The following is a 54,352-nucleotide window of genomic DNA, read 5'->3' as shown; positions in this document are numbered from 1 at the left end:
ACCGGCGAGCTGCCGTGGACGGCGCCGTTCCAGCTGGACGGACCGCTCGCGGACCTGACGCTGAAGGGATCGCTCGAGGCGGCGAAGCAGCGGCTGCAGGTGCAGGCGCGGCTGCAGGCCTTCGCGCCCTTCCCCGTCGCCCAGCTGCAGGCGCGGGCGCAGGACCTGGACCTGGCCGCGCTGCTGCCCGGCACCGACGGCGTGCCGCGCACCGGCCTGACCGGCCTGGTCACGATGACGCCGAACGCCGACCGGTCGCTGAGCGTCAAGGCCGACCTGGACAACGGCGCGGCCGGCCGTCTCGACCAGGACCGCCTGCCGCTGCGCGCGCTCCAGCTGGACCTGTTGCTGGACCCGTCGAACTGGACCCGGCTGCGCCTGCCGCGGCTCGATGCGCAGCTGGCCGGCGGCGGTCGACTGCAGGCCGTCGGCCAGACCAGCCAGTCGGGCGGCAGCGCGCTGACGCTGCGCCTGACCGGCCTGGACAGCCGCCAGATCGATGCACGATGGCCGCTGGTCCAGGCCCGCGGCGAATTGAAGCTGGGCACCCCGGCAAGCCTGGCCGCGCGGGGCGCCGACCCGGTCCTGACGGTCGAGGGCGACCTGGCCGGCGTGCTGGGCCAGGGCAAGCTGCAAGCGCCGCTGGAGGTGACGCTGGCGGCCGAGCTTCGGCAGCGATCCGTCGCGCTGCAGCGGCTGCAGGCCCGCTCCGGCCCGGCGACGCTGAAGGCCGAGGGCGAGTTCACCCTCAACGAGGCGCTTTCCCTCGCCGAGGGCTGGAAGACGCGGCTGGAGGCTTCGGTGCAGGGGCTGGATCCGCGCCGCCTGAGCGCGGAGCCGCTGGCTGAAGGCGCGCTGCCGCAGGCGCTCAACGGCCGCCTGCAGGCGACGCTGCAATCGGTGCGCGGCAGCCTCTGGCCGCAAGGCAAGGCCGAGTTCGACCTGCAGCCCAGCCAGTGGCAAGGCCTGCCGCTGAGCGGCCAGCTCCGCTACAGCCGCAACGGCGCGGCCGCGCCGGACCTGCTCGCCGACCTGAAACTGGCGGACGCCACGCTGCAGGCGCGCAGCCGCATCAACGCCTCGGCCCGTCGCGAACAGGTCGACCTCTCGATCGAGCTGAACGCGCCGAAGCTCGCCAGCCTGCAGCCGATGCTGCGTGCCCGCTTCCCGCAGGCGACGATCGTCGGCAGCGCCCAGGCGCAGGCCAGCGTCGTGCTGATCCAGCCCGGCGCCCGCCAGGCGCAGTACGGCAGCGACGGCAAGTGGCAGCTGCAGGGCCTGGGTCTGTCCGGCGTGCCGGGCCTGCCGGCGAATTCCGGCAACCGGCCGGCGCTGCAACTCGACGCCGCCTCGGGCCAGTGGTCGCTGTCCAGCCTGAAGGACGCGCGCCTCGCCTGGACGACGCAGCTGCGTCAGTTGCGCCTGCCGCAGCAGAGCACGCGGCTGGATGAACTGCAGCTCGAGCTGTCGGGCAGTTGGGCCCAGCATCGTTTGACCCTGACCACGCAGGGCCAGGTCCCGCTGCCCCCGGTGCTGACGCAGCCCACCGCGACCAAGGTGGTCGCGCGCGCGCAGGCCGCGAGCGGCGCGGGCGGCACTCTCGCCCAGACCGTGCCGCTGGATCCGCAGGGCGCTCGCGCCCGGCTCGCACTCGACGGCGCGCTGGACACCGATCCGCTGCAGGCCTGGCGCCAGGGCGCGAACTGGCAGGCCCGCAACCTGGCGCTCGCGCTGGAAGCCAGCCAGCAGCCGACGCCGCTGCTCAAGGCGGGGCCGCTGGCACTGGCGCTGCGGCTCGACCGCGGCCTCGATCCGCGGCAGGCGGCGCTGGCGCCGGGGCGGATGGAGCTGCTCGGCGCCGGCCTGCGCTGGGACCGGATGAGCTGGCAGAGCTCGTCGCGGCCCGACCTGCCCTCGGGCGAGTGGGACGTGCAGGCCGCGCTGGAGCCGCTGGCCGCGGCGCCGGTGCTGAACAAGCTGCAGCCGGACTTCGGCTGGGGCGGCGACCTCCAGATCGAAGGCCGCTTCAAGTCGCGACGCGACGCGCGCGGCCTGACGGTGGACGCGATGATCGAGCGCACCCGCGGCGACCTGACCGTCACCGACGAAGTCAGCACCCAGCGCCTGGGCTTGACCGACCTGCGCCTGGGCGTGATCGCCGACCAGGGCGTGTGGCACCTGGTGCAGGGCGTGGCCGGCGAGAACATGGGCGCCGTCGGCGGCGCCCTGACCTTCCGCGCCGCCAACGCGCATGCCCTACCGACGCCGGGCGCCAAGCTCGAAGGCGGCATCGAGGCCAAGGTCGACAACATGGGCAACTGGGGCCCGTGGCTGCCCGCCGGCTGGCGCCTGGGCGGCAGCCTCGCGGCGACGCTGAGCTTCGGCGGCACGCTGGGCGCGCCCGAGATCCGCGGTCAGGCCGGCGCGCAGAAGCTTTCGCTGCGCAATCCGCTGATGGGCGTGGACATGCAGCAGGGCGAGCTGGCGCTGACCATGAGCGGCCGCGAGGCCCGACTGGAGAAGTTCAGCGCCCGGGCCGGCAACGGCACGGTGAACATGGACGGCACGCTGCGCTTCGGCGCCCAGCCCAGCGCCGAGCTCTCGCTGAAGGCGGACACCTTCGCGCTGCTGCAGCGCGTGGACCGGCGCGTCGTCGCCACCGGCGCCGCGCAGCTCAAGGCCAGTGCGCAGCTGCTGGACCTGAAGGGCCAGTTCGTCGTCGTCGAGGGCCTCTTCGACTTCTCCCGCGGCGACGCGCCGCAGCTCGACAGCGACGTGCAGGTGGTGCGCCAGAGCGCGCCGCCCAAGGCGGTGGACGGCAGCGGCAAGCCGATGCGGCTCAAGCTGGACCTCGACCTGGACCTCGGCCGGCGGCTGCAGCTCAAGGGCTACGGCATCGACACGCGCCTGCGCGGCCTGCTGCATGTGGCGCAGGACGGCCAGCCGAGACCGCAGATGACCGGCGAGGTCCGCAGCGAAGGCGGCACCTTCAACGCCTACGGCCAGAAGCTGGTGGTGGAGCGTGGCGTGTTCAGCTTCGTCGGGCCGCTGGACAACCCGCGGCTGGACGTGCTGGCGATCCGCCCCGGCATGGAGAACGAGGACGTGCGCGTGGGCGTGACCGTGACCGGCACGGCCAACAGCCCGCGGATCCGGCTCTACTCCGAGCCCGACATGAGCGAGACCAACAAGCTGTCGTGGCTGGTGCTGGGCCGCTCGCCGGACAACCTCGGCCGCAGCGACACCGCGCTGATGCAGCGCGCCGCGATGGCGCTGATCAGCGGCGACGGCGAGAGCGCCAGCGACAAGCTGATCCACAACATCGGCCTGGACGAACTGTCCTTCAGCGGCGAGGGCGACGACGCGCGGGGCACCGTCGTGCGGCTGGGCAAGCAGGTGAGCCGCAACGTCTTCGTCGCCTACGAGCGCGGGTTGAACGCGACCACCGGCTCCTGGCAGGTGATCTACAAGCTCGCGCAGCGCTTCACGCTGCGGGCGCAGGCCAGCGAATACCAGCAGGGGCTGGACGTGATCTGGCAGTGGAAGTGGGAGTAGCGGGGCTGTAGCGGGCTTGTAGCAAACCCGTGGCGCGGCCGAGGCCGAGCGGCCGCGTGCCAGGCGCTCCTTCCATGCGAGAATCCGCCGCTTTCGCGCAGCCGCCCGCCCGGGCGCTGCGTGGGCTCTCCGTAGTTCAATGGATAGAACGGCCGCCTCCTAAGCGGCAGATACAGGTTCGATTCCTGTCGGAGGGACCAGACGCCCTCGCGCCGGTCTCGCATCGTTCTCGCGCCGCCGGCGCTTCAGCGACTCCAGCGCTTCCGCACGATTCAGCGCTTCAGCACGATCGTCACCAGCGCCGACGCGTCCACGACGCCGGTCACGCCGTGCACCACCCCGCCCTCCAGATAGCAGAGCTGCCCCGCGCGCAGGCGCTGACGCTGATCGGCGCCGTCGCGCAGCACGCTCAGTTCGAGCTCGCCTTCCAGGCAATGGAGCGTGATCTCCCCGTCCACCTTGTGCGGCGGCAGCGACTTGCCCCGCGGCAGCACCACCCGCATCACCTCCAGGCCCTCCGACTTGAACAGCGCGGAGGACGGCGTCCCGGACAAGGCGGCGCCAAGCGGCGCGACATCGATCGGCTGGGCGGGGGCGGCATGCGGCAAGGCCATGACTCTGCTCCTGAAGGGCTGACGACGGCGGCGCGGGTCCGCGCCGCGGCTGGCGATCGGGCCATCATGGCACCGACCGGCGGGACGCGCACCCCCGGCGCGGCCCTGCCCTGCCGGAAGTCATCGCGCCCCGTGACGAACGGGATCGGCAAAGCGCCAGGATTGCGCGCGGTACGCGTAAAAGCGGGGTAAACCGACTTTTCATGCCGGGCCGCCTTTTTGCCCGACGCATATACTGGGAACGCCTTTGTTCCGTCCCGCGCAACGGGGACGAACAAGCGGCGCCAAGCAGCCAGGCTGTACTGATTCAAGGTTTTTCATCATGGGCGCCAAACTGAAAGTCGCGGGCTGGGTCGCGTTGGGAGCGATGGCCGGGGTCATGACGACGATGCAGCTGCAGGCCAATGCGCGCAGCACGACCAGCCCCCTTCCGCTCGAGGAACTGCAGCAGCTCGCCGCCGTCTTCGGGATCGTGAAGTCCGACTACGTCGAATCCGTCGACGAGAAGAAGCTGATCAACGATGCCATTTCCGGCATGGTCAGCGGCCTGGACCCCCACTCCCAGTTCTTCGACAAGAAGAGCTTCAAGGAATTCCGCGAAAGCACCTCCGGCAAGTTCGTCGGTGTCGGCATCGAGATCGGCATGGAGGACGGCCTGGTCAAGATCGTCTCGCCGATCGAAGGCAGCCCCGCCTTCCGCGCCGGCCTCAAGAGCGGCGACCTGATCAGCAAGATCGACGACACCGCGGTCCGCGGCCTGACGCTCGACCAGGCGGTCAAGAAGATGCGCGGCGAACCCGCCACCAAGGTCACGCTGTCGATCTACCGCAAGTCGGAGAGCCGCACCTTCCCCATCACGATCACGCGCGAGGAAATCCGCGTCCAGAGCGTGCGCGCCAAGATGGTGGAGCCGGGCTACGCCTGGATCCGCGTCAGCCAGTTCCAGGACCGCACCGTCGAGGACTTCACCCAGAAGCTCGCCGACCTCTACAAGCAGGACCCCAAGATCAAGGGCGTCGTGCTGGACCTGCGCAACGACCCGGGCGGCCTGCTCGAGGGCGCCGTCGCCATCTCCGCGGCCTTCCTGCCCAAGGGCGTGGAAGTGGTGTCGACCAACGGCCAGCTCGCCGAATCCAAGGCCAGCTATCGCGCCGATCCCGACTTCTACGCCCGCCGTGGCTCCGGCGATCCGCTGCGCCGCCTGCCCGAGGCGCTCAAGAGCGTGCCCCTGGTGGTGCTGGTCAATGAAGGCTCCGCCTCGGCCAGCGAGATCGTCGCCGGCGCGCTGCAGGACCACAAGCGCGCGACGGTGATGGGCCTGCAGACCTTCGGCAAGGGCTCAGTGCAGACGGTGCGCCAGCTCGGCCCGGACACCGCGGTCAAGCTCACCACCGCCCGCTACTACACGCCGAGCGGCCGCTCGATCCAGGCCAAGGGCATCGTGCCGGACATCCCGCTGGACGAGACCGCCGAGGGCAACGTCTTCGCCGAGCTGCGCATGCGCGAGGCCGACCTCGAGAAGCACCTGCACAGCGCCGACGAGAAGACGGAAGAGGTGCGCTCGAAGGAACTCGAGAAGATCCGCGAGGAGCGCCGCCAGAAGCTGGAGGCCGATTACGCCAAGCGCGCCGAGCCGCCCAAGCCGCTGCCCGAGTTCGGCAGCAGCGAGGACTTCCCGCTGCGCCAGGCGCTGAACCAGCTGCAGGGCAAGCCGGTCGCGGTCTCCAAGGTGGCCCAGGAACGCAAGGCGGAAGCCAAGACGGAATGAACGGCATCGGCCGGCGGCCGATCGCCTTCCGGGACTCCCGGAGCGGTCGACGCTGCCGTCGATGAGCGGCAGACCAGCCACTTTCCCGACCCCCAATGAGAAACGCCCGGTGCATCGCACCGGGCGTTCTTGTTTGGGGTCCTGGCCGAGGGCTCGTGCCGTCTCAACCGGCCGTCGTGCCCTTGTGTTCCTCGGTATCGTCCGGCGCCCGGGTGTAGCGGGCAAAGGCGCCGGCGGCCCACAGGCCCACTTCGTACAGCAGGCACATCGGAATCGCGAGCGCGAGCTGCGAGACGATGTCCGGCGGCGTGATCACGGCCGCGATGACGAAGGCCAGCACGATGAAGTAGCCGCGGAACTGCTTGAGCTGCGCCACCGTGACGATGCCCATGCGGGCCAGCACCACGACGACCACCGGCACCTCGAAGGCGGCGCCGAAGGCGATGAACATGTTCATCACGAAGCCCAGGTAGGCCTCGATGTCCGGCGCGGCGGTGATGCTCTTGGGCGCGAAGCTCTGGATGAAGGTGAAGACCTTGCCGAACACGAAGAAGTAGCAGAACGCCACCCCCGCGAAGAACAGCAGCGTGCTGGACACCACCAGCGGCATCACCAGCCGCTTCTCGTGCGAATACAGCCCCGGCGCGACGAAGGCCCAGACCTGGTACAGCACCACCGGCAGCGCCAGCAGGAAGGCCGCCAGCAGCGTGATCTTCAGCGGCACGAGGAAGGGCGACAGCACGTTGGTCGCGATCATCGAACTGCCCTGCGGCAGGTGCGACACCAGCGGCACGGCCAGCAGGTCGAACAGACCGCCGGGACCGGGCCAGGCGCACAGCAGGCCGAAGGCCACCCCGATCGCCAGCAGCGCCCGGATCAACCGGTCGCGCAGCTCCATGAGGTGGGACACAAAGGGCTGTTCGGTGCCGGCCAGTTCGTCTTCTTGGGGGCTGCTCATGAGGCTCGGCGAGGAGGACGGAAGCGCGCCACGCGGGCCGCGCCGGATTGGGCATGGCGTTTCACGCCCAGCCGCTGCTTGTACCAGAGCGGCGTGGCGCCCCGCTTCAGGCGCCAGTTCTTCTTCGGATGCGCGTAGACCGGGACCGGCGACGCATAGCCGCCGATCGAGCCATCCGCCGACGTGCCGTCGACGGACAGGTCGGACCAGGTCGACTGCAGCGCCTGGTTGGCGGAATCCACCTGCTCCTGGACGCTGGCGTGCACGTCGCTGACGGCGGTCTCGAACTGGCCCTTCATCTTCTGGAGTTCCTCCAGTTCGATGGACCGGTTCACTTCCGCCTTCACGTCGGCGACGTAGCGCTGCGCCTTGCCCAGCAGCGTGCCCACCGTGCGGGCCACGCGCGGCAGGCGCTCAGGGCCGAGCACGACCAGCGCCACCGCGCCGATCAGGATCAGCTTGTCGAAGCCGAAATCGACCATGCGGGTCGCGCTCAGCTACGGGTCTTGGCGTCGACGTCGACGGTGTTCGGATCGGCCGCCTTGTTGGTGTTGGCCACCTGCTGCGGCGGCGCGTCGGACGAGGTGCCGTCCTTCATGCCGTCCTTGAAGCCCTTGACCGCGGCCCCCAGGTCGCCGCCCACGTTGCGCAGCTTCTTGGTGCCGAACACGGCGATGACGACCACCAGCACGATCAGCCAGTGCCAGATGCTCAAACTACCCATGACATTCTCCAGAGTCGGAAGTCGAAATTCTAAGGGGCGCTCATGACAGCCATACCGGCGATCTGCGCCCCTCCCTGCCCGCATCAGCGGCTTATGCGCCTCACCCTACCCGCTGGGCGAACGCAACCCCTCGTATATCGAGCGGCCGGCGCTGGCTTTCCGGGGCGGTTGCGGGCGAAACGGGTGGCGTTCAGCCCTTCGACCAGGGGCGAGGCCCGCCGATCGCATGCATGTGGAGGTGGAACACCTCCTGACCGCCGTCCGCCCCGGTGTTGACCACGGTGCGGAAGCCGTTGGTGACGCCCAGTTCCTTCATCAGCCGCGGCACCAGCACCGACATCTTGCCCAGCAGCGGCGCATGCTCGGGCTGCAGGTCGGCCATGCTGGCGATGTGCTGCTTGGGGATCAGCAGGAAATGCACCGGCGCCCACGGGTGGATGTCGTGGAAACCGATCAGGTCGTCGTCCTCGTAGACCTTCCTGGCGGGAATCTGGCCCTGGACGATCTTGCAGAAGATGCAGTTGGGGTCGTGGCTCATGGTGGCGGCGGGGGCGGCGGTCGGGAATTGCGGCGAACCGGAATCAGGCGGAGGACGGGCGCGGCGAGGCGCTGCCTCAGATCGGCATCGGCCGGCGGTCGTTCATCGCCAGCCAGCCGCGCACGATGCGGTACAGGAACCAGATCGAGATCAGGCACCAGGCGATCCAGCCCGGGATGATGAACAGCAGCCACAGCGGGATCGTCACCACGTACAGGATCCCGCACCACAGCACGCTGCGCAGGCGCCAGGAGAAGTGGGTGGCCTGCCAGGTGCCGACGGCCTCGTCGCGCTTCACCAGGTCGACGATCACCGCGACGATCAGCAGCACGATGCTGGCCTGCACGCCGGGCAGCAGCGCGCCGATGGCGACGATCGCGTGCAGCACGTAGCTGATGATGCCGACGGTGCGCAGGCTGGCCTCGCGCTGCGGATCCAGGGCGACGGACGGCGGTGGCGGATCGAACGACTCGGTCATGGGCGCTCCTGTGCTTGTCTGCTGGCGAATTCCTCGAGGCCGGACAGGCCTTCGCGGCGGGCGAGCTCGGCCAGCACCCGCTCGGGCCGCACGTCGAGCGCGGCCAGCGCCACGATCGAGTGGAACCAGAGGTCGGCGACTTCGTAGACCAACTTGTCGGGCGCGCCGTCCTTGGCGGCGATCACGACCTCGGTCGCTTCCTCGCCCACCTTCTTGAGGATCTGGTCCAGGCCCTTGGCGAAGAGCCTGGCGACATAACTCTTGTCGGGATCGCCCTCGGCGCGGCGCTGCGCGACCACGTCGCCCAGGTGCGCGAGCACGTCCCGCGAGAGGGACGCGCCGGCGGCGGTGTTGTCGGTGCTCATCGCGCTCAGGCCTTGTAGATGGTGGCCGGGTCCTTGAGGACCGGCTCGACGGTGGTCCAGCGACCGTGCTCGAGCTTCTGGAAGAAGCAGCTGTGGCGGCCGGTGTGGCAGGCGATGCCCGGCTCGTGGCCGTGCTGGGTGATGGTCAGCAGCACCACGTCGTTGTCGCAATCCAGGCGGATGCCGTGGACCTGCTGCACATGGCCGGACTCCTCGCCCTTGTGCCACAGCTTCTGGCGCGAGCGGCTCCAGTACACCGCCTCGCCGCGCTCGGCGGTGCGGGCCAGCGCCTCGCGGTTCATCCACGCGAACATCAGGATGTCGCCGGAGCCCTGCTCCTGCGCGATGACGGGCACCAGGCCGTCGCGGTCCCACTTGATCTGATCGAGCCAGTCCATCGCGGCAGTGTAGTCCGGCCCTGCCGACGCCGCCGGTCGCGCGCCCTCAGACGACATGGGTGAGCCCGACATGGAAGCGCTCCGCGGCGAACCACTGCAGCACCGGGATCGTGCCCGGCAGCACCGGCTGGACCTGCACCGGCAGGTGCTGCCAGCTCATGGCCTGGCCTTCGCGCATCTCGAATTCGCCGGTCCATTCATAGACCTTGCAGAAGTGCAGCCGCACCTTGGCATGCGGGTACTCCATCAGCTCGATCTTCCAGGGATGGGCCGCGCCGATGGTGATGCCGAGTTCCTCGTGCAGCTCGCGGCGCAGCGCCTGTTCCACCGTCTCGCCCGCCTCGAGCTTGCCGCCCGGGAACTCCCAGTAGCCGGCGTAGACCTTGCCCTCGGGGCGCGAGGTCAGCAGGAACTCGGTCTCCCGGCCGCCCGCTTCGCGGCGCACCAGCACGCCGACGGCGACGTCCACCGGCACGCGGTCGGTGGCGGCGGACGGGCTGTGCGGATTGGCCTGTTGCTCAGACATGGTCGAGGCCCTCCGGCGCGTCGCGGTCCGCGGTCGCAGCGACGGACGCGACCGGCGCCATGCCTTCATCGGCACCGCCGCGACCGGCCAGGTCGCGGGCGAACTGGTAGGCGACGCGGCCCGAGCGCGAACCACGCTCCAGCGCCCAGACCAGCGCCGGCTGGCGCGCGGCCTCGATGCGGGCGGCGTCCAGGCCGAAGTGCGACAGCCACTGGGCCACGATCGCCAGGTATTCCTGCTGGCTGAAGCTGTAGAAGCTGATCCACAGGCCGAAGCGCTCGGACAGCGAGATCTTCTCCTCGACCGCCTCCCCCGGATGCACCTCGACGTTGCCGTCGCGCTCCGAGTGGGTGTAGCCCAGGTTGTCCTTCATCTGCTCGGGCAGCAGGTGGCGGCGGTTGCTGGTGGCGTAGATCAGCAGGTTGTCGGTGGCGGCGGCGATCGAGCCGTCCAGCATCGACTTCAGCGCCTTGTAGCCGGCCTCGCCCTCGTCGAAGCTGAGGTCGTCGCAGAAGATCACGAAGCGCTCCGGCCGGTCGGCGACCAGGTCGGCCAAGTCCGGCAGGTCGACCAGGTCGGCCTTGTCGACCTCGATCAGGCGCAGCCCCTGGCCGGCGAACTCGTTCAGGCAGGCCTTGATCAGCGAGCTCTTGCCGGTGCCGCGTGCGCCGGTCAGCAGCACGTTGTTGGCGGGCTGGCCCTGCACGAACTGGCGGGTGTTGCGCAGCAGCCGCTCCTTCTGGGGCTCGACTTCCTTGAGGTCGTCCAGGCGGATCGTCGACAGGTGGCGCACCGGCTCGAGCCGCGCGCTCGCGCCGCGCTTGCGGTAGCGGAAGGCGACCGCCGCCTCCCAGTCGGGCGGCGTCAGGGGCTGGGGCAGCACGGCCTCCAGGCGGCTCAGCAGCGCGTCGGCGCGCCGCAGCAGGGCATCAAGGGCGTCGGACATGGGGCCGAGTGTAGGGGCCGCGCCCCCGGTCGGCGGGCGCTGGGCAGCGGCCGGACTCAGGCGAGCATTCGCATTGCGGCATCCAACTGTTCGGTGGGAAGCCGCTTGAAGCCGGAGCGCGCATACCGCTGCAGCCGGCCGATGATGAAGCTCACCAGCACCGAGGCCTGGGCCTGCGCCTCGACGGTTGGCGTGCTCGAGCCCGAAGCCTCCGCCGCCGTGCGCAGCGCCTGGCGCAGCGAGGATTCGACCTTGTCGAAGAACTGGTTCATGCGCGCGACCAGGCGCTCGTTCTCGTAGACCAGCGCGTCGCCGACCATCACGCGGGCCATGCCCGGGTTGCGTTCGCCGAACTGCAGCAGCACCGCGACGATGCGCTGCGCCTGGGCCAGTCCATCCGTCTCGCGCTCGGCGATCTGGTTGAGCAGCGAGAAGATGCTGGTCTCGATGAACTCGATGAGGCCCTCGAACATCTGGGCCTTGCTGGCGAAGTGCCGGTAGAGCGCGGCCTCGCTGACTTCCAGCCGCGCGGCCAGCGCGGCGGTGGTGACGCGCTCAGCGCCGGGCTGCTCCAGCATGCTGGCCAGCGTCTGCAGGATCTGCACCCGACGCTCCCCCGGCTTGAGCCGCTTGCGTGGCAGCTCGGCCGGCTTGGCGGCGGCGGAGTCCGAGGTATCCGGGGGGCTGGTGTGCATGGGAGGGGCCGAAGTGTGCGGCGATTCTGGCACAGCCCGAACACCGCCTTGACGCCGATAACGGACGCCGTACGGGCCGGCGGTCGGCGATCAGCGGCCCGACGCCAGGATGCGACTGCACGGCCACGCGTCGAGCCGCTGCGCTGGCCGCGGGCGCGACCCCGGTCCGGTCAGTCGCGCAGCCAGCCCAAGCGCCGCGCCTCGTAGATGGCCTCGACCTTGGAGCGCACCTGCAGCTTGCGGTAGGTGCGTTTCACGTAAGTCATGATCGTGTGCGGCGACACATTCATGAACTGCGCGATCTCGTCGAAGGTGAAACCCTTGGCGGCCAGGTGCAGCACCCGCGATTCCTGCTCGGACAGCGCCACGACCTGCTCGTCGACCAGTGGCATCGGGGCCGACTCGCCGAAGCCGCGCGGATGGGCGCCCGCGCCCTGCGGCGCCAGGCGCAGCAGCAGGCGGCGCGCGATCACCGGCGAGATCGGGCTGCCGCCCGCGCGCAGCGAGCGCAGCTGGCCGGGCAGGTCCAGCGCCAGCGAGTCCTTGAGCAGGTAGCCGGTCGCGCCGGCCTCGATGCTCGAGAGCACATGCTGCTCGTCGCCGAAGACCGAGATGACCATCACCTCGCACTCGGGCGCGACATGCGCGGCATGGCGGATCAGTTCGATCCCGCTGCCGCCGGGCAGGTCGAGGTCGACCAGCAACACGTCGGGACGCGTCTGGTCGAACATCTTCCGCCCCTGCTGGAGATCGGTGGCCATGCCCACCAGACGGATGTCCGGCGCTTTTTCCAGGGCATGGGCGAACGCTTCGCGGAAGCGAAGCTGATCTTCGACGATCAAGACGCTGAACAGTGACATGCAATCCCTCACGGCTATGGAGCCGCTGCGGGGCGCATTCTGGGATGTCGCGTCTTTCAGCGGCAATCCCCAGCTTGCAGTGGTATGACCTTCGACCATCCCCGACTCCTGAGCGTTACGCGAGGGCAAAGCACGCTCCCGGAAACGACCGAGCCCCCTCGTTCGGAGGGGGCTCGGTGGGGCATTCCGCCCCTCTGGGGGAGCGCCGGGGACGCCCCCAGAGCACGAACTCAGCTCAATGCGAGCGGATCATCGTGCCGTAGGCCTGCTCGGAGAGGATCTCCAGCAGCATCGCGTGGGGCACGCGGCCGTCGATGATGTGCACCGCCTTGACGCCGCTGCGGGCCGCGTCCAGCGCCGAGGCGATCTTGGGCAGCATGCCGCCGGACAGCGTGCCGTCGGCGAAGAGCTCGTCGATCTCGCGGGCCGACAGGTCGGTCAGAAGCTTGCCCTGCTTGTCGAGCACGCCGGGGGTGTTGGTCAGCAGCACCAGCTTCTCGGCCTTGAGCACCTCGGCCAGCTTGCCGGCGACGACGTCGGCGTTGATGTTGTAGCTCTCGTTGCTCTCGCCGAAGCCGATCGGGCTGATCACCGGGATGAACTGGTCGTCCTGCAGCGCCTTCACGACGCTGGGGTCGATCGCGACGATGTCGCCGACCGAGCCGACGTCGTGCTCCTTGGCCGGATCGTCCTTGTCGATCAGCTTGAGCTTCTTGGCGCGGATCATGCCGCCGTCGCGGCCGGTCAGGCCCACGGCCTTGCCGCCGGCGACGTTGATCAGGCCGACGATGTCCTGCTGCACCTCGCCGGCCAGCACCCATTCGACGACGCTCATCGTCTCCTCGTCGGTGACGCGCATGCCCTGGATGAAGTGGCCCTTCTTGCCGAGCTTGTTGAGCGCGTCCTCGATCTGCGGGCCGCCGCCGTGCACCACCACCGGGTTCAGGCCGACCAGCTTGAGCAGCACCACGTCCTCGGCGAAGTCCTGCTGCAGCGCCGGATCGGTCATCGCGTTGCCGCCGTACTTGATGACGATGGTCTTGCCGTGGTACTTGCGGATGTAGGGCAGCGCCTGGGACAGCAGCTCCGCCTTGTCGCGCGGCGGGATGTGGCTGAGGTCGGCGTCGTGGACGGGCGGGGTGTTGCTCATGGTGCTGTCCGGATGAGGCGGAAGGGGGTGGCGGAAGGTGGTGGGGGGAGCCCTCCAGGGAGGGCGCGCAAGTCGAACGGGCGCCATTCTAGGACCGGCAAAATCGGCGCCATGCAAGTGCAGCAATACCTGAAGCTCTCGGTCCTCGTGGCGGTGCTGACCATCGCCCTGAAGACGGCCGCCTGGTGGTGGACGGGCTCGGTGGGCCTGCTGTCGGACGCGCTCGAATCGGGGGTGAACCTGGCGGGCGCGCTCTTCGGCCTGGCGATGGTGACCATCGCCCGCCGTCCGCCCGACGAGGACCACCCCTTCGGCCACCACAAGGCGGAGTATTTCTCCAGCGCCTTCGAGGGCGCGCTGATCCTGGTGGCCGCGCTGGGAATCGGCTGGGCCGCGATCGAGCGGCTGCGCACGCCGCAGCCGCTGGAAGCGCTCGGCGTGGGCATGGTGCTGTCGCTGGTGAGCACCGCGATCAACGGCGCGCTGGCCTGGAAGATGCTGCGGGCGGCGCGGGAGCACCGCTCGATCGCGCTGGAAGCCGACGCGCGCCACCTCTTCACGGATGTCTGGACCTCGGTCGGCGTCGTGGCCGGGCTGGTCGGCGTGCTGCTCACCGGCTGGACCTGGCTGGATCCGGTGCTGGCCATCCTGGTGGCGCTGAACATCCTGCGCGAGGCGATGCACCTGATGTGGCGATCGACCGCCGGGCTGATGGACATGGCGCTCGAGCCCGAGGACCAGCAGGCGATCTCCGCCGTGCTGAAGGGCTTCGCATCGCCGGAGCTGCGCTTCGACCATGTCGCCACCCGCGTCGCGGGTCAGCGCCGCTATGTCGATTTCCACTTGCACGTGCCAGCGCGCTGGACGCTGGGCGAGGCCGCGAAGCTGCGCGGCGAGGTCGAGCAGGCGCTGATGCGCGCGCTGCCCGGCATCCGCGCCAGCATCCAGCTGCTGCCGGTGAATGTCGAGACGCGCTTCGCCGAGCAGGCCGCGCAGGAGGCCCAGGCCCAGGCGCAGGAGGACACCCCGAAGGACGCCCCCGGCGCTCCCTCCCCGCTCGCCCCACCCACCCCCAAGGAAGGACAGGCATGATCGCGCTGCTCCAACGCGTGAAGGAAGCCCGGGTCGATGTCGGCGACCGCTGCACCGGACGCATCGGCCCGGGCCTGCTGCTGCTGGTCTGCGCCGAGCCGCAGGACAACGAGGCGGTGGCCGACAGGCTGCTGCAGAAGATCCTGAAGCTGCGCATCTTCAGCGACGAGGCCGGCAAGATGAACCGCAGCCTGCAGGACGTGGGCGGCGGGCTGCTGGTCGTCTCGCAGTTCACGCTGGCGGCCGACACCTCCGGCGGCAACCGGCCGAGCTTCACCGGCGCGGCGCCCGCCGAGCTCGGCCGCCGGCTCTACGACCACCTGGTGCGCTCAGCCCGGGCGCAGCATCCGGTCGTGCACACTGGCGAATTCGGCGCCGACATGCAGGTCAGCCTCGTCAACGACGGGCCGGTGACCATTCCGATGCGGATGTGACAGACCTCCGAGTGACGACTTGAACGACCACCCGATGAAGGGGAGCCAACGATGATCAGCTACGTGACCTTGGGCAGCAACGACCGCCGCGCGGCCAAGGCCTTCTACGACACGGTGCTCGCGCCGCTGGGCCTCAAGCCCGGCTACGCGGACGACGAGATGGTCGGCTACGGCCCCGAGGGCGGCGAGACCCAGCTGTGGATCGTGCAGCCGTTCAACGGCCTGGACGCGACCGCCGGCAACGGCACGATGCTGGGACTGGCCGCCTCGACGCGGGCCCAGGTCGACGCGGCCCACGCGGCGGCGCTGGCCGGCGGCGGCCGGGATGAAGGCCGTCCCGGCCTGCGCGAGAGCTACGGGCCCAACTTCTACGCGGCCTACTTCCGCGACCTGGACGGCAACAAGCTGTCGGTGGTGTGCCGCTCGCCGGCGTGACCCGGCGCCCGCCGCAATGAAAAAGCCCGCCATGAGGCGGGCTTGGGGGGCGATCAGTCGGCGATCAGCCGGCGATCAATCGGCAATCAGTCAGCGTACTGGCCGGCCGCCTTGATGACCGGGGTCCACTTGTGGATCTCGGCCTCGACGAACTTCTTGTGCTCGGCCGGGTTCACGCGGTTGTCGGTCACGATCACCGCGCCCAGCGCTTCCTCGCGCTTGTGGAAGTCGGCGTCCTTGAGCGCCGTCTTCAGCGCGGTGTTGATCTTGTCCAGCACCGCCTTGGGCGTGCCCTTGGGCGCGTACATGCCGTGCCAGATCGACACGTTGAAGCCCTTCACGCCGGATTCGTCCAGCGTCGGCAGCTTGGCCAGCGAGCCGCCCAGGCGCTTGGGCGTCGAGACCGCGAAGGCCTTGACCTTGCCGCCGTCGATCTGCGAGGTGGTGTTGGTGGTCTGGTCGCACATGATGTCGACCTGGCCGCCGATCAGGTCGGTCATGGCCGGGCCGGTGCCCTTGTAGGGGACGGTGGTCATGTCGATCTTGATCGTGCTCATGTAGAGCAGGCCGCACAGGTGCGACGCCGATCCCAGGCCCGCGTTGGCCAGGTTGATCTTGCCCTGGTTGGCGTGGAGCCACTTCTGCAGCTCGGCGTAGTTGTTGGCCGGCAGGTTCGGGCGCGAGATCAGCGTCATCGGCACTTCGTTGATCAGGCCGAGGTACTCGAAGTCGTCCAGGGTCTTGTACTGCAGGTTGCGGTACAGGGCCGGCGCGGTCGACATGCCGATGTGGTGCAGCAGCAGGGTGTAGCCGTCCGGCGCGGCCTTGGACACCTTGGTGGCGCCCAGCGTGCCGCCGGCGCCGCCGACGTTCTCGATCACGATGGTCGCGTTCAGCGGCTTGCGCAGCGCCTCGGCCAGGTCGCGGGCGACCTTGTCGGTCGGGCCGCCGGCGGCGAACGGAACGACGATGGTCACCGGCTTGTCGGGATATTCGGCCCAGGCGGCGCCGACGCTCAGCAACGCGACACAGGCGAGCAAGGTCTTCTTCATGGCTGTCTCTTCCTCGATGGAGGTGTGGGTGATGGCGCGGATGCTAGGTCGCCGCCCTTCCCTGCAACCTTCGGAAACTACGTAAGCCGGCCTCCTGCGGGGCCCGGGGCCCGGGCATCTGCCGCGAAACAGCGGGAAATCAGTCGAACTTGCGCAGGTCCTCGATGACTTTTCCGTCGTTGGGCAGCGCGCCCTGGGCGACGAAGGCCACCTCGCCACGCAGCTTGGTCACCTCGCGCAAGGCGACGGCCAGCTGGTCCGCCAGGCCCTCGGGAACGGCGCCGGCCGTCTCCACCCGCAGCGTCATCCGGTCCTGCGCCATCTCCCCCTCGACGACCAGCCGCCCGCGCCGCGCCTGCGGGAAGCGCCGCAGCACCTCGGCGACCTGGCCGGCATGCACGAACATGCCCCGCACCTTGGCGCTCTGGTCGGCGCGCCCCATCCAGCCCTTGATGCGCAGGTTGGTGCGCCCGGTCGGGCAGGTGCCCGGCAGCACCGCCGACAGGTCGCCGGTGCCGAAGCGGATCAGCGGGTAATCCGGGTTGAGCGTGGTGACGACGACCTCGCCGACCTCGCCCTCGGGCACGGGGTCGCCGGTGCCGGGGCGGACGATCTCGACGATGACGCCCTCATCCACGACCAGGCCCTGGCGGGCCGAGGTCTCGTAGGCGATCAGGCCCAGGTCGGCGGTGGCGTAGCACTGGAAGCCGGTCACGCCGCGCTCGACGCACCAGTCGCGCAGCGCGGCGGGGAAGGCCTCGCCGCTGACCAACGCCTTGCGCACCGACAGCGGCTGGCCCTGTTCGGCCGCCTTGTCGAGCAGGATCTTCAGAAAGCTGGGCGTGCCGACGTAGGCATGGGGCCGCAGCTCAGCCATCGCCTGCAGCTGCAGCTCGGTGTTGCCGACGCCGCCGGCGAAGACGGTGCAGCCCAGCGCCTCGGCGCCGCCTTCCATCATGGCGCCGGCGGGCGTGAGGTGGTAGCTGAAGGAGTTGTGGACCAGGTCGCCGGCGCGCAGCCCGGCCGCGTGCAGCGCGCGTCCGACGCGCCAGTAGTCGCGGCCCAGGCCCTCGGGCTCGTAGATCGTGCCGGGCGACTGGAACACGCGGCGCGCGCCGGTGTCGCGCTTCAGGCCGCGCCAGCCGATGGTCGAGAAACCGCCGAAGGGCTCGAAGGCGCCGCGCCCGCCGTCGGCGCGCACCGCCTGCTGGCGCGCCAGCAGTTCCGACTTGCGCGTCACCGGCAGCCGGGCCAGCGCGGCGCGGCTGCGGACCTGGTCGGGCTCGACCTCGGCCAGCAGCGCGGCGAAGGCCTCGGTGTGCTGCCGCGCGTTGGCGATCTGGTGCGGCAGGGCCGCCATCAGGGCGGCCTCGCGGAGCGCGGGATCGCGGGCCTCGAGGGTGTCGTAGAACTCCGCGGCCATCACTCGTCCGCCCATTGCGCGAGCCGGCGCTTGAGGTCGTCCTGGAGCTTGCGCACGTCGGCGGCGCTGCGGCAGGCGCGGGTCTCCCAGTCGGGGCTGCGCATCGGCTTCTTCGCCAGTTGCGCGCTGATCTGGCCGTCGCCGGCCGACAGCCGGAGGACCTCGCTGCCCTCGAAGCTCCAGCTGTCGCCGCGCTCGGTGAGCTGGCGCAGGTCGCGCAGCGCGCGGCGGAGCTGCACGAGCGCCTCCTCGACCTTGAACGGCGGTGGCGCGAAGAAGTCGTTGTCCATGAACTGCTCTCCCTTGGATCTCCGGTCGGGCGCGCGGCGGGCCTCAGGCCAGCCAGCGCTTGCGGCGCTTGTAGCTCTTGACGTCGCGGAAGCTCTTGCGGTCGGTGCCGCCCATGCCGAGGTAGAACTCGCGCACGTCCTCGTTGTCCCGCAGCGCCTGGGCCTCGCCATCCATGACGACGCGGCCGTTCTCGAGGATGTAGCCGTAATCGGCGTAGCGCAGCGCCATGCTGGTGTTCTGCTCGGCCAGCAGAAAGGTGGTGCGCTCCTTCTGGTTGAGGTCGCGGACGATCTCGAAGACCTCCTCGACGATCTGCGGCGCCAGGCCCATCGAGGGCTCGTCCAGCAGCACCATCTTCGGATTGGCCATCAGCGCGCGCCCGATCGCGCACATCTGCTGCTCGCCGCCGGAGGTGTAGGCCGCCTGCGAGCCGCGCCGCGTCTTCAGGCGCGGGAAGTAGGCGTAGACCTTCTCGAGGGTCTCGGCCACCGCGGCCTTGCCGTCCTTGCGGGTGTAGGCGCCGGTCAGCAGGTTCTCCTCGATCGTCAGGTGCGCGAAGCAGTGACGGCCTTCCATCACCTGGATGACGCCGCGGTCGACCATGGCGGAGGTGGACAGGCGCTCGATGCGCTCGCCGCGCAGCTCGATCGAGCCCTTGGTCACCTCGCCGCGCTCGCCGGCGAGCAGGTTGCTCACCGCGCGCAGCGTCGTGGTCTTGCCGGCGCCGTTGCCGCCGAGCAGCGCCACGATGCGTCCTTCCGGCACCTGCATCGAGACCCCCTTGAGCACGAGGATCACGTGGTTGTAGATGACCTCGATGCCGTTGACGTTCAGGAGGACCTTGGTCATGGCGCGCTCCGGGCTCAGCTCTGGCAGTCCGCCGGGGTGCGGCGGGTGACCTTCTTGTCGCTGGCGTACTTGTCCGCCGCCGCCTTGACCATCGGCTTGATGATCTGCTCGTCGGCCTGCAGCCAGTCGGAGGAGAAGTTCCACTTGCTGCCGTCCCAGGTGTGGACGCGCGCCCAGGTGGAGCCCATGTGGTCCTGGCAGGAGGTGGAGATCGGCCGGATCAGGTTGCCCAGGCCGAGCGCGTCGAGCCGCTTCTGGTCGATGGACAGGTTCTCCAGGCCCCAGCGCACCTGCTCGCCGGTCATGACCTTGCCCTTGCCGAAGCGCTCCTGCGCGCGGCGGATCGCCTCGACGCTGAGCATCGAGATGATCATCCCGCGCGTGTACAGCACCGAGCCGACCTCGTCCTTGGGTCCGCTGCCCTGGCCCTTCTCATGGACATGCTTGAGGATGTCCTGCATGACCTTGGCCTGCTGACCCGAGCCGTTCAGCGCCAGCGCGTTGTAGCCCTTGGCGCCCTCACCCACGTCCTTGACGTCGGGCTCGGCGCCGGCCCACCACACGCCGTACATCTTCTCGCGCGGATAGCCGGTGGCCTGGGCCTCCTTCAGCGCGGTCGAGTTCATCACGCCCCAGCCCCACAGCAGCACGTAGTCCGGACGCTGCTGGCGCACCTGCAGCCAGGCCGACTTCTGCTCGACGCCGGGCGCGGTCACCGGAATCTTCACCAGCTCGAAGCCATGCATCTTCTGCCGCTCCTCCAGCAGCGGGATGGGCTCCTTGCCGAAGGGCGAGTCGTGATAGACCAGCGCGATCTTCTTGCCCTTGAGCTTGTCGAAGCCGCCCTCCTTCTTCGCCAGGTGCTGGATCAGCATGTCGGCGGCGGTCCAGTAGCTGCCCATCATCGGGAAATTCCACTTGAAGACATTGCCGTCCTGCGAGGCCGACAGCCCGTAGCCCAGCGTCACCAGCGGGATCTTGTCGGTGGGCACCTTGTCGGTCAGCGCGAAGGTGATGCCGGTGGCCTGCGGATCGAACAGCGATGCGCCCTTGCCCTTGAGCCGCTCGTAGCACTCGACGCCCTTGTCGGTGGCGTAGCCGGTCTCGCATTCCTCGAAGGTGATCTTCACGCCGTTGATGCCGCCGTCGCGCGCGTTGATCAGCTTCAGGTAGTCCTGCTTGCCGTTGGCCCACGGCGTGCCGTTGGGCGCATACGGGCCGGTGCGGTAGACCAGCAGCGGGATGAACTGCTCCTTGGCCTGCGCCAGCGCGGCGCCCGAGCCGCCCAGCAGGCTGGCCGCGGCGGCCAGCATCAGCGCGGCGCGCGCCGCGATCGTCGAGGTCTTGTGTGGCTTCATCGGTCTGTCTCCTGGTGGCACTCGTGATGCCTTGTTGAATGTGTCGGAACCGGAAGGACTGCGGGGGAACTGCGGAATCAATGCGGCGCTCAATGCGGGAAAGGCCACAGGCGCAGCTTCTCCTTGGCGATCTGCCAGAGCCGCGCGAGGCCGTGCGGCTCGACGATCAGGAAGAACACGATCAGCGCGCCGAAGATCATGGTCGTCAGGTGCGAGGCCAGCGCGGTGTCGATCGGGATGCCGAACCAGTACGGCAGGTTGTCCAGCACGATCGGCAGCACCACCAGGAAGGCGGCGCCGAAGAAGGCGCCGGCGATCGAGCCGAGCCCGCCGATGATGACCATGAACAGCAGCTGGAAGCTGCGGTCGATGGAGAACGCCGCCGGCTCCCACGAGCCCAGGTGGATGAAGGCCCACAGCGCGCCGGCCACGCCGACGATGAAGCTGCTGACCGCGAAGGCGCTGAGCTTGGCCGCCATCGGCCGGATGCCGATGACGGCGGCGGCGACGTCCATGTCGCGCATCGCCATCCAGCTGCGGCCGATGTGCCCGCGCACCAGGTTCTTGGCGATCAGCCCGAACACCAGCACGAAGGCCAGGCAGAACAGGTATTTCTGCACCGGCGTCTCCACCGGCAGCCCCAGCACCGACAGCCCCGACACGCCGACGGAGCCCGAGGGCGAATCGTTGGTCAGCCACTTGATGCGCAGGAAGGCCCAGTCGCAGAAGAACTGCGCGGCCAGCGTCGCCACCGCCAGGTACAGGCCGCGGATGCGCAGCGACGGGATGCCGAAGAGCACGCCCACCACCGTCGCGCACAGCCCGCCCAGCAGGATGGCGGCGACCACCGGCATGCCGTCCACCCGCGCCAGGAAGTTGAAGGCCGCGTAGGCCCCCACCGCCATGAAGCCGCCCGTGCCCAGCGAGATCTGCCCGCAGTAGCCGACCAGGATGTTCAGGCCCAGCGCCGCCAGCGACAGGATCAGGAAGGGGATCAGGATCGCGCGCAGCAGGTACTCGCTCGCGAGTCCCGGCACCACGATGACCGCCAGCGCCAGCAGCAGCCCCATGGCCACGCGGTCCTGCGCGATCGGGAAGATCTGCTGGTCCGCGCCGTAGCTCGTCTTGAACTGGCCGTTCTCGCGATAGAGCATGTCGTTCTCCGTTTCAGGCGTTCGGGCCGTTCAGACGCGGTCGATGATCTTCTCGCCGAAGAGCCCTTGCGGCCGCACCAGCAGGAAGACCAGCGCCAGCACGTAGGCGAACCAGATCTCGATGCCGCCGCCCAGCGACGGGCCGATGTAGATCTCCGACAGCTTCTCGCCGACGCCGATGATCAGCCCGCCGATGATCGCGCCCGGCACCGAGGTCAGCCCGCCCAGGATCACCACCGGCAGCGCCTTGAGCGCCACCAGCGACAGCGAGAACTGCACGCCCAGCTTGGAACCCCAGATGATGCCGGCCACCAGCGCGACGAAGCCGGCCACGCTCCACACGATCACCCAGATGCGCGACAGCGGGATGCCGATCGACTGCGCCGCCTGGTGGTCGTCCGCCACGGCGCGCAGCGCTCGGCCGGTGCCGGTGAAGCGGAAGAACAGCGACAGCGCGGCGACCAGCACAGCGGCGATCAGCGCGGCCGCCAGGTCCTCCTGGTTGACCATCACGCCACCCTGGAAGCTTTGCTCCATGAGGAACACCGGGTCCTTGGGCAGCCCCACGTCGATCTTGTAGATGTCGGAGCCGAACAGCGTCTGCCCGAAGCCGTCCAGGAAGTAGGTGATGCCCAGCGTGGCCATCAGCAGCGTGATGCCCTCCTGGTTGACCAGGCGCGACAGCACCAGCTTCTGGATCAGCCAGGCGACGGCCACCATCAGCGCCATCGCCACGAGGAAGGCCAGCAGATTGACCGCGAGCTTGCCGCTCAGGCCGGTCCAGCGCGGGATCCACTCGGCGAAGCGCGCCATCGCCAGCGCCGCGAACAGCACCATCGCGCCCTGAGCGAAGTTGAAGACGCCGCTGGCCTTGAAGATGAGCACGAAGCCCAGCGCCACCAGCGAATACAGCATGCCCGTCATCAGGCCGCCGATCAGCGTTTCGAGGAAGAAGCCCATGTCGATCGCTCCTGCGTGCTGCCGTCAATGCGAGGCGCCGAGGTAGGCGCGGATCACGTCCTCGTTGGCGCGGACCTCGTCGGGCCGGCCGTCGCCGATCTTGCGGCCGTAGTCCAGCACGACGACGCGGTCGCTGATGTCCATCACCACGCCCATGTCGTGCTCGATCAGCACGATGGTGGTGCCGAACTCGTCGTTGACGTCCAGGATGAAGCGGCACATGTCCTGCTTCTCCTCGACGTTCATGCCGGCCATCGGCTCGTCCAGCAGCAGCACCTTGGGCTCCATCGCCAGCGCGCGGCCCAGGTCGACGCGCTTCTGCAGCCCGTAGGGCAGCCGGCCCACCGGCGTCTTGCGATACGGCTGGATCTCGAGGAAATCGATGATGCGCTCGACCTGCTCGCGGTGCGCGATCTCCTCGCGCTCCGCGGGGCTCCACCACGGATTGCGAAAGGCCTGTGCGAACAGGCCGGTGCGCATGCGCAGGTTGCGGCCGCTCATGATGTTGTCCAGCACGCTCATGCCCTTGAACAGCGCCAGGTTCTGGAAGGTGCGCGCCACGCCCATCTCGGCCATGCGGCGCAGCCGCGTGCGCGGGCTGAGCCGGCGCACGTCCTCGCCGCGGAACAGCACCCGGCCCTGCTGCGGCTGGTAGACGCCGTTGATGCAGTTCAGCATCGAGCTCTTGCCCGCGCCGTTGGGGCCGATGATGGCGCGGATCTCGTGCTCGCGGACGTCGAAGCTGATGTCGTTGAGCGCCTTCACGCCGCCGAAGGACAGCGTGATGTTGCTGACTTCCAGGATCACCTCGCCAACGCGGCGCTGCGCGGCGGGCGACTCGCTCGCGGCGGGCGCGCCCGGATCGGCGACGGCCGCGGTGGCCTGGGCATCCTGGAACAGCGCCGAGCCCGGCGCGGTGGCGATGGCGCTCATCAGGCGGCCCTCCGGGTGGGCGAGAAGGTGCGGGCCTCCTCGATGCGCAGGTCGGCGGCGACGCTGCCGCTGCGGCCGTCCTCGAAGCGGACCGCCGTCTCGATGTACTGCGAGGGCCGGCCGTCGTAGAGCGCCTCGATCAGCACCTGGTACTTGTCGGCGATCGCGCCGCGGCGGACCTTGCGGGTGCGGGTGAGCTCGCCGTCGTCGGCATCCAGCTCCTTGTGCAGCACGAGGAAGCGGGTGATCTGGCTGCCGGCCAGGCGCTCGTCCTGCGCGAGGTCGGCATTGACCTTCTCCACGCAGTCGCGGATCAGCGCGTAGACCTCGGGCTTGCCGGCCAGGTCGGTGTAGCCGGCATAGGGCAGGTTGCGGCGCTCGGCCCAGTTGCCGACGGCCTCGAAGTCGATGTTGACGAAGGCGCAGACGCGGTCGCGGCCATCGCCGAAGGCCACCGCCTCCTTCACGAAGGCGAAGAACTTGAGCTTGTTCTCGACGTACTTGGGCGCGAACATCGCGCCGTCATGCGCGCCGCCGCGCAGGCGGCCGACGTCCTTGGCGCGGTCGATGATCTTCAGGTGGCCGCCGGCATCGAGGAAACCCGCGTCGCCGGTGCGGTACCAGCCGTCGGCGCCCAGCACCTCGGCCGTCGCCTCGGGGTTCTTGTAGTAGCCCTTGAGCAGGCCCGGCGAGCGCACCAGGATCTCGCCGCTCTCGGCGAGCTTGATCTCCACGCCGTCGATGGGCACGCCGACGGTGTCGGACCGGGCCTCGTGGTCGGGCTGCAGGCAGACGAAGACTGCGGTCTCGGTCGAGCCGTAGAGCTGCTTGAGGTTGATGCCGATCGAGCGGTAGAAGCTGAACAGGTCCGGGCCGATGGCCTCGCCGGCGGTGTAGGCCACGCGCACCCGCGAGAAGCCCAGCGCGTTGCGCAGCGGCCCGTAGACGGCGAGGTCGCCGAGCCGGTACTTGAAGCGCTCCCAGCCGCCGACCGGCTGGCCGTCCATCAGCGCGGGCCCGACGCGACGGGCCAGCGCCATGCAGCGGGCGAAGAGCCAGCGCTTGAGCGCGCCGGCGTCCTCCATGCGGATCATCACGCTGGTGAGCAGGCCCTCGAAGACGCGCGGCGGCGCGAAGTAGTAGGTCGGGCCAATCTCCTTGAGGTCGATGCTGACGGTGCTGGCCGACTCGGGGCAGTTGACGACGTAGCCGCAGGCCAGCCATTGCGCGTAGCTGAAGATGTTCTGGCCGATCCAGGCGCACGGCAGGTAGGCCAGCACCTCCTCGTCGTGGGTGAGGCGGTCGAAGCGCGCGCCCGCCTGCGCGCGGTCGATCAGCGTCGCGTGGGTGTGGACCACGCCCTTCGGATGGCCGGTGGTGCCGGAGGTGAAGAACATCGCCGCCACGTCCTCGGCGCGGCCGGCCTCGACCTCGCGCTCGAACCAGCCGGGATGGCGCATCGCATGGGCGCGGCCGTCGTCGCACAGGCCGTCGATCGAGCCCAGGCCGTCGGCCGCGTAATGGCGCAGGCCGCGCGGATCGTCGAACCAGACGCGGCGCAGCGCCGGGCACTGGTCGCGGATCTCGAGCAGCTTGTCGACCTGCTCCTGGTCCTCGACGACGGCGAAGGCCACCTCGGCGTTCTGCAGCGGGTAGACGAACTCGGCGGCCACCGCGTCCTGGTACAGCGGCACCGGGATCGCGCCCAGCGACTGCGCGGCGAGCATGGCCGCGTACAGCCGCGGCCGGTTCTCGCCGATGACCACCAGGTGCTGGCCGCGCGCCATGCCGGCGGCGGCGAAGCCGTGCGCGAGATCGCGCACCAGCGCCGCGAGCCCGGCCCAGTCCAGCGTCTGCCAGATGCCGAGCTCCTTCTCGCGCAGCGCCGGCGCGCCGGGGCGCTGCCGTGCATGGGCGAGCAGCAAGCGGGGGAAGGTCTGGTCCACCGTCGTCTCCTTGTGGTCCCCGCTGTCGCCGTCTCTGATGGAGGCGCTCATGCCGCGGGGTGAATGGACTGTAGGCCGGCTCATTGACGCCGTGTTGTCGTTGCGACGACATTCCTAGGGAGAGTTCGGGGCAGCGTTTTCCCCAGGGGGGCGCGTCAGGCTGTTGTCATGCGCCGGCGCGATGAACGGGGGATGGCCTCGATCACCGACACCGCTGTCCGCGCCGCGCTGGGTTCGCCGTCCCCGCCGCCCCTGCACCCGTCCCTGTCGGGGACCGTGCCGACGCAGCCGCTGCGGCTGCGGGCGCGGGCCGCGAGCGCGCAGGAGATGGGCGCCATCCCCTGGCTGAAGGCGATCGAGCCGGAACTGCGCGAGCGGGTCTCCGCCAGCATCCAGGTGGCGGAGGTGGAGGTCGGCGAGCGCATCTGCCGCATCGGGCGCGAAGCCAATTTCTGGTTCGGCGTCATCGACGGCCTGCTCAAGATGAGCAACGACGAGGCGGCGGCGCGCCAGGTCACCTTCACCGGCGTGCCGCCGGGCGGCTGGTTCGGCGAGGGCACCCTGCTCAAGCGCGAGGCCTACCGCTACAACATCCAGGCGCTGCGCCGCAGCGTCGTCGCCGGCCTGCCGCTGGACAGCTTCCATGAACTGCTGGAGACCAGCCTGGCCTTCAACCGCTACGTGCTGAACCAGCTCAACGAGCGGCTGGGCCAGTTCATCGCCGCGCGCGAGATCGACCGCCAGAGCGATCCCGACCTGCGCGTCGCCCGCAACCTGGCAGCGCTGTTCCATCCCCAGCTGTACCCCGGTGTGAACGGGCTGCTGCGCATCACGCAGCAGGAACTGGGGCATCTGGTGGGGCTCTCGCGCCAGCGCGTCAACGAGGCCCTGCGCCACCTGCAGGCGCAGCGGCTCATCGCGGTCGAGTATGGCGGACTGCGGGTACTGGACCTCGCGGGACTGCGGGTGTATCCGCAGCAGTAGCGGCGCCGGGGCGGCGTCGGTCCGCGGGCGCGGGGCCGGCCGGCCTCAGGCGCCGAACGGCGTCGCCTCGGGCTGCGCCGGCGGATGCGCGGCGTACTGCGCGGCGTTGATCTCGTAGAGCAGGCTGGCCGCCTCGCCCGGATGCTCGGCGACCGAGCCGGTCAGCCGCAGCCCGACCCGCTCCAGCGTCTTGCGCGCCGCGGTGTTGCCCGGCGCCAGCAGCGCCTGCACCGAGGTCGCGTGCAGGCTGTCGAAGGCCAGCGCCAGCGCCGCCAGCGACATCTCCGCCGCATACCCCTGGCCCCAGTGGTCGGACAGGAAATGGAACTCCAGCAGCAGCGCCGGCGCGCCGCAGATCCGCCCCCGGCTCAGGCCGCCGAAGCCGATCGCGCCGAGCGAAGGCTGCTCGCGCAGCGCGACCGCCCACGGCCCCAGCCCGTCGCGCGCCCACAGCCCGCGCCATTGCTCCAGCCGCTCGGACATGGCGGGACCGCCGGATTCGAATCGACGATTCGCCGGGTCGCACAGCAGGTCGCGGAAGGTCCGGGCGTCCGCCGCCGCGGGCGGACGCAGGGTCAGCCGGGGCGTGTGGGTGAGCCGCTCGACGGCCGGGATGGAGAAGAGGGGGGCAAGCATAGGGGTTAACCCGCAAATTATGCGCCTGCGCCGCATTTCAAGTCATCTCCCGACCGCTCGGTCGGTGACGGCAGCGGGACTTGCGTCACGAAAGGTGACGAAGGCGATGGAACCCTGGAAGTTTTGGCCCCTTGCGCGAAGATCGCCCGATGCTTGGCGCCGATCCCGAGGCCGCTCCCGGGGCCGTGACCCGAGCCGCGCCGGGCGACAGCCCCGCGACAGGTCAGCGCGGGCCGACTCGCATAGCATTCCCGGCATCCGCGGGCCCGGCGGGGGACTTCCCCCCTCCGGGCTCCCTCCCCAGGACGACGCGGCGCCCGGCGCCGCAGGAACGTGAGCCTCGTCATGAAGCTGCTGGTCATCGAAGACAACCCGGACATCGTCGCCAACCTGTTCGCCTACCTCGAGCCGATGGGCTACGAACTGGACGTGGCCCGCAACGGCCTGGGCGGGCTGGCGCAGGCCGCCGCCGGCTCCTACGACGCGATCGTGCTGGACCTGACCCTGCCCGGCCTGGACGGGCTGGACGTGGCCCGGCGCCTGCGCAAGGACTTCCGCCGGCCGACCCCCATCCTGATGCTGACCGCGCGCGACACCATCGCCGACAAGGTCACCGGCTTCGAGAGCGGCGCCGACGACTACCTGGTCAAGCCCTTCTCGCTGGTCGAACTCGAGATCCGCCTCAAGGCGCTGATGCGGCGCTCCCACGGGTTGAACCTGAGCTCGGCGGTGAGCTACGCCGACGTCAGCTTCGACCCCGACACGCTGGAAGCCACCCGCGCCGGCAAGCCGCTGCAGCTCACGCCCACCGGCTACAAGCTGCTCTCGGCCCTGCTGCGCGAGGCCCCCAAGCTGGTCCGCCGCGAGGACCTGGAACGCGAGGTCTGGGGCAACGACCCGCCCGACAGCGATGCGCTGCGCACCCACATCCACGCGCTGCGCTCGGCGCTGGACAAGCCCTTCCCCGTCCCGCTGCTGAAGACCCATCCGGGCATCGGATACCGGCTGGTGTCGCCCGATGCGGGCTGAGCTCCGCGTGACCCGCGCGCCCTGGCGCCTGCGCTCCACCGCCGCGCCGACGACGCTGCGCACGCGCGTCGCCGCGGCCTTCCTGCTGCTGACCCTGCTGGTCTGCGGCGCCTTCGCCGTGGCGGCGGTGCGCATCGCCTCGAGCATCGAGGACCGCCTGATCGACCAGCGCCTGAGCCGCACCGCCGATGAGCTGATCGCCCGCGAGCGGCAGGGCCTGGAGCCCGACCTGCCGCCCAGCGTCACGCTCTACCGCGGCACGGAGATTCCGGCCCCGCTGCGCGGGAAGCCGCCCGGCAAGTACACGCTGCCGCAGGACGGCCAGCTGGTCAGCGCGCTGGTCCGGGACGACCTCGGCCCGGTCTTCGTGCTGACCGACCGCGACGAGGACTTCGCCAAGATCGAGGCGGGCGTCTACGGCCTGCTCGGCCTGGCCTTCGTCTGCTGCCTGGGGCTGGCGCTGTTCCTGGCGCAGCTGACCGCGAGCCGCATCGTCGCGCCGGTGACCGCGCTGGCGCGCGCGGTGGAGACCGGCGCCGCGCCGCGCGAGTACCCACTGCAGGATTCCACCGACGAGCTGGGCGTGCTGTCGCGCGCCTTCGCGGCCAAGACCGAGGCCCAGCAGCGCTACCTGGACCGCGAGCGCTGGTTCACCGGCGATGTCAGCCATGAGCTGCGCACCCCGCTGGCGGTGATGCTGGGCGCCGCCGAGGTGCTGAAGGCGCGCCTGCACGGCCGCGACGACATGGTCGAGCTGGCCGAGCGCATTCGCCGCACCGCCGCCGACACCAGCGAGCGCGTAGTCGCGATGCTGTTGCTGTCGCGCGATCCGGCCAGCATCGGCGCGCCGCCGACCGCGGTGCTGCCGCTGCTGCGCCAGGAGATGGAGCGCTGCCGGCCGCTGCTCAAGGGCAAGGCCGTCGAGATGACGCTGCATGCCGCTCCCGCCGATGCCGCCCTGGAAGTGCCGGCGCGGCCGGAGCTCGCCGCGATCGCGCTGGGCAACCTGATCCGCAACGCCTGCCAGTTCACCGAGGAGGGCCGCGTCGACATCCGGCTCGAGGCCGGCCGCGTCGTCATCGAGGACACCGGCATCGGCATCCCGCCGGCCGTGCGCGACCGCATCTTCGACCGCTTCATGCAGGTGGACCCGGCCGGCGCCGGCAGCGCCGGGCTGGGCCTGGCCATCGTCAAGCGCGTGGCCGAGCACCTGGGCTGGACCGTCAGCCTGGAGGCGCCCGCCAACGGCGGGACGCGCTTCGCGCTGAGCTTCGGGCAGGCGTCCAGGGAGCGGGACATTCTCCCCACTTGAAGCGCGACATCCGCTGGACGGGTCGGCCGTCCCACCTATACTGTATGCACATACAGTTCTCAACGCCGGTGTCACGACCGGCGTTGTCGTCTCTTCCGCCGACCGTGCCGCTGATCGTTCCGCCATGTCCGTCCTGCCCTTGCCCCTTCCCCCCGCCGTGGCCGAGGCCGTCTGGCGCGGCGACGCGCTGGGCCGCGGCACCGACACGGTCTGGCCCAGCGGCTTCGACGCGCTGGACGCGGAACTGCCCGGCGGCGGCTGGCCCGGCCGCCAGCTGACCGAACTGCTGCTGCCGCAGTTCTCGCTGGCCGAATGGCGGCTGGCCGGCCCGGCGCTGCGGCGCGTGGTGGCCGACGGCGCCGCGGTGGCGATGGTCGGCCCGCCCAAGCGCCCGCACCTGCCCGGCCTGATGCACCTGGGACTGGATGAGCGCCACCTGGTCTGGATCGACGCGCGCGCGCCCTCGGAGCGTCTCTGGTGCGCCGAGCAGTTGATCAAGTCCAACGCCGCCGGCGCGGTGCTGGCCTGGATGCCGCAGGCCGCGCCGGAACAGCTGCGGCGGCTGCAGGTGCTGGCGCAGTCCTTCGAGGGGCCGGTATTCCTGTTCCGGCCGCTGGCCGCGCGCCACGACCCCTCGCCGGCGCCGCTGCGGCTGCAGGTGACGATCGACGTCGACTGGGCGCTGGACGTCCTGATCCTCAAGCGCAAGGGCCCCGCCCATGAGACGCCGCTGCGGCTCGCGTCCATCCCGGGCGGGCTCGAGCGGGTGCTGACGCCCCGGGTGATGCGGCCCAGCACGATGCGACCCGTCGCGCCGATCGTGCCACTCGCGCCGGTCATGCCCGCCGCGACCGAAGCCGCGCCCGCCGCAGCGTCCGCCTTGTCCGAATCCCCGCGCGCGCCGCAGCCGCTCGCCCTGTTCCCGGAGCTGACCGATGTTGTGGGTCGCCCTGATCCTGCCGCCTCGTCCGCCGGCGCCGTCCGCTGATCCGGCCGCGCCGCCGGACCCTCCCTGGGGGATCTGTCCGGAGGCGCAGGCGGGGCTGGCCGTGTGGTGCCTGCAGTTCACGCCGCGCGTGGCGCTGATGGAGGACGCCGTCGTCATGGAGGTCGAGGCCAGCCTGCGGCTGTTCCGCGGCCGGGGCGCGCTCCAGGCGCGCATCGCCGACGAGGCGCCGGACCTGGGCGCCGTCGGCATCGGCTGGGCGCCGACGGCCACCGCCGCGCTGGTGCTGGCGCGTTGCGGCGTGCCGGACCTGGGCGGCCGGCTGCTGCAGGCGGTGCTGGATCCGCTCCCGCTGCAGGCGCTGAGCGCCGGCGCCGAACATGCCGAGCCGCTGAGCCGTGCCGGCATCAACACGCTGGGCCAGTTGCGGGCCTTGCCGCGCGGCGGCATCAGCCGGCGCTTCGGCGCGGCACTGCTGGCGATGCTGGACCAGGCCTACGGGCTGCGTCCGGAGGCGCATCGCTGGGAAGTGCTGCCGGAGGATTTCCACGCCCGCATCGAGCTGCCCGGCCGCGTGGACCACGCGCCGGCGCTGCTGCTGGGCGCGCGGCCGCTGCTGATGCGGCTGTGCGGCTGGCTGGCGGCGCGCCATGCCGGCGCGACCGGCGTGACGCTGCACTGGGTGCACGACTCGATGCGCGCCAAGGATGCCGGCGATGGCGGATCGCTGACGATCCGCACCGCCGAGCCGATCCGCGCGCTCGAGCACTTCTGCCGGCTGATGGCCGAGCACCTGGCCAAGACGAAGCTGCTGGCGCCGGTGGGCGAGCTGAGGCTGGAGGCGATCGGCGTCCAGGCCCTGACCGAGGACAGCGCCTCGCTGCTGCCCGACACGGTGCGCACCGGCGAGACGCTCTATCTGACGCTGGAGCGCATCGCCGCGCGCCTGGGCCCGGAGCGGGTGATGCAGCCGGCGCCTGGCGACGATCACCGGCTCGAATGGATGACGCGCTGGCAGCCCGCCACCGACGGCCAGCGCGCCGGCGCCTCCGGCACGGGGCGCCGCCGCCTGGCGGCGCGGCCCGCGCCGTCCATGCCCGAACCCGGCTTCCTGCTGGAGCCGCCGCTGCGCCTGGCGCTGCGCGAACACCGGCCGCATTACCAGGGCGCGCTGACGCTGCTGGTCGGTCCCGACCGCATCGAGGGCGGCTGGTGGGACCGCCTGCCGGCGCGAGCGCCAGCGGACGCGGCGGCCGGGACTGGGACCGGAGCTGGAGCTGGAGCTGGAGCCGGAGCCGGAGCCCGGGACCAGACCGCGCCGCCCTTCACCGCGCTCGTGCCACAGGACGACGCGGCGATGGTGGCCGTCGGCCACCGCAACGTCGTGCGCGACTACTGGATCGCGGTCAACGACAACGCGGGCGTCGTCGCCATCTTCCGGCAGCAGCTGGACGATGGTGGCAGCGCCTGGTTCCTGCATGGCGTCTACGCCTGAACGGGGTCGAACGATGACCGCCCCGCCTGCCCTGCCCGCCACCGCACTGCCCGCGCTACCTGCGCTGCCGGACTACGCCGAACTGCGCTGCCTCAGCAACTTCAGCTTCCTCAAGGGCGCCAGCTGGCCCGAGGAACTGGTCGAGCGCGCCAAGGAACTCGGCTACCGCGCGCTCGCGATCACCGATGAATGCTCGATGGCCGGCATCGTGCGCGCGCACGTGGCCGCCAAGCAGCACGGGCTGAAGCTGCTCGTGGGCAGCCAGTTCCGCATCGACCCGCGCGACGGCGCCGGCCCGGACGAAGAGGCTCCCTTCACGCTGGTGGCGCTGGCCTGCAACCTGAACGGCTACGGCAACCTGTGCCAGCTGATCTCGCGGCTGCGGCGCTCGGCCGACAAAGGCAGCTACCGCTGCACGATCGACGACATCGGCCCCCAGGCGCTGGATGACTGCGTCGTCATCGCCTGCCCGGACCGGCATGCGGCGGCCGCGCCGCTGCTGGCGATGTCGCGCTGGCTGCTGTCGCGCTTCACCGGCCGCTGCTGGCTGGGCGTGACCCAGACCCGCGAGCTCGACGACGAAAGCCGCCTGCTGCGGCTGCGCGAGGCGGCCGCGCTGACCGAGATCCCGCTGGTGGCCGTCGGCGACGTCACCATGCATGTGCGCAGCCGCAAGCCGCTGCAGGACGTGTTGACCGCGACCCGGCTGGGCCGGCCGCTGACCGAGTGCGGCCAGGCGCTGGACCGCAACGCCGAGCGCCACCTGCGCGCGCGCGGCCGGCTCGGGCTGGCCTTCCCGGCCGCGCTGCTGGCCGAGACCCTGCGCGTGGCCGCCCGCTGCGACTTCAAGCTCGACGAACTGCGCTACCACTACCCCTCGGAGGTCGTGCCCGACGGCGAGACGCCGGCCAGCCACCTGCGCCGCCTGACCTACGAAGGCGCGGGCCGGCGCTGGCCCGACGGCATTCCCGCGGCGGTCAGCGAGCAGATCGAGCGCGAGCTCGCGCTGATCGAGGAACTGCGCTACGAGCATTACTTCCTCACCGTGGCCGACATCGTCCACTTCGCGCGCTCGCAGGGCATCCTGTGCCAGGGGCGCGGCAGCGCGGCCAATTCCATCGTCTGCTACTGCACCCACGTGACCGAGGTCGATCCGCAGCGGATGCAGGTGCTGTTCGAGCGCTTCATCAGCAAGGAGCGTAACGAGCCGCCCGACATCGACATCGACTTCGAGCACGAGCGCCGCGAGGAGGTCATCCAGTACCTCTATCGCAAGTACACGCGCGAGCGCGCGGCGCTGGCGGCGGTGGTGATCTCGTACCGGGTCAAGAGCGCGCTGCGCGACGTCGGCAAGGCGCTGGGCTTCGAGCCTCAGACCCTGGACACGCTGTGCGGCAACCACCAGTGGTGGGACGGTCAGACCATCGACGCGGAGCGGCTGCGCGAATCGGGCCTGGACGCCAACGACCTCGCGGTGCGGCAACTGGTGGCGATCACCTCGGAGCTGCTCGGCTTCCCGCGTCACCTGTCGCAGCACCCGGGCGGCTTCGTGCTGACGCAGGGGCCGCTGACGCGCATGGTGCCGGTGGAGAACGCGTCGATGCCGGACCGCACGGTGATCGAGTGGGACAAGGACGACCTCGACGCGGTCGGGCTGCTCAAGGTCGACGTGCTGGGGCTGGGCATGCTGACGGCGATCCGCAAGACGCTGGACTTCATCGGCAAGCGCCAGCGGGCTCCCTTCGAGGTCAAGGACATCCCGGCCGAGGACGAGGCCACCTACAAGATGATCCAGCGCGCCGAGACGATCGGCGTGTTCCAGATCGAGAGCCGGGCGCAGCGCAGCATGCTGCCGCGGCTCAAGCCCGAATGCTTTTACGACCTGGTCATCGAGGTCGCGATCGTGCGGCCCGGTCCGATCCAGGGCGGGATGGTGCATCCCTACCTGCAGCGGCGGCAGGGCTTGGAACCCGTCGTCTACCCGAAGGGTTTGGAATCGGTGCTGGATCGCACGCGTGGCGTGCCGGTGTTCCAGGAGCAGGTGATGCAGATCGCGATGATCGCGGCAGGCTTCACCGGCGGCGAGGCCGACGAGCTGCGGCGCTCGATGGCGGCCTGGAAGCGCAAGGGCGACCTGGGGAAATACCGCGAGAAGCTGATCGAGGGAATGCGCGCGCGCGACTACCCGGTGTCCTTCGCGGAGCAGATCTTCGAGCAGATCAAGGGCTTCTCGGAGTACGGCTTCCCGGAGTCGCACGCCGCGTCGTTCGCGTTGCTGGTCTACACGAGCAGCTGGCTCAAGAAGCACCGGACGGCGGAATTCCTGGCGGGGATGCTGAACGCGCAGCCGCTGGGTTTCTATTCACCGAGTCAGCTGGTGCAGGACGCCAGACGCAGCGGCGTCGAGGTGCGGCCGCCGGACGTGATGCACAGCGACTGGGACTGCACGCTGGAGCGTGCCGATGGCCGCGTGATCCGGCCCACGCGCCGCGGCAAGGACACCGAGGCGCTCGATGCGCGGCCACTGGATCCGGACGGCATCGCGCAGGACGAGGACGGCGACCCGTATCTGGAGTCGGATGAAGCGCTGGCGATCGACGCGGCGCCGGTGGCGGTGCGGCTGGGATTGCGGCTGGTGAAGGGCCTGCAGCAGGCCTCGGCGGCGGCGATCTGCCTCGAGCGCGGACGCGGCCCGTTCAACGACGCGGAGGACCTGGCGCGCCGCACCGGCCTGAACCAGCAGCAGATGACGATGCTGGCGGCAGGCGACGCGCTGACCAGCCTGAGCGGCCATCGGCGCCAGCAGATGTGGGACGCGGCCGCGCAGCATGCGCCGCCCCCGCTGCTGTCGACGGCGCCGGTGCAGGAGGACTTCCTGGCGCTGCCGCAGGCGCCGGAGGGCGAGGAGATCGTCTTCGACTACGCGTCGCTGGGCCTGACGCTGCGGCGGCATCCGCTGTCGCTGCTGCGACCGATGCTGCGCGAGCAGCGCTGGATGTCGGCGCGGGAACTGAACGAGTTGCCGGATGGCCGCCCGGCGCGCGGCTGCGGGATCGTGACGGTCAAGCAGCAGCCGGCGACGGCCAAGGGGACGATCTTCATCTCGCTGGAGGACGAGACCGGGGACATCCAGGTCATCGTGCACCGCGCGCTGTGGCAGCGGCAGCGCCAGGTCATGCTGCATTCGCGGCTGATGGCGGTGAAGGGCAAGTGGCAGCGCAGCGGCGAGGTCCGCAACCTGATCGCCGGCCACATGGAAGACCTGACCCCGATGCTGGGGCGCTTGAGGACGGAGAGCCGGGATTTTCATTGAGTCCCCTTGCCCGGCATCAGGGCGAGCGCGCCAGGAAGCCCAGCCGACGCAGCCGCTGAATCGCCCGCCGATCAAAGGTCAGGAACACCGTGCCACCACGACGCCTCCCGTCCAGGGCGATCAGTCCATCAGCGAAATCGCCCCCGGCCTGGAGCAAGTCGAGTCCGGCATCCACCGCCGTTCGATCAACGTCGATCCGCGGAATCAGCAACAGCTTGAGGAGCAGTCGACGGATGTCATCCGAGGTCAATCCATGACGCGATTTCAGTACCCAGACCACTTCGCAAAGGCTGGCAGCCACGATCACGATGGCCTCCGCCGCAGCGAACGCCCGGGCCACAAGCTGCTTCTGCTCGAGATCGTCATCGAGCACGAGCCGACACAGGAGATTCGTATCGGCCGTCACCTTCATCGCCGTTTCCCCGCCCAGCCTTCCTCAATGGCCTTCTTCATCTGTTTCAAAGACAGCGGCTTCTTCCGTTTGCGTGGACGATCAGCCAGGACGCCGCACAGGCTTTCGATGCGACTGCTCTTTCGGACCAGATGAAGGATGCAAGTTCCGTCCGACCAGAAGTCGACATCGATGGCCTCTCCTGGTTGGACCCCGAGGTGCCTCAGGATCTCTTCCGGCATCCGCACCTGATCGGGCGCGCCTTCGGTGCTGATCTTCATCTTCGACAACATCGCCACTCCTTTCGCTTGGGCACCGCCTGGTGCTCGACGGGAGAAAGCCTAGCCCCGCACGCCATCGAAAAACCGCCTCTCCCCCTGACTTCCATCAACGGTGGGAGAGAACGCGCAGCCTCCCCCTGCGGATCCCTCGGCTGTAGGTTCCGTCCGACGGCGCAATGCGTCCTCCGGGGGGTACCCAAGGGGTCGGTCCTTGCGGAAAGATCGGCTCAACGGTCCTCATGCCGACCCGCCCGTCCCGCTGGCGTGGCCGGCCCCGACATCATGAAAAAGATCGCCGTCCGTGCCCGCGCGCTGCCCGTCGCGGCGCCGCTCATCCCGTCGCCCTCCTGGGCACTGCTCGGCATCGAGCCGCTGCGTGCCGCGATGGAATACGCCAGCTGCCGCCTGATGGACCGCAGCGGTCATCCGCCCGGTGACGGTCATCCCGTCATCGTGTTCCCCGGCCTGGCGGCCGACGCGCAGTCGATCGCGCCGCTGGTGGGCTTCTGCCACGGCCTCGGCTACGCGGCGCGCGACTGGGGCCGCGGCCTGAACACCGGGCCGGTGGGGAACATCGACCGCTGGCTCGACGCCCTCGCCGCCGACATCGAGGCGCTGGTCGCCGACCAGCCGCAGGCGGTCTCGCTGGTGGGCTGGAGCCTGGGCGGCATCTACGCGCGCGAGATCGCCAAGCGCATCGCGCTGCCCGTCCGGCAGGTCATCACGATCGGCACGCCGATCACCGGCGAGGCGGCGCAGACCAACGTCAGCCTGCTCTACCGCTGGATCAACGGCGCGCTGCCGGTGCTGGACGAGGACTTCAAGGCGCGCCTCCTGGCCGCGCCCCAGGTGCCGACCACGGCCATCTACAGCCGCAGCGACGGCGTCGTCGCCTGGCAGGCCTGCGTGCAGCGCGAGGACCATCCGATGATCGAGAACGTCGAGGTCGACGGCAGCCACTGCGGCCTGGTGTGGAATCCCGCGGTGCTGAATGTGGTCGCCGACCGGCTCGCGCATGCGCCCGGCGCGTGGCGCCCCTACGGCGACGCCGCCGAGGCGGAACCCGCGCGCGCCGTCCAGTCGCTGAACTGATCGGCGCCGAGCGCCGAGCAGCAGCAGCACGCTGCGAGCGACGGCAGACCGCCGACAACCCTCAGCCGTCGCAGCCAGCCGTCGGCAACCGGCAGGCCGGTGGCGAGCAGCGCTCCGGGAGCGGCAGGCGCCGGGAGGCGCCGTGCCGCCCCGCGCGCTACCGGATCAAGGCGATCAGGATGATGATCGGAATCGGCACGCCCAGCAGGTACAGCAACAGCGATCGCATGCGAGCTCTCCTTGGTTCAGTCGATGAGGTCGCGCTGCCGGCCGCCGACGGTGGCCAGCAGGCTCGCGGTGAAGGCGCCGATCAGCAGCGCCACGAACATCCACAGTGCCGCCGCCAGCGTCGCCTTGCGCGCGGCATCCGCGGCTTCGCGGGCGCGCGTTTCCAGCGCCTGCGCCTCGGCGCGGGCGCGCTGCAGCGTCTCGGTCACGCGCCGTTCGGCCTCGGCCTGCGTCAGGCCGGTCCGCTGCGCCACCAGTTGCGAGGCGGCGCGCGTGTCGTCCGAGGACAGGCGGCCCTCATGACGCAGAGCCCGCACCACCAGGCGTCGCAGCGCGGCGGACGACTGCTCGTCCGCATGCGCCATCGACGCGTCCGGCCAGCCGCGCAGCGTCGCCGGATTGGCCCCGGCCGGCGCAGCGCCGGCGGTCGCGGCGAGCGAGGGCCGCAGCAGTGTGTCCACGTAGTAGCCGAGATCGTCGCGAGCCAGCGGATCCGAGCCCGCCCGGCCCTCCGCGCCGCGCTCGGCCAGGGTGCCGTCGGTCTCGGGCGATGTCCCCGCAGTCGCCGTCGTCGCTGTCGCCGCCGCGCCGGCCGTCGCGACGCCGGCCGCGGTCGCCGCTCCCTTCACGCCCAGTCCCGCGATCGCGCCCACCGACGCCGTCAGCGTGGCCGCGGTGAACAGCGTCGCCACCGCCCAGGACAGCAGGCCGTGGGCGGTATCGCGGAAGTGGACCTCGTCGGCATCGGTGCCGCGCCAGCGCACCCGCAGCCGTCCGGCCAGGTAGCCGCCAAGCCCCGACGCCGCCAGTTGCGTGAAGGCGAGCCACGCGATGCCCGCCGCGCCGAGCGTGCCGGCGCTGGCGCCATCGCCGCCCCAGGGCGACACAGCGGCCAGGCCCAGCCCGACGCCGAGCAGCAGCAGGATCAGCGACAGCGCCGCCGCCGCGGCCGCACCGGCCAGCACCGCGCCCCACGACACCGCCGAGACCGCCCCCCGGGCGGGGTAGGCTCCGCCGACGCTGCTCTCGCCCGCATACCAGGCTTCGTTCGCGACCATCGCAATCCCCTCGAGTGGTGATGAGGTCTGCTGGCAAAGGGCGGACCCGAGACCGTAACCCGGCGCCGTAACGCCCAGCCGTAACGCCCGTTACGCCGATGCCGTCACACCGACCGCGCGGCCCGCGCAGAATGCGCCACCCATGACCGTTGCCACCGTTTCCTCCGCGCCCGTCGCCGACGGCGTCGCGCATCGCCTCCAGCTGCTGCCGCACGGCCTGCGCATCGACGGCCTGCCCGAACTCCGCAACCGCCTGCTGCCGCGCCTGCTGGCCGCGCTGCTGCAGGCGCACGAGCAGGGCCTGGCCCGCGTCGACAGCCCCTGCTCGCGCGCCGAGCTGCGCGAGCGCATCGCCGGCATGGCCGAGCTGCACCGCACCCAGGTCTGGCGCGCGCTGGCGTTGCTGGACGACGGTCCGCTGGCCGCGCTGATCGAGGCCAGCGCCCGCAGCAGCGGTCCGTTCTGGCTGAACGCCCCGTTGCTGGCGCGCTGCCAGGTCGAGATCGATGGCGAGCCCGCCGCCGGCGAAGCCCTCGCGCGCTGGCTCGGCCAGCAGCGCCCGGTGCGCGCGCCGGCCGCCGCGCCGCTGCTGCCGCTGGCCTACGCCGAGGCGCTGGCGCGCGCCGACTACCTGCTCGACCGCGGCGAGCTCTACCCCGCCCGGCTCGCGCTCCAGCAAGCCGCACCGCACGTGCCGGAGGGCGACGACGCCGCGGCCGCCGCGCTCGGCCTGCGCCGCGCCCGCATCGCGCGCCGCCTGGGCGACTGGGCCGCGCTGCAGGACGAGCTGCGCGAACTCGGCCAGGCCCTCAACCACGGCCGCCTGCCGAGGCTGGAACGCCGGCAGCTGCGCGCCCGCGTCGCGATCCTGGCGGCTTGGCACTGGTACGGCAGCCTCGGCCAGGCCGCGCCGGCGCTGGACAAGCTCGACGAGGTCGAGCCCGAGGCGCTCGCCAGCGACTCCACCCTGCGCTGCGACCACGGCAACCTGCGCGGGATCGTGCTGCGCGAGCTCGCCCTGGCCCGCGGCGACGCGGCGCTGGCGACGCAGTCGCTGGCCAGCCTGGGCGACGCGCTGCGCGCCGCCTCGCTGGCCGGCCTGCCCGACGCGCTGCAGGTCTGCGCCGCCAATTTGTCCAACACGCTGGGCCAGCTCGTCGAGGCCGGCCTGCTGCCCGCCGCGGGCCCCGGCATCGAGGACGCGCTGCGCTGGCTGCTGCTGAGCGACGCGCTGTGCGCGCGCTGGCAGCTCGGACGCAGTTCGTTGCTGAACACCATCTTCCTGCTGCGCCTGGCGGCGCTGGGCCGGCTGGACTTCGCCGCGCTCCAGCGCCTCGCTTCGGCGCAGGGCCTGCCGCTGCCGGCGGTCTCCTTCAACGAGCTCGCGGCCCAGCGCTGGGCCTCCTGCCGCGCGCGCCACTCGCAGATCCCCGCCGACCAGCGCTGCGCCTTCCTGCTGCTGTGGGCCCGCCATGCGCTCGACGAAGGCGACGCCTTCACCGCCACCGACCTGGTGCGCCAGGCCCGGCTGCAGGCCCGCAAGCTGCGCGACGAGGACGCGCGGCGCCGCTACCTCGACGAGGCCGAGACGCTGATGCCGCGCACCCGCCGCGCCTGAGCCGCGGCGATCCACCGCGGCGCCCGCGCAGCGCGGGATCGACCGCGCCGAGGTCGCAGGCTGCCGGCGCAACGCCCGTAACCGCACTTCGACGCGGCGCGGCGCGGCGGACTCCGGACACTGGCGTCCTCGATCACCGCACGGAGTTCCTCCATGACCCTGTCCCGTCTGTCGACCGGCGCCCTGCTCGTCTGCCTCGCGCTCACCGCCTGCCGCGCCTCGTTCGCGCAGGGCGGCGCGACGCCCGCCCCGGCCACGTCCGCCGCGCCCACCGCCATGGCCGTCGTCCCCGCCGACCAGCGCGAGCGCTGGGAGACCCGCCCGGAGCTGCAGCGCCATTTCGCCGAGCTCGGCACCGCGGGCACGATCGCCGTGCTCGACACCCGCGCGCATCGCTGGATCGCCTCGGACAGCGTGCGCGCCTTCGAGACCTTCCTGCCCGCCTCGACCTTCAAGATCCCGATGTCGCTGATCGCGCTGGAGACCGGCGCCGCGGTCGACGAGACGCAACCCTTCAAATGGGACGGCACCGAGCGGCGGATCGCTGACTGGAACCGCGACCAGACGCTGGCCTCGGCCTACCGGGTCTCGGCGGTGTGGGTGTTCCAGTCGCTGGCCCGCCAGGTCGGCCAGCCGACGGTGCAGCAGTTCCTGCGCGACTTCCGCTACGGCAACGCGATCGCGGGCCCGGTCGGCGATCGCTTCTGGCTCGACGGCGACCTGCGCATCTCCGCGGTCGGCCAGGTGGAATTCCTGCGCCGCGTGCATGACCGCGCGCTGCCGCTGTCCGACCGGACCTACGACATCGCTCGCAAGGTCCTGCTGCGCGAGCAGGGCCCCGGCTGGCGGATGTACGCCAAGACCGGCTGGGCCGATGACGCCCGGCCGCGGCCGATCGGCTGGTTCGTCGGCTGGGTCGAGCAGGACCGCGACCCGCGGCCGGTCTACTTCGCGCTCAACCTGGACATGACCGATGCGGCTTTCGCCCCGCGCCGCGAGGAGATCGCCAAGCGCGTGCTGCGCGCGCTCGGCGCGCTGGAGCCCGCCAGGCCGTGAGCGATCGCCGATACTCGCCCGATCGTCGACAACCCCGATTGGACGCCCCCCGATGAAGTCCCCCGCTCTTGCCCGCGCCGCCGTCCTCCCCCTGCTGCTGGCCGCCGGACTGGCCCAGGCCCAGGTCGTCGTCAGCGACGCCTGGGTCCGCGCCACGGTGCCGCAGCAGAAGGCCACCGGCGCCTTCATGCAGATCAAGTCGCCGACGGACACGAAGCTGGTGTCGATCAGCTCGCCGGTCGCCGGCGTGGCCGAGGTGCACGAGATGGCGATGGACGGCAACGTGATGCGCATGCGGCCGGTCAGCGCGCTGGCGGTGCCGGCCGGCAAGCCGGTGGACCTGAAGCCGGGTGGTTATCACGTGATGCTGATGGAGCTGAAGGGCCCGCTCAAGACCGGCGACGCGGTGCCGCTGACGCTGGTCTTCGAGGGCGCCGACAAGTCGCGCTCGACCGTCACCGTCCAGGCGCCGGCCCGGACCGGCCCGGTCACCGCCCCCGACGCCAAGGACCCGCACGCGGGCCACGGCGACCACAAGCACTGAACGCGCGACCGCGGCTCAGGGGCGCCGCAGCCCCTGCGCGAGGTGATCCACCAGCGCCTTGAGCCGCAAGGGCAGGAAGCGCTGGCTGGGCATCAGCGCATGCAGCGGCATCGGACGGCCGACCCACTCGGGCAGCACCTCCACCAGCGCGCCGCTGGCCAGGCTGTCGCGGATGTCGAGGTCGCTCTTGTAGGTGAGCCCCCGCCCTTCGAGGGCCCACTGGTGGGCGATGCCGCCATCGTCGGCGGTGCGCCGCCCCTGCACCGACACCTCCACCGGCGCCGCCTGCATCGCGTCGCGACGCCAGAAGCGCCACTCGCGCTCCAGCCGGTCGCCGATCTTGAAGCGGATGCATTCGTGCTGCGTCAGCTCGCCGGGATGGGCGGGCCGCCCCTGCCGTTTCAGGTAGTCCGGCGACGCGACCAGCAGCCGGCGTCCGTCATGGAGCTTGCGCGCCACCAGCCGCGAGTCGGCCAGCTCGCCATACCGCAGCGCCAGGTCCACCTCGTCGCGCACCACGTCCTGCAGCGCGTCGCCGACGCTGAGCTGCAGCTCGACGCCCGGGTGGAGGTCGAGGAAGCTGTCCAGCAGCGGCAGCAGCACCCGCCGCGTCAGGTCGCTGGACGCGCTCAGGCGGATGCGCCCGCGCAGGGCCGCCTGGTTGCCGCGGCCCTTGCCCGCCGGGCCCTCGCCCTCGGACACCAGCGCCAGGCCCTCGTCGAGCAGCTCCAGCGCCCGCTGCGCATAGTCCCGCAACCGCTCGCCGGCCATGGTCAGCCGCAGGGCCCGCGTGCTGCGCTCGGCCAGCCGCACGCCCAGCCGCGCCTCCAGCTTCTTCAGCATCGCGCTGGCCGCCGCCGGCGTGATGCCCATCTCGCGCGACGCCGCGGTCAGGCTGCCGCCCCGCGCGCACTCGATCAGCAGGCGCAGCTCGGCGGTGTTCTCGATGTCCATGGGCCGTCCTCCTCGGGGAATCTTCAATCCAGGTTTGAAACTGATAGCCATTCAGCAGGCTTCATTGATTCTGCCCAAGCGCGCACCATCCGTCCCCTGCGGGTCCTCATCCCCTCTTCCTGTCTCCCAATCCTTAAAAGGAGTCGTCTCATGAAAGCCGTCGGCTACTTCCAGTCATTGCCCATCACCGCCTCCGAGTCGCTGCTCGACCTGGACCTGCCCCTGCCCGCCCCCGGACCGAAGGACCTGCTGGTCGAGGTCGCCGCGGTCGCCGTGAATCCGGTGGACACCAAGATCCGGGTGCGCCGCGCCAGCGCCGATGGCACGACGCCGGTGATCCTGGGCTGGGACGCGGTCGGCACGGTGCGCGCGATCGGTCCGGAGGTCAGCGGCTTCGCCGTCGGCGACCGGGTCTGGTACGCCGGCGACATCACCCGCCCCGGCAGCAATGCGCAGTTCCAGTGCGTCGACCACCGCATCGCCGCCCGCGCGCCCACGACGGTGAGCGACGCCGAGGCTGCCGCGCTGCCGTTGACCGCGATCACCGCCTGGGAACTGCTGTTCGACCGCCTGCAGGTGCAGCAGCAGGCGGACCGTCCGGTCAGCCTGCTGGTCACCGGCGCGGCGGGGGGCGTCGGCTCCATCCTGGTCCAGCTGGCACGACGCCAGACCCACCTGACCGTCATCGGCACCAGCTCCGAGCCGGAGGGCGAAGGCGGCCGCTGGCTGCGCTCGCTGGGCGCGCATCACGTGATCAACCACCGCGAGCCGATCGCGCCGCAAATCGCCGCCCTGCAGCGCGACGGCGCGCCGCCGCTGCGCTACGTCACCAGCCTGACCCACACGCCGCAGCACTTCCCAGGCCTGGTCGAGGCCCTCGAACCGCAGGGCAAGCTGGCGCTGATCGATGACTTCGGTCCGGGCGACATCGACGTGATGGCGCTGAAGGGCAAGTCGCTGTCGCTGCACTGGGAACTGATGTTCACGCGCAGCATGCATGCGACGCACGACATCGCCGCCCAGGGCCGGCTGCTGGCCGAGGTCGCCGCGCTGGTCGACGCGGGGCAACTGCGCACGACGCTGGCCGACGTCGTCGGTCCGATCTCCGCCGAGCACCTCCGGCGCGCCCATGCGCTGCAGGAGAGCCAGCGCCAGCGCGGCAAGCTGGTGCTGCAGGGCTGGCCCGCCTGAACGGGGCCTGAGCGCGGCCTGAACGTCGGGGCCGCGAGGTCCGCGTTGCGCGCATGCCGCACTTCTCGTCACAGTTGTGACGTCTTACCGCCCCGGCCCGCCGGGGCGTTTTCATTGGCGCGCGGCTCGGGAAAACCTCCAGTGCGCGACGGCCTCGCGCAGGCGATACCTGCGGCCTCGGACGCCACGACGCGTCCGGCGAATCAACAACGGCCGACCACGGCCATGCAGAGCGAGGGATCGTCATGAACATCCGCAAGGTCCTGGCCGCCGTCCTGCCGGCGGCCCTTCTGTGCGCCGGCGCCTCGGCCACCGCCGCCACCATCGGCGTGATCCTGCCGGGCAGCTACCCGAGCACGGCGCAGGCCGAGGAACTGCAGCTGGGCATGACGCTCGCGCTCAAGACCTGGCCCGGCGACGCGGCGCCCAAGCTGGTCATCAAGGACAGCGGCTGCGACGCCCGCAAGGCCGACGCGATCTCCCAGGAATTCATCAAGGCCAAGGTGGACCTGGTGCTGGGCAACTGGTGCGAGATCAACGCTGGCGCCGACGCGCTGAAGGCGGCCGGCATCCCTTTCATCTCCAGCAATGCCGAGCGGGTCAAGGACCAGGACCTGCAGCTGCAGCTGGGCCGCATCGAGCTCAATGCCGGCGAGAAGATCGCCGCCGACCTGCGCCGCCAGACCGGGCTGCGGATCAGCGCGCGGACCTCGTGCTGGATGGACTTCGACGCGACGCTGTCCGAGCGCGTGGACGCGGTGCTGTGCCCGGTGCTGACGGTCGACCGCGGCCGCTGGGACCAGGTGGCCAACACCTACGGCGCGGCCTTCCGCAAGCCCTTCACCGCCTCGGCCGCGCGCGGCTACGCGGCGATGGAGGTGGCCTTGAACTACCTGCGGCGAGCCAAGGGCATGAAGCCCGCGGCGGCGCTGAAGGAGACCCAGGCTATGGCCACGCTGCTGGGCCCGGTGCCGACGCTGGACGCGCCGGCGCCGACGACGGCGCTGCAGCTGGTCTTCCGCCACGACCTGCCCAAGCTCAATCCGCAGCAGTCGCAGACGCTGGACAAGCTGGTCAAGACCAAGGGCTGCGCCTGTCCCGGCGGCACGCTGCGCAACGGCTGCCCGCGCGACTCCGGTCCGTGGGGCGAGCTGCCCTTCGTCGTGCGCGGTGGCGGCACACCGCCGGCCTGCACCAAGCCGATCGGGCTGCTGGAACTCTGAGCGGCCCGCTCAGCGCAGCAGCAGCGCGGCGATCCGCAGCGCGATCTCCACCAGCGTCGGCGGCGAGCCGCCGCTGGATTCGGGCCATCCGGAGCTCGGCCATTCGCGGGCGCCTCCGCGGTCGCGGCGGGCGTTCTCCCGGTCGTAGCGTTTCTCGTAGTCGCCTCGCCAGAAGTGGCCATGCTTGCCGCCCGCCGGATCGCTGGGAGTGACATAGGAGGCCAGCCGGCGGCGGCGTTCCTGCTCCACCTCGTCCTCGGCGACGCGCCCGTCGTGCTCGAGCGCATCGAGCAAGGGCCCGAGTTCCTCCAGCGACGGCACCACCACCGCGTGATGGCAATGCCCGCAGCGCGTCTCGCGCGTCGGATCCATCGGTGCGCCGCAGCCGCGGCAGGCCCAGCCGACCGGCTTGCCGCCGCTGGGCATCAGCAGCGGCTCCGAGGGCGAGCGCCGGCGCAGCGCGTTCGTCAGGCGCGGCATGTCGATCATCACCAGCGGGCTCCGGCACCACGGGCAGTCCTCGCCCTTGCCGTCGGCCGGACCACCGCAGCTCAGGCAGCACAGCTGGCGCCGCTCCGCCTGCAGCGCGCCGCGCTCGGCGGGCAGCAGCGGCCGCACCAGGCCGCGCTCGGCCAGCATGCCGGCCTGGCTGTGCAGGTGGCCGCCGCAACCGCCGCACTCCAGCACCGGGAAGCGCCCGTAGCGCGTGAGATTGCGGACCTCCTTCAGCGCCTTCGCGCAGAGCGGGCAGGCCCGGCTGGGCGCGTGGGGCACGTCCGCCTGGCGCAGGCGGTGCAGGTCGCGCAGCAGCTGGATCCAGGCGGTCGGGGACAGGTGAACCGACTCGCGCGCGTCGAACCACACCAGTCCGCAAGGGCCGCAGTGGTCGATGTCGACCGTCGCCGGCGCGTGGTGGCCGGGCAGGCTCAGGTGTCGCATCGGGGCCCGGCACTGCGGGCAGTCGACCAGCGCGCCCTTGCGCAGTGGCAGGTCGGGGTCCATCGCCAACGGCGGCAGCGGCGGGGGCGCCTCCGGCACGGTGTCGGGGAAGTCGTCGCCCGGGCGGCGGCCTGGGGTGGTGGTCGGCAAGGACATGGCCGGGATTCTGGTCCATGCGCCGTTCGCCCCGATGGGGGGTTGCGCACGTCAGGCGCGTCATCGTGACGCGCGGCACGCGCCCTATAGTCCGGTTCTCGACGAGCGGCGGCGGTCAGCGCCGCCGCCCCGCGACGACAAGGAACGCCCATGGTCAAGAAGCAACAGAAGACGGCCGCCCCGAAGCCGGCGAAAGGCCGCCGCAAGGACGCCGCCTCCGCCTCGGCGAAGGCCGCGGACACGCCGTTCGCGGAGCAGGTCAAGGCGTCGGCGCAGCAGATCTGGTCGGCGGGGCTGGCCGCCTTCGCCAAGGCGCAGGACCAGGGCGGCGCGATGCTGGACAAGCTCTCCGGCGACGGCGCCAAGGCCCAGGACCCGATGCGCGGCGCCGGGGAGAAGCTCGACAGCGCCGCGCGCCGGATGAGCGACCTGGCCGGCGAGGTCGGCAGCCGCGCCGGTCAGCACTGGGACAAGCTGGAATCGATCTTCGAGGACCGCGTCGCGCGCGCGCTCGCCCGGCTGGGCATGCCGGCGGCGGAAGAGGTCGCCCGGCTGCAGGCCCGCGTCGAGGCGCTGGCCGCCGAGGTCGCGATGCTGCGCGCCCAGGCAGCGCCGGGCGCGAAGGCCAAACCGGCCAAACCGGCCAAATCGCGCAAGGCCGAATCCGCCAAGTCCGAATCCCCAAAAACCGAATCGCCCAAGACCAAGGCGCCCAAGACCCGGACGGTCCAGGCGGCCAAGGCGGCAAAGGCGGCCAAGCCTCGCGCACGCACCGCCTGACCCCTTGAAGCGGCGCGCGTGGCGTGCGAAACGTCACGAATCGTTTCGGCATCCCCAGCGCACAGGGGGATGGCAGGCGGCGGGCGGTCTCGAACAATTCGACACAAGCGCAGACCTCCTGCGCGCCCCTTGTCGAACTTCCGAGTCCCGCCGCCATGAAGCGTCTGATTGCAGCCTCCCTCCTCGCCGCTCCGCTGTTCGCGTTGGCCGCGCCCGTCAACCTGGTCAACAACGGCAGCTTCGAGTCGACCGTGATCGGCAATGGCAGCTATGCCATCGTCAACAGCGTCGTCGGCTGGACCGTCGGCCCGCACGGGCTGGAAATCCGCAACAACGTCGCCGGCTCGGCCTTCAACGGCAGCAACTTCACCGAGCTGGACACCACCACCAACAGCTGGATCAGCCAGACGCTGAACACGGTGGCCGGCGCCTCGTACACGCTGAGCTTCGCCTACACCAACCGCCCGGACAACCAGGGCGCGGTGAGCAACGGCCTGACCTGGCAGATCGGCGACCTGAGCGGCAAGGTCGGCAACAACACCGACACCACCTGGCAGACCTTCAGCACCACCTTCACCGGCACCGGCAGCCCGATGACGCTGCGCTTCGGCGCGACCGGTCGCAGCGACTCCTACGGCACCTCGCTGGACAACGTGGTGGTGTCGACGCTGAGCGCCGGCGGCAACGCCTCCGCCGTGCCGGAACCGCACAGCCTGGCGCTGATGCTGGCCGGACTGGGCGCGATGGGCTTCGTCGCCCGCCGCCGCAAGGGCGGCAAGGCCTGACACCAGGACAGGCGGGTCCTCGACGACTCGTTGGGAGCGCGACGTGGGGTAGAGACCGCGGACGCGCACGGAGACAGGGCACCCCACGGGGTGCCCTTTCTCTTGGGCGGCTCATCATGGGCGGCTCACCGCCTTCGATCCCATGGCGCCACCTCGCCGCCGAACCGGTCCGACAGGAACTCGATGAGCAGCCGCAGCGGCATGGGCTGGTGGCGGCGCGACAGATAGACGGCCTGGATGTCCAGCGGCTCCAGCGCGTACTCCGGCAGCACCTGCCTGAGCCTGTCCTGGGCCAGCTCGTCGCCCACGAAGAAGGTCGGCAGCATGGCGATGCCGGCGCCGGCCAGGGCCGCGGCATGGACCACCGCGGTTTCATTGGCCGAGATCGAGCCACGCGCCTCGACGATCGTCTCCTCGCCGTCGCGCGTCAGCCGGTACTCCGGCGCGAAGCCGGTGCTGTGCGTGATGCACCGATGCCGGCGCAGGTCGTCCGGGGCCCGGGGCGTGCCCGCGCGCTCGAGGTAGGCCGGCGAGGCGCAAAGGATCGAGTGGCAGCGCGCCAGGCGGCGCGCCACCAGGCCCGGGTCGATGCGATTGCTCAGCCGCACGGCCAGGTCGATGCGGTCCTCGACCAGATCGACGGTGCGGTCCACCATGACCAGATCGACCTCGACGCCGGGGTGCGAGGCCTGGAAGTCCACGACCGCGGCCGTCAGCTGCGCCATCGCAAACGACGGCGACGAGGTGAGTCGCAGCCGCCCTCGCGCCTCGGCACCGCCCTGGCCCGCTTGCGCCACGGCATCGTTCGCGAGCGCGAGCATTTCGCGGCAGGTCACCAGCGTGTGCTGTCCCTTGTCGGTCAAGGCCAGCCGCCGGGTGGTGCGATGCAGGAGCCGCGCGCCGAGCCAGTCCTCCAGGCCCTCCAGGTAGCGGCTCGCCATCGCGCGCGACATGCCCAGCGCATCCGCCGCGGCGCTGACGGTGCCCCGATCCACGATCTCCACGAAGACCCGCATCGCGGTCAGTCGGTCCATGATTTACTCGATTCAGTTGACAACCATTCAACTGGCACGAAGTTTATCGGCGGACCAGTAATCAATAAAGTGACGCCATGGACAGATCCCGATTTCCCACCCCGACCGTCGTTTACGTCATGGACGCCTATTGCGGCTGGTGCTGGGGTTTCTCGGAGCGCATGCGCGCGTTCGAGGCCGCCAATCGGCACCGCGTCGCCTTCACCGTCCTCAGCGGCGGGCTCTTCGTCGGCGCCCGTGCCACGGCCATCGCCAACTACCCGCACATCCCCGAGGCGAACGATCGCATCGCCCGCCTCACCGGCGCGGTGTTCGGCGAGCGCTATCGGGCCTTGCTCCAGGCGGGGACGATGGTCATGGACTCGCTCGACGCGGCGGCCGGCCTGGCCGCGCTGCGCGCGCTGGCGCCGGAACGCGCGGTGCATTGGGCGCATGAACTGCAGGCCGCCTTCTACGGCCAGGGCCTGAGCCTGTCCGAGCCGACCACCATCGCCGCCATCGCCAAGGCGAACGGCCTGGACGAGGCGCTCGTCCTGCGCCACCTGGCCGATGGTTCCGCCCGGGCCCTGGCGGCCGCGGACTTCGATCTGGCCCACCGACAGCTCGGCGCGAGTGCCTACCCAACGCTGCTGTTCCTGGAGGGCGACCGCGTCCATCAGCTCCCGGCCACCGGCACGGCGCTGCCGGTGCTGAACCGCAAGCTCGACGAGCTGCTCGGTCAGCGCGTTGCGACCTTGGCTGGCAAGTTGGCGCGGGTCTGAGGACGCCGCCGCGCCGGAGGCTGGGGCGGGCCCGCGGGTTTTACACGGGTTTTATTTCGTAACACCGACAACCATTTCGCCTCTTTCCACCCTCTACGCCAATTGGCTCGGAAGACGAAACTCCGTCCCGACGATGAACCCGCTGCCCAAAACGCGGCGGGCCCACCCCTTCCCCTCCCCTGTCAGATCGCCATGAAGTCACCGCTGTTGTCCTACCACGTGAATCGCCGGACCGTCCTTGCCGCACTCGCGACCTCGGGCGTGGCGGCCTGCGGCGGAGGCTCGGACGGGGCCGCGGGCAGCCCGGTCGTGGGCGGAGCAGGCGGGACGGGCACCGGCGCCACCGCCGGGGCCGGGGCCGGTGCTGGCAGCACTCCGGGCACCGGCACCGTCGCCACTCCAGGCGCGGGCAGCGTGCCGGCGACCGATCCCACCGCGGGACAGGGCGCCGGCGGCGCACCGATCACCGCCCCTTCCACCGGAGAGGGGACGGGCAGCCTGCCAGGCACGAGCCCCAACGCCGGACAGGGAACGGGCACCGCGCCCAGCACCGGCACTCCGGCCGAACCGGGGACGGGCGGCACCCCGGGCAACAGCACCCCGGGCTCGGGCAACAGCACCCCGGGCTCGGGCAGCGGCACCTCGGGCAACGGCAGCTCGGGCAGCGGCAACTCCGCCGGGCAGCCCGACAGCACGGCGCCAGCGACCGACGACACGACCGCGACGACCAGCGGCCAGAGTTTCAAGACTTTCGCTCCGACCGAGCCGGCCAGCACCGAGGCGATGTACACCGGCGCCGCGTTCGCCCACCCGGGCCTCCTGCACACCTCCGCCGACTTCTCCCGGATGACGGCCAACCTGGGCCGGTCGCCGTGGAGCGAAGGGTTCGCCCAGCTGCAGTCGTTCGTGTCGGGCATGTCCAGATGGAACGTCACCGCCACCAGCAGGGTGAGTCGCTACAGCTCGCCAAGTGCGGGCAGCTCCAACTTCGCCAACTTCGCGCGCGACATCGGACGCGCCTACGCTTGCGCGCTGTACTGGAAGGTCACCGGCACCACCGCCTACGCCGACAAGGCGATGGACTACATGAACGGGTGGTCCAGCACCTTGACCACCATCGCGGGCGACCACGACGTGGCGCTGCTCGCGCTCAACGCCTATCAGTTCGCCAACGTCGGCGAGATCATGCGCACCTATTCCGGCTGCACGCCCGCCAACCTGGCGGCCTTCCAGTCGATGATGACCATCTTCTCAGTCGAGGCGGTTGGAACCGACGGGAAGGGCGGCTGGCTGTACGGCTCGCGCGCGCCGCTGAGCAGCTACTCGAACTGGCAGCTGGCCAGCATCGCGGCGGCGATGGCCATCGGCGTGCTGAAGGACGACGTGGCCATGTTCAACGGCGCGCTCGAATACTTCCGCACCGGCGAGGGCAATGGCGGCGTCAAGCAGGCGGTCTATTACCTGCATCCCGGCCACCTCGGGCAGACGCAGGAAGCCGGCCGCGACCAGGGCCATGCCACCCTGTCCGCGGGCCTGATGACGGTGATCTGCGAGATGGCCTGGAACCAGGGCATCAACCTCTACGGCTTCGGCAACAACCGCGTGCTGGCGGGGTCCGAGTACATCGCGAAGGGCAACCTCGCCGTCGCCGGCAATTTCCCGTCAATGCCGTTTCGCGAATACCGGATCAAGGGCATCGACCACACGAGCTTCGCGACCGGCGCTCAAGGCATCCAGCGCAACCAGTGGGCGATCGTCCACAACCACTATGCCAACCGCAAGGGCGTGGCCGCGCCGTTCTGCAAGGCCTTCGTCGACACCCGCGTGGAGACCGCCAGCGACAACGACCTGCCGGGCTTCGGCACGCTGACCTACTCCCGCGATCCGTTCACCGCCGCGACCACGCCCACCGGCCTGATGCACTTCGTCAACGACGGCGAGGTGACGCTGTCCTGGTGGGGCGTTCCCAATGCGACGGCCTATGTCGTCAAGCGCAGCACCGCGCCCAACACCGGCTTCGTGGACGTGGCCACGATCAACAGCGGCAGCCTGCTGAGCTTCGTGGACAAGGGGCTCGCGGCGGGGACCTACTACTACGCCGTCACGGCGCGCGTCGGACTGGGCGAGACGGGCCCTTCCAACCGGGTGATGGCCGTCACCGCGACGCAGCTCGCGATGCGACTGCCGTTCTCCGAGAACGGCGGCAGCACCGCGGCGGACAGCAGCGGCAACGGCCTGGCCGGCAAGCTGGTGTCGGCGGGCTGGGGCGCCGGGCGCAATGGCGCGAGCGCGGTGGCGCTGACCGGCAGCGGCAGCTACGTCGCGCTGCCCAACGACCTCGGCGCCGAGCTGGGCGACTGCACCCTCTCCCTGTGGACCTTCTGGACCGGCGCGGGCAACACCCGCGAGTACCTGCTCAGCCTGGGCAACGGCGGCGACCAGTTCCTGGTGGTCTGCCCGAAATGGTCGGACGGGCGCACGCGCGTGCTGATCAGCACCTCGGGCCGCGATGGCGACGTCGAGCTCGGCACCGGGGCGCGGATGGCCTCCGGCCGATGGGTCCATGTCGCGGTGACGCTGTCCTCCAGCCTCATGACGCTGTACTACGACGGCGTGCAGCAGGCCCAGGTCAACTGCCCGTGGCAGCCTCGCCATTTCGGCCGGACCAACAAGAACTGGCTGGGCCGATGGGGCGACAACTCCTACTCGGGACGCATCGCCGATTTCCGGATCCATCACAACGCGATGAGCGCCAGCGAGGTCGCGGCCCTCTACGCAAGCACCTGAGAGCCCGGCGCCTCAGCCCAGGTAGCGCGTCTCCAGGTGGCGGCGGAAGTGCGCCGGCGCCAGCGCCTCGCCGCTGGCGCGTCGCACCAGCTCCGGCGTCTCCCAGCGGCTGCCCTGCGACCAGATGCGGTCCTTGAGCCAGTCGAAGACCGGCGCGAGCTCGCCGCGCGCGATCTCCTCGTCGAGCGTCGGCCGCTCGCGGCGCATCGTCGCGAACCACTGCGCCGCGTACATCGCGCCCAGCGTGTAGCAGGGGAAGTAGCCGAAGAGGCCGCAGCCCCAGTGCACGTCCTGCATGCAGCCGTCCTTGTAGTTGCCGCGCGTGTCCAGGCCCAGCAGCTCCTGCATCTTGCGGTCCCACAGCGCGGGAATGTCCTCGACCTCGATCTCGCCCTCGATCAGCGGGCGCTCGATCTCGTAGCGCAGGATCACGTGGGCCGGGTAGGTCACCTCATCGGCGTCGACGCGGATGTAGCCCGGCGCCACGCGCGTCATCAGCTTGTGCAGGTTGTCCGCGGCGAATCCGCGCTGATGGCCCAGGTGGCGCTCCACCAGCGGCTGCAGCAGGCCGGCGAAGCCGGGATGCGCGGCCAGCTGCATCTCGAAGGACAGGCTCTGGCTCTCGTGCAGGCCCATCGAGCGCGCCCGGGCCACCGGCAGCCCCAGCCACTCGCGCGGCAGGTTCTGCTCGTAGCGGCCGTGGCCGGTCTCGTGGATGGTGCCGGTCAGGCTTTGCAGGAAGCTGTCGTCGCGATAGCGCGTGGTCATGCGCACGTCCTCGGGCACGCCGCCACAGAACGGATGGGCGCTCTCGTCCAGCCGGCCGGCCTCGAAGTCGAAGCCCAGCAGCTTCATCGCGTCCAGTCCGAGCGCCCGCTGCGCGGCCGCCGGGAACGGCCCCTGCGGGTGAATGACGCTGTCGCGCGCCTGGCGGTCCATGACCTGCCCGATCAGCCCGGGCAGCCACTGGCGCAGGTCGCCGAAGACGCGGTCCACCTCCGCCGCGCGCATGCCGGGCTCGAACTGGTCGAGCAGCGCGTCGTAGCGGCTCAGGCCCGCGTCGTCGGCGAGGTATTGCGCCTCCTCCCGCGCGTAGCGCACCACGGGGCGCAGGTTCTCGACGTAGCCGGCCCAGTCGTTGGCCGGGCGTTGCTGGCGCCATTGATGCTCGCAGTGCGAGTTGGCCAGCGAGCGGGCCTCGACCAGCCGCTGCGGCACCGCGTTGGCCGAGCGCCAGACGCGGCGCATCTCGCGCAGCGAGGCGCGCTGGACATCGTCCAGCGGCTCCTGCGCCGCCTCGTCGAGCAGCTGCTTCAGCGCCGGGTCGGTGCCCAGCTGGTGCAGCAAGCCGTCCATCTCGGCCAGCGCCTCGGCGCGGGCCTGCGCGCCGCGCGACGGCATGAAGGCGGACTGGTCCCAGGACGCGATCGACTGCAGGTGGGACAGACGGTGGATGCGCTGGTGGCGCTGGCACAAGGCGTCATAGGCCGGGGTGCGGGGGGTGCTCATGGCGGGGTCTCCTGTCGGTGCCCCGCATTGTGCAAGCGTCGGCGTAGGGTCCCTCCAGTCACGCCCGAGCGGGCGCCGCGCCGCGCTCAGTCCAGCATCGCGACCCCCACCGAGGTCATCAGCAGGTAGCGCGCGAACTTGCCGATCGCCATGTAGCCGACGCAGGGCCAGAACGGCAGACGCAGCCAGCCCGCCAGCGCGCACAGCGGGTCGCCGACGATGGGCAGCCAGCTCATCAGGCAGGTCTTCGCGCCGAAGCGTCGCAGCCAGCCGAGCACCCGCTGGTCGCGCGGCGAGTGATGCACGGCCGCCTCGTAGGCGCGCTCCGCGCCGTAGCCCATCCACCAGGTGATCGCGCCGCCGAGGGTGTTGCCGACCGTGGCCACGAGGATCGCCGGCCAGAAGAGCTCCGGCTTCGCATGCACCAGCAGCAGCACCACCGGTTCCGATCCCATCGGCAGGAGCGTCGCCGACACCAGCGCCACGACGAACACCGCGCCCAGGCCCACCTGCGGGAGAGCCAGGGTCTCCAGCATCAGGTGAATCATGTGTTGCAGCCAAGCTTCCATGCGTGGGATTATCTGAAGACCATGTCCTTGCGCCGCCTTGCCGTCTCGTCGTTCGCGCTGATCGGCCTGGCCCTCGCGGGTCCGGGGCACGACGGCCGCCTGTCCCTGGCTGCGACCGCGCGGGCGCAGACCGCCCCGTCGTCCGCTTCCGCACAGGCAAGCGCGGCGCCCGGTCCGGC

Annotated in this window: 53 protein-coding genes and 1 tRNA gene (2 of these 54 only partly in view); 23 read left to right on the top strand and 31 right to left on the bottom strand. The window is 70.8% G+C overall.

The window, feature by feature from the left end; genetic code table 11:
* Both ACTJKJ_RS12115 and ACTJKJ_RS12110 read left to right on the top strand, forming a co-directional pair.
* Positions 1 to 3,555: the 3' portion of a translocation/assembly module TamB domain-containing protein gene (locus ACTJKJ_RS12115; protein WP_440820577.1), read on the top strand. It extends 810 nt beyond the left edge of the window; the window shows 3,555 of its 4,365 coding nt (coding positions 811-4,365); the start codon falls outside the window, past its left edge; its stop codon occupies positions 3,553 to 3,555.
* Positions 3,556 to 3,680: 125 nt separating this feature from the next.
* A tRNA-Arg gene (locus ACTJKJ_RS12110) sits at positions 3,681 to 3,755 on the top strand.
* Positions 3,756 to 3,827: 72 nt separating this feature from the next.
* Here the strand turns inward: ACTJKJ_RS12110 and ACTJKJ_RS12105 are convergent.
* Positions 3,828 to 4,169, bottom strand: a complete 342-nt coding sequence (locus tag ACTJKJ_RS12105) for a cupin domain-containing protein (protein ID WP_440820576.1) — start codon at positions 4,167 to 4,169, stop codon at positions 3,828 to 3,830.
* A 322-nt stretch (positions 4,170 to 4,491) separates the two neighbouring features.
* On the opposite strand from ACTJKJ_RS12105, the gene ACTJKJ_RS12100 reads away from it, so the two are divergent.
* Complete coding sequence (locus ACTJKJ_RS12100) at positions 4,492 to 5,937, top strand: S41 family peptidase (protein ID WP_440820575.1); 1,446 nt, start codon at positions 4,492 to 4,494, stop codon at positions 5,935 to 5,937.
* Between the two features lie 163 nt (positions 5,938 to 6,100).
* Here the strand turns inward: ACTJKJ_RS12100 and tatC are convergent, their stop codons facing one another.
* The 12 genes from tatC to argB all read right to left on the bottom strand — a co-directional run bounded on the left by tatC (position 6,101) and on the right by argB (position 13,575).
* Entirely contained in the window at positions 6,101 to 6,895 is a 795-nt protein-coding gene (gene tatC, locus ACTJKJ_RS12095) for a twin-arginine translocase subunit TatC (RefSeq protein ID WP_091725756.1), read from the bottom strand.
* Positions 6,892 to 7,377: a Sec-independent protein translocase protein TatB gene (gene tatB, locus ACTJKJ_RS12090; protein WP_091725760.1), complete on the bottom strand. Its 486-nt coding sequence runs from the start codon at positions 7,375 to 7,377 to the stop codon at positions 6,892 to 6,894. The genes tatC and tatB overlap by 4 nt, the downstream gene beginning before the upstream one ends.
* Before the next feature lie 11 nt (positions 7,378 to 7,388).
* A complete protein-coding gene (gene tatA / locus ACTJKJ_RS12085; protein ID WP_091725763.1) occupies positions 7,389 to 7,619 on the bottom strand; it encodes a Sec-independent protein translocase subunit TatA in 231 nt (76 codons plus the stop codon).
* Positions 7,620 to 7,809: 190 nt separating this feature from the next.
* Complete coding sequence (locus tag ACTJKJ_RS12080) at positions 7,810 to 8,157, bottom strand: histidine triad nucleotide-binding protein (protein ID WP_091725766.1); 348 nt, start codon at positions 8,155 to 8,157, stop codon at positions 7,810 to 7,812.
* Between the two features lie 76 nt (positions 8,158 to 8,233).
* On the bottom strand, positions 8,234 to 8,635 hold the full coding sequence (locus tag ACTJKJ_RS12075) for a DUF4870 family protein (protein ID WP_297387199.1): 402 nt from the start codon (positions 8,633 to 8,635) through the stop codon (positions 8,234 to 8,236).
* Positions 8,632 to 9,000 (bottom strand): phosphoribosyl-ATP diphosphatase, encoded by a 369-nt coding sequence (locus tag ACTJKJ_RS12070; RefSeq protein WP_091725772.1) that lies wholly within the window; start codon positions 8,998 to 9,000, stop codon positions 8,632 to 8,634. The genes ACTJKJ_RS12075 and ACTJKJ_RS12070 overlap by 4 nt, the downstream gene beginning before the upstream one ends.
* Positions 9,001 to 9,005: 5 nt before the next feature.
* The gene (gene hisI / locus ACTJKJ_RS12065; RefSeq protein WP_440820574.1) at positions 9,006 to 9,398 is read right to left on the bottom strand and encodes a phosphoribosyl-AMP cyclohydrolase; all 393 of its coding nucleotides are present in this window, start codon (positions 9,396 to 9,398) and stop codon (positions 9,006 to 9,008) included.
* A 46-nt stretch (positions 9,399 to 9,444) separates the two neighbouring features.
* Complete coding sequence (locus tag ACTJKJ_RS12060; RefSeq protein ID WP_440820573.1) at positions 9,445 to 9,924, bottom strand: NUDIX domain-containing protein; 480 nt, start codon at positions 9,922 to 9,924, stop codon at positions 9,445 to 9,447.
* The gene (locus tag ACTJKJ_RS12055) at positions 9,917 to 10,870 is read right to left on the bottom strand and encodes an ATP-binding protein (RefSeq protein WP_440820572.1); all 954 of its coding nucleotides are present in this window, start codon (positions 10,868 to 10,870) and stop codon (positions 9,917 to 9,919) included. The genes ACTJKJ_RS12060 and ACTJKJ_RS12055 overlap by 8 nt, the downstream gene beginning before the upstream one ends.
* Positions 10,871 to 10,926: 56 nt before the next feature.
* A complete protein-coding gene (slmA, locus tag ACTJKJ_RS12050; RefSeq protein WP_091725790.1) occupies positions 10,927 to 11,565 on the bottom strand; it encodes a nucleoid occlusion factor SlmA in 639 nt (212 codons plus the stop codon).
* A 170-nt stretch (positions 11,566 to 11,735) separates the two neighbouring features.
* Entirely contained in the window at positions 11,736 to 12,425 is a 690-nt protein-coding gene (locus ACTJKJ_RS12045; RefSeq protein WP_091725793.1) for a response regulator, read from the bottom strand.
* A gap of 235 nt (positions 12,426 to 12,660) precedes the next feature.
* Complete coding sequence (gene argB / locus ACTJKJ_RS12040; protein WP_091725796.1) at positions 12,661 to 13,575, bottom strand: acetylglutamate kinase; 915 nt, start codon at positions 13,573 to 13,575, stop codon at positions 12,661 to 12,663.
* 111 nt (positions 13,576 to 13,686) lie between these two features.
* Between argB and ACTJKJ_RS12035 the strand changes: the two genes are divergently transcribed.
* Genes ACTJKJ_RS12035 through ACTJKJ_RS12025 form a run of 3 tightly spaced genes read left to right on the top strand, consistent with a single transcriptional unit; the run spans position 13,687 to position 15,536 of the window.
* Positions 13,687 to 14,667 (top strand): cation diffusion facilitator family transporter, encoded by a 981-nt coding sequence (locus ACTJKJ_RS12035; protein ID WP_440820571.1) that lies wholly within the window; start codon positions 13,687 to 13,689, stop codon positions 14,665 to 14,667.
* Entirely contained in the window at positions 14,664 to 15,101 is a 438-nt protein-coding gene (gene dtd / locus ACTJKJ_RS12030) for a D-aminoacyl-tRNA deacylase (RefSeq protein WP_147240948.1), read from the top strand. Before ACTJKJ_RS12035 ends, dtd begins: the two co-directional genes overlap by 4 nt.
* A gap of 51 nt (positions 15,102 to 15,152) precedes the next feature.
* Positions 15,153 to 15,536 (top strand): VOC family protein, encoded by a 384-nt coding sequence (locus ACTJKJ_RS12025; RefSeq protein WP_440820570.1) that lies wholly within the window; start codon positions 15,153 to 15,155, stop codon positions 15,534 to 15,536.
* 86 nt (positions 15,537 to 15,622) lie between these two features.
* Here the strand turns inward: ACTJKJ_RS12025 and ACTJKJ_RS12020 are convergent, their stop codons facing one another.
* The 9 genes from ACTJKJ_RS12020 to ACTJKJ_RS11980 all read right to left on the bottom strand — a co-directional run bounded on the left by ACTJKJ_RS12020 (position 15,623) and on the right by ACTJKJ_RS11980 (position 25,502).
* Complete coding sequence (locus tag ACTJKJ_RS12020) at positions 15,623 to 16,588, bottom strand: tripartite tricarboxylate transporter substrate-binding protein (protein ID WP_183481842.1); 966 nt, start codon at positions 16,586 to 16,588, stop codon at positions 15,623 to 15,625.
* 139 nt (positions 16,589 to 16,727) lie between these two features.
* Complete coding sequence (locus ACTJKJ_RS12015; protein WP_440820569.1) at positions 16,728 to 18,011, bottom strand: phenylacetate--CoA ligase family protein; 1,284 nt, start codon at positions 18,009 to 18,011, stop codon at positions 16,728 to 16,730.
* Positions 18,011 to 18,301 carry a hypothetical protein gene (locus ACTJKJ_RS12010; RefSeq protein ID WP_147242213.1) on the bottom strand — a complete coding sequence of 97 codons (291 nt, stop codon included), beginning with the start codon at positions 18,299 to 18,301 and terminating at the stop codon, positions 18,011 to 18,013. Before ACTJKJ_RS12010 ends, ACTJKJ_RS12015 begins: the two co-directional genes overlap by 1 nt.
* A 43-nt stretch (positions 18,302 to 18,344) precedes the next feature.
* On the bottom strand, positions 18,345 to 19,151 hold the full coding sequence (locus ACTJKJ_RS12005) for an ABC transporter ATP-binding protein (RefSeq protein ID WP_183492600.1): 807 nt from the start codon (positions 19,149 to 19,151) through the stop codon (positions 18,345 to 18,347).
* A gap of 14 nt (positions 19,152 to 19,165) precedes the next feature.
* Positions 19,166 to 20,509, bottom strand: a complete 1,344-nt coding sequence (locus tag ACTJKJ_RS12000) for an ABC transporter substrate-binding protein (RefSeq protein WP_440820568.1) — start codon at positions 20,507 to 20,509, stop codon at positions 19,166 to 19,168.
* A gap of 89 nt (positions 20,510 to 20,598) precedes the next feature.
* Positions 20,599 to 21,663, bottom strand: coding sequence for a branched-chain amino acid ABC transporter permease (locus ACTJKJ_RS11995; protein ID WP_147242214.1), 1,065 nt, complete (start codon positions 21,661 to 21,663; stop codon positions 20,599 to 20,601).
* A gap of 30 nt (positions 21,664 to 21,693) precedes the next feature.
* A complete protein-coding gene (locus ACTJKJ_RS11990) occupies positions 21,694 to 22,623 on the bottom strand; it encodes a branched-chain amino acid ABC transporter permease (RefSeq protein WP_091725832.1) in 930 nt (309 codons plus the stop codon).
* A 24-nt stretch (positions 22,624 to 22,647) separates the two neighbouring features.
* Positions 22,648 to 23,556, bottom strand: coding sequence for an ABC transporter ATP-binding protein (locus tag ACTJKJ_RS11985; RefSeq protein ID WP_440820567.1), 909 nt, complete (start codon positions 23,554 to 23,556; stop codon positions 22,648 to 22,650).
* Positions 23,556 to 25,502 carry an AMP-dependent synthetase/ligase gene (locus ACTJKJ_RS11980; protein ID WP_440820681.1) on the bottom strand — a complete coding sequence of 649 codons (1,947 nt, stop codon included), beginning with the start codon at positions 25,500 to 25,502 and terminating at the stop codon, positions 23,556 to 23,558. Before ACTJKJ_RS11980 ends, ACTJKJ_RS11985 begins: the two co-directional genes overlap by 1 nt.
* A gap of 327 nt (positions 25,503 to 25,829) precedes the next feature.
* On the opposite strand from ACTJKJ_RS11980, the gene ACTJKJ_RS11975 reads away from it, so the two are divergent.
* A complete protein-coding gene (locus ACTJKJ_RS11975; RefSeq protein ID WP_404932661.1) occupies positions 25,830 to 26,486 on the top strand; it encodes a Crp/Fnr family transcriptional regulator in 657 nt (218 codons plus the stop codon).
* A 45-nt stretch (positions 26,487 to 26,531) separates the two neighbouring features.
* On the opposite strand, the gene ACTJKJ_RS11970 is transcribed toward ACTJKJ_RS11975, so the two are convergent.
* Positions 26,532 to 27,122 (bottom strand): GNAT family N-acetyltransferase, encoded by a 591-nt coding sequence (locus ACTJKJ_RS11970; protein WP_183481848.1) that lies wholly within the window; start codon positions 27,120 to 27,122, stop codon positions 26,532 to 26,534.
* A gap of 345 nt (positions 27,123 to 27,467) precedes the next feature.
* Here ACTJKJ_RS11970 and ACTJKJ_RS11965 point away from each other — a divergent pair, with 345 nt between their 5' ends.
* From ACTJKJ_RS11965 to ACTJKJ_RS11945, 5 genes are all read left to right on the top strand, one after another.
* Entirely contained in the window at positions 27,468 to 28,151 is a 684-nt protein-coding gene (locus tag ACTJKJ_RS11965; RefSeq protein WP_091725845.1) for a response regulator transcription factor, read from the top strand.
* The gene (locus tag ACTJKJ_RS11960) at positions 28,141 to 29,463 is read left to right on the top strand and encodes a sensor histidine kinase (protein WP_440820566.1); all 1,323 of its coding nucleotides are present in this window, start codon (positions 28,141 to 28,143) and stop codon (positions 29,461 to 29,463) included. Before ACTJKJ_RS11965 ends, ACTJKJ_RS11960 begins: the two co-directional genes overlap by 11 nt.
* Positions 29,464 to 29,587: 124 nt before the next feature.
* Positions 29,588 to 30,451, top strand: coding sequence for a translesion DNA synthesis-associated protein ImuA (gene imuA, locus ACTJKJ_RS11955; RefSeq protein WP_440820565.1), 864 nt, complete (start codon positions 29,588 to 29,590; stop codon positions 30,449 to 30,451).
* On the top strand, positions 30,399 to 31,904 hold the full coding sequence (locus ACTJKJ_RS11950) for a Y-family DNA polymerase (RefSeq protein ID WP_440820564.1): 1,506 nt from the start codon (positions 30,399 to 30,401) through the stop codon (positions 31,902 to 31,904). The genes imuA and ACTJKJ_RS11950 overlap by 53 nt, the downstream gene beginning before the upstream one ends.
* Before the next feature lie 13 nt (positions 31,905 to 31,917).
* Positions 31,918 to 35,217, top strand: coding sequence for an error-prone DNA polymerase (locus tag ACTJKJ_RS11945; protein ID WP_440820563.1), 3,300 nt, complete (start codon positions 31,918 to 31,920; stop codon positions 35,215 to 35,217).
* Between the two features lie 16 nt (positions 35,218 to 35,233).
* Here the strand turns inward: ACTJKJ_RS11945 and ACTJKJ_RS11940 are convergent, their stop codons facing one another.
* Positions 35,234 to 35,629, bottom strand: coding sequence for a PIN domain-containing protein (locus tag ACTJKJ_RS11940; RefSeq protein WP_440820562.1), 396 nt, complete (start codon positions 35,627 to 35,629; stop codon positions 35,234 to 35,236).
* Positions 35,626 to 35,901 (bottom strand): hypothetical protein, encoded by a 276-nt coding sequence (locus tag ACTJKJ_RS11935; protein ID WP_440820561.1) that lies wholly within the window; start codon positions 35,899 to 35,901, stop codon positions 35,626 to 35,628. Before ACTJKJ_RS11935 ends, ACTJKJ_RS11940 begins: the two co-directional genes overlap by 4 nt.
* Before the next feature lie 270 nt (positions 35,902 to 36,171).
* Between ACTJKJ_RS11935 and ACTJKJ_RS11930 the strand changes: the two genes are divergently transcribed.
* The gene (locus ACTJKJ_RS11930) at positions 36,172 to 36,981 is read left to right on the top strand and encodes an esterase/lipase family protein (protein WP_440820560.1); all 810 of its coding nucleotides are present in this window, start codon (positions 36,172 to 36,174) and stop codon (positions 36,979 to 36,981) included.
* 245 nt (positions 36,982 to 37,226) lie between these two features.
* On the opposite strand, the gene ACTJKJ_RS11925 is transcribed toward ACTJKJ_RS11930, so the two are convergent.
* Positions 37,227 to 38,267 carry a hypothetical protein gene (locus tag ACTJKJ_RS11925; protein WP_440820559.1) on the bottom strand — a complete coding sequence of 347 codons (1,041 nt, stop codon included), beginning with the start codon at positions 38,265 to 38,267 and terminating at the stop codon, positions 37,227 to 37,229.
* A 142-nt stretch (positions 38,268 to 38,409) separates the two neighbouring features.
* Here ACTJKJ_RS11925 and ACTJKJ_RS11920 point away from each other — a divergent pair, with 142 nt between their 5' ends.
* From ACTJKJ_RS11920 to ACTJKJ_RS11910, 3 genes are all read left to right on the top strand, one after another.
* Complete coding sequence (locus ACTJKJ_RS11920; protein ID WP_440820558.1) at positions 38,410 to 39,885, top strand: hypothetical protein; 1,476 nt, start codon at positions 38,410 to 38,412, stop codon at positions 39,883 to 39,885.
* Positions 39,886 to 40,038: 153 nt separating this feature from the next.
* The gene (locus ACTJKJ_RS11915; protein WP_440820557.1) at positions 40,039 to 40,941 is read left to right on the top strand and encodes a penicillin-binding transpeptidase domain-containing protein; all 903 of its coding nucleotides are present in this window, start codon (positions 40,039 to 40,041) and stop codon (positions 40,939 to 40,941) included.
* Positions 40,942 to 40,993: 52 nt separating this feature from the next.
* Complete coding sequence (locus tag ACTJKJ_RS11910) at positions 40,994 to 41,485, top strand: copper chaperone PCu(A)C (protein WP_440820556.1); 492 nt, start codon at positions 40,994 to 40,996, stop codon at positions 41,483 to 41,485.
* Positions 41,486 to 41,500: 15 nt separating this feature from the next.
* Here the strand turns inward: ACTJKJ_RS11910 and ACTJKJ_RS11905 are convergent, their stop codons facing one another.
* Positions 41,501 to 42,439: a LysR substrate-binding domain-containing protein gene (locus tag ACTJKJ_RS11905; protein WP_440820555.1), complete on the bottom strand. Its 939-nt coding sequence runs from the start codon at positions 42,437 to 42,439 to the stop codon at positions 41,501 to 41,503.
* 150 nt (positions 42,440 to 42,589) lie between these two features.
* On the opposite strand from ACTJKJ_RS11905, the gene ACTJKJ_RS11900 reads away from it, so the two are divergent.
* Complete coding sequence (locus ACTJKJ_RS11900) at positions 42,590 to 43,630, top strand: zinc-binding alcohol dehydrogenase family protein (RefSeq protein WP_091725882.1); 1,041 nt, start codon at positions 42,590 to 42,592, stop codon at positions 43,628 to 43,630.
* Positions 43,631 to 43,875: 245 nt separating this feature from the next.
* Positions 43,876 to 44,853, top strand: coding sequence for a hypothetical protein (locus ACTJKJ_RS11895; protein ID WP_091725887.1), 978 nt, complete (start codon positions 43,876 to 43,878; stop codon positions 44,851 to 44,853).
* Positions 44,854 to 44,862: 9 nt separating this feature from the next.
* On the opposite strand, the gene ACTJKJ_RS11890 is transcribed toward ACTJKJ_RS11895, so the two are convergent.
* Complete coding sequence (locus ACTJKJ_RS11890) at positions 44,863 to 45,948, bottom strand: hypothetical protein (RefSeq protein ID WP_440820554.1); 1,086 nt, start codon at positions 45,946 to 45,948, stop codon at positions 44,863 to 44,865.
* 150 nt (positions 45,949 to 46,098) lie between these two features.
* Here ACTJKJ_RS11890 and ACTJKJ_RS11885 point away from each other — a divergent pair, with 150 nt between their 5' ends.
* Complete coding sequence (locus ACTJKJ_RS11885) at positions 46,099 to 46,728, top strand: phasin family protein (RefSeq protein WP_440820553.1); 630 nt, start codon at positions 46,099 to 46,101, stop codon at positions 46,726 to 46,728.
* A gap of 155 nt (positions 46,729 to 46,883) precedes the next feature.
* On the top strand, positions 46,884 to 47,513 hold the full coding sequence (locus ACTJKJ_RS11880) for a PEP-CTERM sorting domain-containing protein (protein WP_091725900.1): 630 nt from the start codon (positions 46,884 to 46,886) through the stop codon (positions 47,511 to 47,513).
* Positions 47,514 to 47,638: 125 nt separating this feature from the next.
* Here ACTJKJ_RS11880 and ACTJKJ_RS11875 read toward each other — a convergent pair whose 3' ends face one another.
* The gene (locus tag ACTJKJ_RS11875; RefSeq protein ID WP_297385993.1) at positions 47,639 to 48,547 is read right to left on the bottom strand and encodes a LysR family transcriptional regulator; all 909 of its coding nucleotides are present in this window, start codon (positions 48,545 to 48,547) and stop codon (positions 47,639 to 47,641) included.
* A 77-nt stretch (positions 48,548 to 48,624) separates the two neighbouring features.
* On the opposite strand from ACTJKJ_RS11875, the gene ACTJKJ_RS11870 reads away from it, so the two are divergent.
* Positions 48,625 to 49,308 carry a DsbA family protein gene (locus ACTJKJ_RS11870; protein ID WP_297385995.1) on the top strand — a complete coding sequence of 228 codons (684 nt, stop codon included), beginning with the start codon at positions 48,625 to 48,627 and terminating at the stop codon, positions 49,306 to 49,308.
* Positions 49,309 to 49,500: 192 nt separating this feature from the next.
* Positions 49,501 to 52,095 (top strand): LamG-like jellyroll fold domain-containing protein, encoded by a 2,595-nt coding sequence (locus ACTJKJ_RS11865; RefSeq protein ID WP_440820552.1) that lies wholly within the window; start codon positions 49,501 to 49,503, stop codon positions 52,093 to 52,095.
* Positions 52,096 to 52,107: 12 nt separating this feature from the next.
* On the opposite strand, the gene ACTJKJ_RS11860 is transcribed toward ACTJKJ_RS11865, so the two are convergent.
* Both ACTJKJ_RS11860 and ACTJKJ_RS11855 read right to left on the bottom strand, forming a co-directional pair.
* A complete protein-coding gene (locus ACTJKJ_RS11860; RefSeq protein ID WP_440820551.1) occupies positions 52,108 to 53,604 on the bottom strand; it encodes a carboxypeptidase M32 in 1,497 nt (498 codons plus the stop codon).
* 86 nt (positions 53,605 to 53,690) lie between these two features.
* Positions 53,691 to 54,173 carry a YqaA family protein gene (locus ACTJKJ_RS11855; protein ID WP_091725908.1) on the bottom strand — a complete coding sequence of 161 codons (483 nt, stop codon included), beginning with the start codon at positions 54,171 to 54,173 and terminating at the stop codon, positions 53,691 to 53,693.
* 21 nt (positions 54,174 to 54,194) lie between these two features.
* Here ACTJKJ_RS11855 and ACTJKJ_RS11850 point away from each other — a divergent pair, with 21 nt between their 5' ends.
* Positions 54,195 to 54,352 carry the beginning of a substrate-binding periplasmic protein gene (locus ACTJKJ_RS11850; RefSeq protein ID WP_440820550.1) on the top strand. Its footprint extends 745 nt past the window's final position, so only the first 158 of its 903 coding nucleotides appear in the window; its start codon is at positions 54,195 to 54,197; its stop codon lies beyond the right edge, outside the window.

The organism is Roseateles sp. 22389, from assembly GCF_052044995.1.
Taxonomy (GTDB): Bacteria; Pseudomonadota; Gammaproteobacteria; order Burkholderiales; family Burkholderiaceae_C; genus Roseateles.
Note: the sequence above shows the minus strand (reverse complement) of the source record. Positions and strands in the feature narration are given on the sequence as shown.

Bases quoted from the DNA above. Each gene is read 5' to 3' on its own strand.
- argB (WP_091725796.1), bottom strand. From the start codon at position 13,575: ATGAGCAACACCCCGCCCGTCCACGACGCCGACCTCAGCCACATCCCG.
- ACTJKJ_RS11890 (WP_440820554.1), bottom strand. From the start codon at position 45,948: ATGTCCTTGCCGACCACCACCCCAGGCCGCCGCCCGGGCGACGACTTC.
- ACTJKJ_RS12075 (WP_297387199.1), bottom strand. From the start codon at position 8,635: ATGACCGAGTCGTTCGATCCGCCACCGCCGTCCGTCGCCCTGGATCCG.
- ACTJKJ_RS11965 (WP_091725845.1), top strand. From the start codon at position 27,468: ATGAAGCTGCTGGTCATCGAAGACAACCCGGACATCGTCGCCAACCTG.
- ACTJKJ_RS11855 (WP_091725908.1), bottom strand. From the start codon at position 54,173: ATGGAAGCTTGGCTGCAACACATGATTCACCTGATGCTGGAGACCCTG.
- ACTJKJ_RS12105 (WP_440820576.1), bottom strand. From the start codon at position 4,169: ATGGCCTTGCCGCATGCCGCCCCCGCCCAGCCGATCGATGTCGCGCCG.
- tatB (WP_091725760.1), bottom strand. From the start codon at position 7,377: ATGGTCGATTTCGGCTTCGACAAGCTGATCCTGATCGGCGCGGTGGCG.
- ACTJKJ_RS12045 (WP_091725793.1), bottom strand. From the start codon at position 12,425: ATGTCACTGTTCAGCGTCTTGATCGTCGAAGATCAGCTTCGCTTCCGC.
- ACTJKJ_RS11885 (WP_440820553.1), top strand. From the start codon at position 46,099: ATGGTCAAGAAGCAACAGAAGACGGCCGCCCCGAAGCCGGCGAAAGGC.
- tatA (WP_091725763.1), bottom strand. From the start codon at position 7,619: ATGGGTAGTTTGAGCATCTGGCACTGGCTGATCGTGCTGGTGGTCGTC.
- ACTJKJ_RS12070 (WP_091725772.1), bottom strand. From the start codon at position 9,000: ATGAGCACCGACAACACCGCCGCCGGCGCGTCCCTCTCGCGGGACGTG.
- ACTJKJ_RS12060 (WP_440820573.1), bottom strand. From the start codon at position 9,924: ATGTCTGAGCAACAGGCCAATCCGCACAGCCCGTCCGCCGCCACCGAC.
- ACTJKJ_RS11905 (WP_440820555.1), bottom strand. From the start codon at position 42,439: ATGGACATCGAGAACACCGCCGAGCTGCGCCTGCTGATCGAGTGCGCG.
- ACTJKJ_RS12025 (WP_440820570.1), top strand. From the start codon at position 15,153: ATGATCAGCTACGTGACCTTGGGCAGCAACGACCGCCGCGCGGCCAAG.
- ACTJKJ_RS11920 (WP_440820558.1), top strand. From the start codon at position 38,410: ATGACCGTTGCCACCGTTTCCTCCGCGCCCGTCGCCGACGGCGTCGCG.
- ACTJKJ_RS12005 (WP_183492600.1), bottom strand. From the start codon at position 19,151: ATGACCAAGGTCCTCCTGAACGTCAACGGCATCGAGGTCATCTACAAC.
- ACTJKJ_RS11995 (WP_147242214.1), bottom strand. From the start codon at position 21,663: ATGCTCTATCGCGAGAACGGCCAGTTCAAGACGAGCTACGGCGCGGAC.
- ACTJKJ_RS12020 (WP_183481842.1), bottom strand. From the start codon at position 16,588: ATGAAGAAGACCTTGCTCGCCTGTGTCGCGTTGCTGAGCGTCGGCGCC.
- ACTJKJ_RS12035 (WP_440820571.1), top strand. From the start codon at position 13,687: ATGCAAGTGCAGCAATACCTGAAGCTCTCGGTCCTCGTGGCGGTGCTG.
- ACTJKJ_RS11865 (WP_440820552.1), top strand. From the start codon at position 49,501: ATGAAGTCACCGCTGTTGTCCTACCACGTGAATCGCCGGACCGTCCTT.
- ACTJKJ_RS12015 (WP_440820569.1), bottom strand. From the start codon at position 18,011: ATGGCCGCGGAGTTCTACGACACCCTCGAGGCCCGCGATCCCGCGCTC.
- ACTJKJ_RS11945 (WP_440820563.1), top strand. From the start codon at position 31,918: ATGACCGCCCCGCCTGCCCTGCCCGCCACCGCACTGCCCGCGCTACCT.
- ACTJKJ_RS11910 (WP_440820556.1), top strand. From the start codon at position 40,994: ATGAAGTCCCCCGCTCTTGCCCGCGCCGCCGTCCTCCCCCTGCTGCTG.
- hisI (WP_440820574.1), bottom strand. From the start codon at position 9,398: ATGGACTGGCTCGATCAGATCAAGTGGGACCGCGACGGCCTGGTGCCC.
- ACTJKJ_RS12000 (WP_440820568.1), bottom strand. From the start codon at position 20,509: ATGAAGCCACACAAGACCTCGACGATCGCGGCGCGCGCCGCGCTGATG.
- ACTJKJ_RS11990 (WP_091725832.1), bottom strand. From the start codon at position 22,623: ATGGGCTTCTTCCTCGAAACGCTGATCGGCGGCCTGATGACGGGCATG.
- imuA (WP_440820565.1), top strand. From the start codon at position 29,588: ATGTCCGTCCTGCCCTTGCCCCTTCCCCCCGCCGTGGCCGAGGCCGTC.
- ACTJKJ_RS12080 (WP_091725766.1), bottom strand. From the start codon at position 8,157: ATGAGCCACGACCCCAACTGCATCTTCTGCAAGATCGTCCAGGGCCAG.
- ACTJKJ_RS12100 (WP_440820575.1), top strand. From the start codon at position 4,492: ATGGGCGCCAAACTGAAAGTCGCGGGCTGGGTCGCGTTGGGAGCGATG.
- ACTJKJ_RS11935 (WP_440820561.1), bottom strand. From the start codon at position 35,901: ATGTTGTCGAAGATGAAGATCAGCACCGAAGGCGCGCCCGATCAGGTG.
- dtd (WP_147240948.1), top strand. From the start codon at position 14,664: ATGATCGCGCTGCTCCAACGCGTGAAGGAAGCCCGGGTCGATGTCGGC.
- ACTJKJ_RS11870 (WP_297385995.1), top strand. From the start codon at position 48,625: ATGGACAGATCCCGATTTCCCACCCCGACCGTCGTTTACGTCATGGAC.
- ACTJKJ_RS12010 (WP_147242213.1), bottom strand. From the start codon at position 18,301: ATGGACAACGACTTCTTCGCGCCACCGCCGTTCAAGGTCGAGGAGGCG.
- slmA (WP_091725790.1), bottom strand. From the start codon at position 11,565: ATGCACACCAGCCCCCCGGATACCTCGGACTCCGCCGCCGCCAAGCCG.
- ACTJKJ_RS11860 (WP_440820551.1), bottom strand. From the start codon at position 53,604: ATGAGCACCCCCCGCACCCCGGCCTATGACGCCTTGTGCCAGCGCCAC.
- ACTJKJ_RS11960 (WP_440820566.1), top strand. From the start codon at position 28,141: ATGCGGGCTGAGCTCCGCGTGACCCGCGCGCCCTGGCGCCTGCGCTCC.
- ACTJKJ_RS11880 (WP_091725900.1), top strand. From the start codon at position 46,884: ATGAAGCGTCTGATTGCAGCCTCCCTCCTCGCCGCTCCGCTGTTCGCG.
- ACTJKJ_RS11940 (WP_440820562.1), bottom strand. From the start codon at position 35,629: ATGAAGGTGACGGCCGATACGAATCTCCTGTGTCGGCTCGTGCTCGAT.
- ACTJKJ_RS12055 (WP_440820572.1), bottom strand. From the start codon at position 10,870: ATGTCCGACGCCCTTGATGCCCTGCTGCGGCGCGCCGACGCGCTGCTG.
- ACTJKJ_RS11970 (WP_183481848.1), bottom strand. From the start codon at position 27,122: ATGCTTGCCCCCCTCTTCTCCATCCCGGCCGTCGAGCGGCTCACCCAC.
- ACTJKJ_RS11930 (WP_440820560.1), top strand. From the start codon at position 36,172: ATGAAAAAGATCGCCGTCCGTGCCCGCGCGCTGCCCGTCGCGGCGCCG.
- ACTJKJ_RS11925 (WP_440820559.1), bottom strand. From the start codon at position 38,267: ATGGTCGCGAACGAAGCCTGGTATGCGGGCGAGAGCAGCGTCGGCGGA.
- ACTJKJ_RS11950 (WP_440820564.1), top strand. From the start codon at position 30,399: ATGTTGTGGGTCGCCCTGATCCTGCCGCCTCGTCCGCCGGCGCCGTCC.
- ACTJKJ_RS11975 (WP_404932661.1), top strand. From the start codon at position 25,830: ATGGGCGCCATCCCCTGGCTGAAGGCGATCGAGCCGGAACTGCGCGAG.
- ACTJKJ_RS11915 (WP_440820557.1), top strand. From the start codon at position 40,039: ATGACCCTGTCCCGTCTGTCGACCGGCGCCCTGCTCGTCTGCCTCGCG.
- ACTJKJ_RS11895 (WP_091725887.1), top strand. From the start codon at position 43,876: ATGAACATCCGCAAGGTCCTGGCCGCCGTCCTGCCGGCGGCCCTTCTG.
- tatC (WP_091725756.1), bottom strand. From the start codon at position 6,895: ATGAGCAGCCCCCAAGAAGACGAACTGGCCGGCACCGAACAGCCCTTT.
- ACTJKJ_RS11900 (WP_091725882.1), top strand. From the start codon at position 42,590: ATGAAAGCCGTCGGCTACTTCCAGTCATTGCCCATCACCGCCTCCGAG.
- ACTJKJ_RS11985 (WP_440820567.1), bottom strand. From the start codon at position 23,556: ATGAGCGCCATCGCCACCGCGCCGGGCTCGGCGCTGTTCCAGGATGCC.
- ACTJKJ_RS11875 (WP_297385993.1), bottom strand. From the start codon at position 48,547: ATGGACCGACTGACCGCGATGCGGGTCTTCGTGGAGATCGTGGATCGG.